General features: G+C 60.6%; 40 protein-coding genes and 5 pseudogenes (1 of these 45 only partly in view). 18 read left to right on the top strand and 27 right to left on the bottom strand.

Annotated elements, in window-relative coordinates; genetic code table 11:
- Positions 1-507 precede the first annotated feature (507 nt).
- From Thiowin_RS11460 to Thiowin_RS11430, 7 genes are all read right to left on the bottom strand, one after another.
- Complete coding sequence (locus tag Thiowin_RS11460; protein ID WP_408034194.1) at positions 508-2,079, bottom strand: AmpG family muropeptide MFS transporter; 1,572 nt, start codon at positions 2,077-2,079, stop codon at positions 508-510.
- Between the two features lie 287 nt (positions 2,080-2,366).
- Complete coding sequence (locus Thiowin_RS11455; RefSeq protein ID WP_328987855.1) at positions 2,367-2,723, bottom strand: DUF2845 domain-containing protein; 357 nt, start codon at positions 2,721-2,723, stop codon at positions 2,367-2,369.
- A complete protein-coding gene (greA, locus tag Thiowin_RS11450) occupies positions 2,716-3,192 on the bottom strand; it encodes a transcription elongation factor GreA (RefSeq protein WP_328987853.1) in 477 nt (158 codons plus the stop codon). Before greA ends, Thiowin_RS11455 begins: the two co-directional genes overlap by 8 nt.
- Before the next feature lie 155 nt (positions 3,193-3,347).
- Positions 3,348-6,554 (bottom strand): carbamoyl-phosphate synthase large subunit, encoded by a 3,207-nt coding sequence (gene carB / locus Thiowin_RS11445; RefSeq protein WP_328987852.1) that lies wholly within the window; start codon positions 6,552-6,554, stop codon positions 3,348-3,350.
- A gap of 74 nt (positions 6,555-6,628) precedes the next feature.
- The gene (gene carA, locus Thiowin_RS11440) at positions 6,629-7,783 is read right to left on the bottom strand and encodes a glutamine-hydrolyzing carbamoyl-phosphate synthase small subunit (RefSeq protein ID WP_328987851.1); all 1,155 of its coding nucleotides are present in this window, start codon (positions 7,781-7,783) and stop codon (positions 6,629-6,631) included.
- A gap of 237 nt (positions 7,784-8,020) precedes the next feature.
- Positions 8,021-8,242, bottom strand: coding sequence for a DUF2835 family protein (locus Thiowin_RS11435; RefSeq protein WP_328987850.1), 222 nt, complete (start codon positions 8,240-8,242; stop codon positions 8,021-8,023).
- A gap of 214 nt (positions 8,243-8,456) precedes the next feature.
- Positions 8,457-9,275: a c-type cytochrome gene (locus tag Thiowin_RS11430; RefSeq protein ID WP_408034193.1), complete on the bottom strand. Its 819-nt coding sequence runs from the start codon at positions 9,273-9,275 to the stop codon at positions 8,457-8,459.
- A 507-nt stretch (positions 9,276-9,782) separates the two neighbouring features.
- On the opposite strand from Thiowin_RS11430, the gene Thiowin_RS11425 reads away from it, so the two are divergent.
- Both Thiowin_RS11425 and Thiowin_RS11420 read left to right on the top strand, forming a co-directional pair.
- Positions 9,783-12,722, top strand: coding sequence for a ribonucleoside-diphosphate reductase subunit alpha (locus tag Thiowin_RS11425; protein WP_328987849.1), 2,940 nt, complete (start codon positions 9,783-9,785; stop codon positions 12,720-12,722).
- A 73-nt stretch (positions 12,723-12,795) separates the two neighbouring features.
- The gene (locus Thiowin_RS11420; protein ID WP_328987848.1) at positions 12,796-14,262 is read left to right on the top strand and encodes a ribonucleotide-diphosphate reductase subunit beta; all 1,467 of its coding nucleotides are present in this window, start codon (positions 12,796-12,798) and stop codon (positions 14,260-14,262) included.
- Between the two features lie 35 nt (positions 14,263-14,297).
- Here Thiowin_RS11420 and Thiowin_RS11415 read toward each other — a convergent pair whose 3' ends face one another.
- From Thiowin_RS11415 to Thiowin_RS11380, 8 genes and pseudogenes are all read right to left on the bottom strand, one after another.
- Positions 14,298-14,708, bottom strand: coding sequence for a CBS domain-containing protein (locus Thiowin_RS11415; RefSeq protein ID WP_328987847.1), 411 nt, complete (start codon positions 14,706-14,708; stop codon positions 14,298-14,300).
- A 111-nt stretch (positions 14,709-14,819) separates the two neighbouring features.
- Positions 14,820-16,073 (bottom strand): permease, encoded by a 1,254-nt coding sequence (locus tag Thiowin_RS11410; protein ID WP_328987846.1) that lies wholly within the window; start codon positions 16,071-16,073, stop codon positions 14,820-14,822.
- Between the two features lie 50 nt (positions 16,074-16,123).
- Complete coding sequence (locus Thiowin_RS11405) at positions 16,124-16,369, bottom strand: YMGG-like glycine zipper-containing protein (RefSeq protein WP_328988064.1); 246 nt, start codon at positions 16,367-16,369, stop codon at positions 16,124-16,126.
- A gap of 98 nt (positions 16,370-16,467) precedes the next feature.
- Positions 16,468-16,704 (bottom strand): glycine zipper domain-containing protein, encoded by a 237-nt coding sequence (locus tag Thiowin_RS11400; RefSeq protein WP_328987845.1) that lies wholly within the window; start codon positions 16,702-16,704, stop codon positions 16,468-16,470.
- A gap of 205 nt (positions 16,705-16,909) precedes the next feature.
- Positions 16,910-17,311 (bottom strand): Rap1a/Tai family immunity protein, encoded by a 402-nt coding sequence (locus Thiowin_RS11395; protein ID WP_328987844.1) that lies wholly within the window; start codon positions 17,309-17,311, stop codon positions 16,910-16,912.
- A gap of 142 nt (positions 17,312-17,453) precedes the next feature.
- Positions 17,454-18,329, bottom strand: coding sequence for an SDR family oxidoreductase (locus tag Thiowin_RS11390; RefSeq protein WP_328987843.1), 876 nt, complete (start codon positions 18,327-18,329; stop codon positions 17,454-17,456).
- 101 nt (positions 18,330-18,430) lie between these two features.
- Positions 18,431-19,393, bottom strand: a pseudogene (locus Thiowin_RS11385) (phosphotransferase enzyme family protein); the annotation flags it as partial.
- Positions 19,394-19,567: 174 nt separating this feature from the next.
- Positions 19,568-20,755: pseudogene (locus Thiowin_RS11380) on the bottom strand (glycosyltransferase); the annotation flags it as partial.
- A gap of 429 nt (positions 20,756-21,184) precedes the next feature.
- Between Thiowin_RS11380 and Thiowin_RS11375 the strand changes: the two are divergent.
- From Thiowin_RS11375 to Thiowin_RS11320, 12 genes and pseudogenes are all read left to right on the top strand, one after another.
- Complete coding sequence (locus Thiowin_RS11375) at positions 21,185-22,228, top strand: substrate-binding domain-containing protein (protein WP_328987842.1); 1,044 nt, start codon at positions 21,185-21,187, stop codon at positions 22,226-22,228.
- Positions 22,229-22,361: 133 nt separating this feature from the next.
- Positions 22,362-23,753 carry a phosphate ABC transporter permease subunit PstC gene (gene pstC, locus Thiowin_RS11370; RefSeq protein ID WP_328987841.1) on the top strand — a complete coding sequence of 464 codons (1,392 nt, stop codon included), beginning with the start codon at positions 22,362-22,364 and terminating at the stop codon, positions 23,751-23,753.
- A pseudogene (locus tag Thiowin_RS11365) lies at positions 23,746-24,216 on the top strand (DUF3333 domain-containing protein); the annotation flags it as partial. The gene pstC and the pseudogene Thiowin_RS11365, both read left to right, overlap by 8 nt.
- Before the next feature lie 573 nt (positions 24,217-24,789).
- Positions 24,790-25,584: pseudogene (gene pstA / locus Thiowin_RS11360) on the top strand (phosphate ABC transporter permease PstA); the annotation flags it as partial.
- A 319-nt stretch (positions 25,585-25,903) separates the two neighbouring features.
- The gene (gene pstB / locus Thiowin_RS11355) at positions 25,904-26,650 is read left to right on the top strand and encodes a phosphate ABC transporter ATP-binding protein PstB (protein WP_328988062.1); all 747 of its coding nucleotides are present in this window, start codon (positions 25,904-25,906) and stop codon (positions 26,648-26,650) included.
- A gap of 291 nt (positions 26,651-26,941) precedes the next feature.
- Entirely contained in the window at positions 26,942-27,925 is a 984-nt protein-coding gene (locus Thiowin_RS11350; RefSeq protein ID WP_328987840.1) for a PstS family phosphate ABC transporter substrate-binding protein, read from the top strand.
- Between the two features lie 153 nt (positions 27,926-28,078).
- Complete coding sequence (locus Thiowin_RS11345; RefSeq protein ID WP_328987839.1) at positions 28,079-30,700, top strand: ABC transporter permease subunit; 2,622 nt, start codon at positions 28,079-28,081, stop codon at positions 30,698-30,700.
- Between the two features lie 10 nt (positions 30,701-30,710).
- Positions 30,711-32,528 carry a phosphate ABC transporter permease PstA gene (pstA, locus tag Thiowin_RS11340; protein ID WP_328987838.1) on the top strand — a complete coding sequence of 606 codons (1,818 nt, stop codon included), beginning with the start codon at positions 30,711-30,713 and terminating at the stop codon, positions 32,526-32,528.
- Positions 32,529-32,625: 97 nt separating this feature from the next.
- Positions 32,626-33,405, top strand: coding sequence for a phosphate ABC transporter ATP-binding protein PstB (gene pstB, locus Thiowin_RS11335; RefSeq protein ID WP_328988061.1), 780 nt, complete (start codon positions 32,626-32,628; stop codon positions 33,403-33,405).
- 83 nt (positions 33,406-33,488) lie between these two features.
- Positions 33,489-34,133 carry a phosphate signaling complex protein PhoU gene (phoU, locus tag Thiowin_RS11330; protein WP_408034192.1) on the top strand — a complete coding sequence of 215 codons (645 nt, stop codon included), beginning with the start codon at positions 33,489-33,491 and terminating at the stop codon, positions 34,131-34,133.
- Positions 34,134-34,470: 337 nt separating this feature from the next.
- On the top strand, positions 34,471-36,303 hold the full coding sequence (locus Thiowin_RS11325; protein WP_328987836.1) for a GGDEF domain-containing protein: 1,833 nt from the start codon (positions 34,471-34,473) through the stop codon (positions 36,301-36,303).
- A 97-nt stretch (positions 36,304-36,400) separates the two neighbouring features.
- Entirely contained in the window at positions 36,401-37,174 is a 774-nt protein-coding gene (locus tag Thiowin_RS11320) for a 16S rRNA (uracil(1498)-N(3))-methyltransferase (RefSeq protein WP_328987835.1), read from the top strand.
- Positions 37,175-37,183: 9 nt separating this feature from the next.
- Here Thiowin_RS11320 and Thiowin_RS11315 read toward each other — a convergent pair whose 3' ends face one another.
- Entirely contained in the window at positions 37,184-37,897 is a 714-nt protein-coding gene (locus tag Thiowin_RS11315) for a SanA/YdcF family protein (RefSeq protein WP_328987834.1), read from the bottom strand.
- A 194-nt stretch (positions 37,898-38,091) separates the two neighbouring features.
- Between Thiowin_RS11315 and Thiowin_RS11310 the strand changes: the two genes are divergently transcribed.
- Both Thiowin_RS11310 and birA read left to right on the top strand, forming a co-directional pair.
- Entirely contained in the window at positions 38,092-39,981 is a 1,890-nt protein-coding gene (locus Thiowin_RS11310) for a M61 family metallopeptidase (protein ID WP_328987833.1), read from the top strand.
- Between the two features lie 16 nt (positions 39,982-39,997).
- Complete coding sequence (gene birA / locus Thiowin_RS11305) at positions 39,998-40,984, top strand: bifunctional biotin--[acetyl-CoA-carboxylase] ligase/biotin operon repressor BirA (protein WP_328987832.1); 987 nt, start codon at positions 39,998-40,000, stop codon at positions 40,982-40,984.
- Between the two features lie 230 nt (positions 40,985-41,214).
- On the opposite strand, the gene Thiowin_RS11300 is transcribed toward birA, so the two are convergent.
- Together Thiowin_RS11300 and Thiowin_RS11295 are read right to left on the bottom strand one after the other, a co-directional pair.
- Positions 41,215-46,275 (bottom strand): ABC transporter substrate-binding protein, encoded by a 5,061-nt coding sequence (locus Thiowin_RS11300; protein WP_328987831.1) that lies wholly within the window; start codon positions 46,273-46,275, stop codon positions 41,215-41,217.
- Positions 46,268-47,824 carry a response regulator gene (locus Thiowin_RS11295; protein ID WP_328987830.1) on the bottom strand — a complete coding sequence of 519 codons (1,557 nt, stop codon included), beginning with the start codon at positions 47,822-47,824 and terminating at the stop codon, positions 46,268-46,270. Before Thiowin_RS11295 ends, Thiowin_RS11300 begins: the two co-directional genes overlap by 8 nt.
- 169 nt (positions 47,825-47,993) lie before the next feature.
- On the opposite strand from Thiowin_RS11295, the gene Thiowin_RS11290 reads away from it, so the two are divergent.
- The gene (locus Thiowin_RS11290; protein ID WP_328987829.1) at positions 47,994-48,143 is read left to right on the top strand and encodes a response regulator; all 150 of its coding nucleotides are present in this window, start codon (positions 47,994-47,996) and stop codon (positions 48,141-48,143) included.
- 40 nt (positions 48,144-48,183) lie between these two features.
- Here Thiowin_RS11290 and Thiowin_RS11285 read toward each other — a convergent pair whose 3' ends face one another.
- The 4 genes and pseudogenes from Thiowin_RS11285 to Thiowin_RS11270 all read right to left on the bottom strand — a co-directional run.
- On the bottom strand, positions 48,184-51,066 hold the full coding sequence (locus tag Thiowin_RS11285) for a response regulator (protein ID WP_328987828.1): 2,883 nt from the start codon (positions 51,064-51,066) through the stop codon (positions 48,184-48,186).
- Complete coding sequence (locus Thiowin_RS11280; protein ID WP_328987827.1) at positions 51,066-51,548, bottom strand: response regulator; 483 nt, start codon at positions 51,546-51,548, stop codon at positions 51,066-51,068. Before Thiowin_RS11280 ends, Thiowin_RS11285 begins: the two co-directional genes overlap by 1 nt.
- A 5-nt stretch (positions 51,549-51,553) precedes the next feature.
- Entirely contained in the window at positions 51,554-53,791 is a 2,238-nt protein-coding gene (locus Thiowin_RS11275) for an ATP-binding protein (protein WP_328987826.1), read from the bottom strand.
- Between the two features lie 141 nt (positions 53,792-53,932).
- A pseudogene (locus tag Thiowin_RS11270) lies at positions 53,933-54,214 on the bottom strand (transposase); the annotation flags it as partial.
- Between the two features lie 335 nt (positions 54,215-54,549).
- On the opposite strand from Thiowin_RS11270, the gene Thiowin_RS11265 reads away from it, so the two are divergent.
- A complete protein-coding gene (locus Thiowin_RS11265; RefSeq protein ID WP_328987825.1) occupies positions 54,550-55,266 on the top strand; it encodes a response regulator transcription factor in 717 nt (238 codons plus the stop codon).
- A 479-nt stretch (positions 55,267-55,745) separates the two neighbouring features.
- Here Thiowin_RS11265 and pufA (Thiowin_RS11260) read toward each other — a convergent pair whose 3' ends face one another.
- From pufA (Thiowin_RS11260) to Thiowin_RS11240, 5 genes are all read right to left on the bottom strand, one after another.
- Positions 55,746-55,916, bottom strand: coding sequence for a light-harvesting antenna LH1, alpha subunit (gene pufA / locus Thiowin_RS11260; RefSeq protein WP_328987824.1), 171 nt, complete (start codon positions 55,914-55,916; stop codon positions 55,746-55,748).
- Positions 55,917-55,972: 56 nt separating this feature from the next.
- A complete protein-coding gene (pufB, locus tag Thiowin_RS11255; RefSeq protein ID WP_328987823.1) occupies positions 55,973-56,098 on the bottom strand; it encodes a light-harvesting antenna LH1, beta subunit in 126 nt (41 codons plus the stop codon).
- Between the two features lie 126 nt (positions 56,099-56,224).
- Positions 56,225-56,464, bottom strand: coding sequence for a light-harvesting antenna LH1, alpha subunit (pufA, locus tag Thiowin_RS11250; RefSeq protein WP_328987822.1), 240 nt, complete (start codon positions 56,462-56,464; stop codon positions 56,225-56,227).
- Between the two features lie 53 nt (positions 56,465-56,517).
- Positions 56,518-56,661: a light-harvesting antenna LH1, beta subunit gene (gene pufB / locus Thiowin_RS11245; protein WP_328987821.1), complete on the bottom strand. Its 144-nt coding sequence runs from the start codon at positions 56,659-56,661 to the stop codon at positions 56,518-56,520.
- Positions 56,662-57,444: 783 nt separating this feature from the next.
- Positions 57,445-57,671: the 3' portion of a tetratricopeptide repeat protein gene (locus Thiowin_RS11240; RefSeq protein WP_328987820.1), read on the bottom strand. Its footprint extends 217 nt past the window's final position; only the last 227 of its 444 coding nucleotides appear in the window; its start codon lies off the right edge, out of view — the gene reads right to left on this strand; the stop codon is at positions 57,445-57,447.

The raw sequence follows: 57,671 nt of genomic DNA, 5'->3' as shown, positions 1-57,671 counted from the left end.
GCTGCTGGTCGTGTGCGCATTCTTGCTATGAGGATCTTATTATAGCGGATCTTTGCAACATTTTGCAGCGGGTTGCGGCTGTAATGATATACGAGACACAAAAATACTATACATGACTACAATTCGTAACTTATTGATTTTAAACGGGAAAACAAAAGTTAAAGACCGAACAAAATCAACGACTTAAAAAAGTCGTAGTCATGTGCTTTCCGCTTGTAAAAAACTTTTAGGGTACTGTTTTTAAAGATTTTATTGTTTTTTATTTGCGCAATATTTATTCGGAAGACGAGACCGAGCACTGAGCAAGGCTGACCAACCGCCCTCGCCTTCTGGTGATCATCTGGTACTCTGATCCGGCCTGGATCATAAGTCGGGCCATCGGATCCTCCAGCCAGCACTGGATTAAGCTAACCCAATGTTTTTTTGAGAGTCACAGGCAAATTACCCGACAGGAGTATTAGATTTTAGCCTGTATTATGATCAAGGCCTCTGCCCCCTTGGTGCTTTTCACTTTTTCACCGGGGGCGTTTCGGCCACTTTCAAGCTGCGCTGTGCAAACCAGACGAGCAGCAGCACCGGCACGCCGATTAGGGTTGTGAAGAGGAAGAAGTTCGGGTAGCCGATTCCATCCACCATTGAGCCGGAGTAGCCGCCAAGCACTTTAGGCAACAAGGTCATGAGGGAGCTGAACAAGGCATATTGAACGGCCGTGAATGAGACATTGGTCAGACTCGACAGGAAGGCCACGAAGGCCGCGCTGGCGAGACCGCCGGCGAGATTGTCCGCCCCGACGGTGACATACAGCATGGGTAACTGGTGGCCGACATGCGCCAGGACGATGAACAGCAAGTTGGTCACCGCCGAGAGCACGGCACCCAGCATTAGAATGCGCATTACCCCAAAACGTGTCGCCATTAAGCCGCCGATAAATCCGCCGGCAATGCTCACCACCACGCCAAAGGTTTTGACCGCCGTGGCGATTTCCGGCTTGGTGAAGCCGATATCCTGATAGAAGACATTGGAGATGACGCCCAGCACAATGTCGGAAATGCGATAGAGCCCGACCAGCGCCAGCAAGAGCAGCGCGGTGCGCAGGCCATAGCGCTGGAAAAAATCCAGCGCTGGCTCGACCCAGGTTGCCCGCGCGATCCGCCGGTCAACAGCGCCTAGGCGCACCAGCAACCAGCCAACCGCCAGGGCCGAGGCCACGGCGAATCCAAAGTGCAGGGTCTCGAGCAGAAAATTGATCAGAGCGTCATTGCCAAGGCCCTGTTTGACCGCTGTAAAACTGTGTCCAGCCAAAAAAAACGCCGCCACAAAGGCCGCCGCGGACACCAAAAACACCAGCACCAGACGGCTGTAGTCAAGGGCACCAAAGCCCTGATGTTGCCGCGCACGGACAGCAGGCTCTGACACCACCAAAGTGGTGACTACACCAATCAGCATGGTGGCTGCCATGACCAGGTAGGTGAGCTGCCAAGCTGCATAGGAATAGCTGTCCGCTGTCGAGCCAAAACGAGCGGCCAGGTAGAGCGCCCCGGCGCCAGCGACCACCATGCCCACGCGGTAACCAGCAATATAGGCCGCTGATAGCACGCCCTGCATGCGAACCTCGGCAATTTCGATGCGATAGGCATCGATCACTATATCCTGGGTGGCAGAGGAAAAACCCAGCATCACGGCCGCCAATGCCATCATCACCAAGGTATCAGACCCCTGGGATGGATCATTCATCGCCATCAGTGTGATGGCGCAGATCACCGCAATCTGGGCTACCAGTAGCCAGCTGCGGCGGCGACCGAGCAGGCGCGTGAGCATGGGCAGCGGAATTTGATCGACCAAAGGCGCCCAGATGAACTTGAAGGAATACCCGAGCGCGGCCCAGCTGAAAAAGGTCACGGCCCCGCGCTCGACGCCCGCCTCCCGCAACCAGAGCGACAGTGAGGAAAAAATCAGCAGAATGGGCATGCCGGCTGAAAAGCCGAGAAGCACCAATGCCATCACGCGCCTATCGCGCAACGCGGCCAAGGTCGCCGCAAGACGCCCGGCTTGCGGCACAACTCCCTGTTCAGGGCTCATAAAATCGTTCCTAGCTTAAAGATTGACTGCTTGTTTGGATGCTCACAGCACAATAAATTTGGCTCAGAGGACCGAATCCGCCTTGACAGGAAGATCGGTATTTTAGAAACTATTGATGTACTGATGATCCGCAGGATCCTTGGTACACTCCTCCATCCTCCTTTGGTGGTATTTCAAGCGCGGCACTTGCCGCGCTTTTTTTATGCGTGCATCTTCATCCTTCACTTATTCGTGCTGGATGAACACATATTGTAATCCATGGAAACGCCAGAAACTGAAGTCGGCTCTCAGTAACCGTAGCCGGCCGATTCGATGCGGGTGATGAGACCCTCGCGCACCGTGATGCGCATCATGAAACGCTGGGGCCCGAAATTGTAGGTCCAGATCTCATAAGGGATGGACTGGTAATCCGTGACATAACCGCCGACCTGACTGTCATAGGTCCGCACGGCTCGGCGATCCTTGAGCCTCTCAACACTGGTTGGCTGCCCGCAGTATTGCACCAGCTTTTGACTTGGATCCTTTTCCGAGACCAGGTGGTTGCCGCAGCGTAGCGCCCAGGCTGCGGAGGTCAGCCCCAGCCACAGGGCAACAAAGACCAGGATTTTGATTCCGGCGCCAATGGCTGACCTGCGTCTATTCATAACGCACCTCCAAAATTTCGAACTCGCGGGCGCCACCTGGTGCATCCACCACCGCCTGATCACCTTCGCTCTTACCGATTAGGGAACGGGCGATCGGTGAACTGATAGAAATCATGCCGCGTTTGATATCGGCCTCATCGTCACCCACGATGATAAAGGTGTGTTCCTCGTCTTTTTCAATTTCCAGCACCACGACCGTGGTGCCAAACATGACCTTGCCAGTGGCCGGCAACTTGGTCACATCAATGATCTCGGCATTGGACAGCTTCCCTTCGAGGTCACCAATGCGCCCTTCGATGAAGCCCTGTTGTTCGCGGGCGGCGTGGTACTCGGCGTTTTCCTTGAGGTCGCCGTGGGCGCGTGCCTCGGCAATCGCCTCGATGACGCGAGGGCGTTCGACCCGCTTGAGCCGGTCCAATTCCTCACGCAACTGCTCCGCACCCCTGACGGTCAGAGGGACTTTGTTCATGCTCTGGTATCCTCGGTCGGTAGTGATCAAACCATGCCGGCGCGACGGTGGCGAACCAGGTCGGCGAGCCAGGTCGGCGAGCACGGTGGAGGGTGTCGTCACCCGGATGAAAAGAAAGCCTAACCCTGTCGTCGCGGGGCGTAAAGACCCTGTAATCAGTAAAGATCTTGCAATCTGTTGACGCGCAGTGCGCCAGACTGCTCAAGGGCCAGGCAGGTCGCCTCGGCCCCCGCCATGGTGGTGGTATAGCTCACCTTGTATTGCAGGGCGGCACGACGGATTTCGGCCGAATCGGTGATGGCTTGGACGCCTTCCGTGGTGTTGACAATGAAGCTGATATCCTGATTTTTAATCATGTCAACAATATGCGGCCGGCCTTCCTTGACCTTATTGACTCCCTCGCAGGGCAGACCTGCAGCGCGCATGGCCGCGGCAGTGCCGTGGGTACCATGGAGTTGAAAACCAAGCGAGATCAAGCTACGCCCAACGCGCTCGAGTCGGCGCTTGTCGGCATCACGAACGCTGAGCAGTGCATTACCGGGCCGCGGCAGCTGGGTGCCAGCACCCTCGACTGCCTTGCCGAATGCCTCGCCAAAGGTCTCGCCTATCCCCATCACCTCGCCAGTGGATTTCATTTCCGGGCCGAGCACTGTGTCGACGCCGGGAAATTTGATGAAGGGAAAGACCGCCTCTTTGACGAAGAAATGCTTGGGTTTAACCTCGGCACTCAAGCCCTGCTCGGTCAAGCTGCGCCCGACCATGCAGCGCGCGCCGACCTTGGCCAGGGGCAGGCCGATGGACTTTGACACAAAGGGCACGGTGCGCGAAGCACGCGGATTCACTTCCAGAATGTAGATATCATCGCCCTTGATTGCGAACTGGGCGTTCATCAGGCCACGTACGCCGAGCGCCAGACCCAGGCGGGTCATCTGCTCGCGCAGCCGATCCTGGATACTGGCGGACAGCGTGTAAGGCGGCAAGGAGCAGGCAGAGTCGCCCGAATGGACGCCGGCCTGCTCGATATGCTCCATGATGCCGCCGATCAGCACCCGCTCGCCGTCGCACAGAGCATCGACATCGACCTCAATGGCGTCTTCAAGGAAGCGGTCGAGCAGCACCGGGGATTCGTTTGACACACTGACCGCCGAGCGAATGTAGCGCGCCAGTTCTTGGTCGTCATAGACCAGTTCCATGGCACGGCCACCGAGCACATAAGAGGGTCGCACCACCAGCGGATAGCCGATGGAGGAGGCTAGCTTGAGTGCCTCTTCCTCACTGCGCGCGGTACAGTTCGGCGGCTGTTTTAGCTCAAGCTGATGGATGAGCCGCTGAAAACGCTCGCGATCCTCAGCCAGATCGATGGAATCCGGCGAAGTGCCGATAATGGGTACGCCGGCGGCTTCGAGATCGCGCGCGAGCTTGAGCGGGGTCTGGCCGCCGTATTGGACGATGACACCAGCAGGCTGTTCCTTATCGACAATTTCAAGCACATCCTCAAGCGTCAGCGGCTCGAAATAGAGTCGATCCGAGGTGTCATAATCGGTCGAAACAGTCTCCGGGTTGCAGTTGACCATGATGGTCTCAAAACCATCATCGCGCAGCGCGAAAGCAGCGTGCACGCAGCAGTAGTCAAACTCAATTCCCTGGCCGATACGGTTTGGTCCACCACCAAGCACCATGATTTTCCTGGCAGTAGTTGGCAGCGCTTCGCATTCTTCCTCGTAGGTTGAATACAGGTAGGCGGTGCTGGCAGCGAATTCCGCCGCGCAGGTATCGACTCGCTTGAACACAGGTCGCAGGCCAAAATCCCAGCGCCGCGCGCGCAACTGCTGTTCACTCACGCCCGTCAGCGCCGCCAGGCGCCGATCAGAGAAGCCCTTGCGCTTGAGCAAGCGCAGTCGGGCTTTATCGAGCGCATTAAACCCCTGAACCTTGACCTCGTGGGCGATGGCGACCAGTTCCTCAATCTGGGCAATGAACCAAGGATCGATACCGGAGAGTTCCTGAATTTCCTCGGCTGTCATGCCGGCGCGCAGGCCGTCGGTCAAATAGAAAATCCGCTCCGCGCCCGGCTGGGCAATCTCGGTGCGCAGGCGTTTAATCGAGGCCGGATCGGCCAGATCCAGCATGGGATTGAGGCCATCCTTGTCGGTCTCCAGCCCACGCAGCGCTTTTTGCAGCGACTCCTGAAAGGTCCGACCGATAGCCATCACCTCGCCGACGGATTTCATCTGGGTGGTCAGATGCGCATCGGCAAGGGGAAATTTCTCGAACGCGAAACGCGGCACCTTGGTGACCACGTAATCAATCGTCGGCTCGAAGGACGCCGGGGTGGCGCCGCCGGTGATTTCGTTGCGCAGTTCGTCCAAGGTATAACCCACCGCCAGCTTGGCCGCGACCTTGGCGATGGGGAAGCCAGTGGCCTTGGAGGCCAGCGCCGAGGAGCGCGACACCCGCGGGTTCATTTCGATGATGATCATGCGCCCGTCGGCCGGGTTGATAGCGAACTGCACATTGGAGCCGCCGGTATCAACCCCGATTTCGCGCAACACCGCCAATGAGGCATCGCGCATGATCTGGTATTCCTTGTCGGTCAGCGTCTGTGCCGGCGCGACCGTGATGGAATCGCCCGTGTGTACTCCCATGGGATCGAAGTTCTCGATCGAGCAGACGATGATGCAGTTGTCCGCGTGATCGCGCACCACTTCCATCTCGTATTCTTTCCAGCCGAGGGCGGATTCCTCGATCAGCAGTTCGCGCGTGGGAGACAGATCCAGACCACGGCGGCAGATGTCCTCGAACTCCTCGGCATTGTAGGCAATGCCGCCGCCGCTGCCGCCCATGGTGAAGGACGGGCGGATGATGGCGGGAAAGCCAATCTGCCCCTGCACCTGAAAGGCCTCTTCCAGGCTGTGAGCCATGGCCGAATGCGGCATATCGAGCCCGATGCGGCGCATGGCCTGACGGAACAGATCGCGGTCCTCGGCTTTATCAATCGCTTCCCGCGTCGCGCCGATCATCTCGATACCAAAGCGTTCGAGCACGCCGTGACGGGCCAAATCCAGCGCGGTGTTGAGCGCCGTCTGCCCGCCCATGGTCGGCAGCAGGGCATCGGGGCGCTCGGTCTCGATGATGCGCTCGAGCACCCGCCAGTTGATCGGCTCGATATAGGTCGCATCGGCCATTTCCGGGTCGGTCATGATGGTGGCCGGATTGCTGTTGACAAGGATGACGCGATAGCCCTCCTCGCGCAGCGCCTTGCACGCCTGGGCTCCGGAGTAGTCGAACTCGCAGGCTTGTCCGATCACAATGGGCCCGGCGCCAATGATCAGAATGCTGTGAATGTCGGTACGCTTTGGCATGAACTGGCCCTTGCTGGCACGGCGATGGCGGGGTTGAGGATGAAGTATGGGTAATGACGATCAGAAAGGCTGCTTCAGGCGGCGCGGCGATGCGCGCGCATCAGGTCGATGAAGTGCGCGAACAGCGGCGCGATATCATGCGGACCAGGGCTCGCCTCCGGATGCCCCTGAAAACCGAAGGCCGGATGATCGCGATGGTGGATGCCCTGCAAGGAGCCGTCGAACAGCGAGCGATGCGTTGGCATGACAGTCTCCGGCAGACTTTGTTCATCGACCGCGAAACCGTGGTTCTGGCTGCTGATCATCACCCGGCGGCTTGCCAGGTCCTGCACAGGATGGTTGGCACCATGGTGGCCAAATTTCATTTTCACCGTGCGGGCACCGCAGGCCAACCCGAGCAATTGATGACCAAGACAGATACCGAAGAGCGGCATGTCGCTATCGAGCAGTTCGCGGATCGCCGTGATGGCGTAATCACAGGGCTCCGGGTCGCCGGGACCATTGCTCAGGAAGACACCATCGGGGTTCATGGCAAGAACATCCGCGGCGGGCGTTCGCGCGGGCACCACGGTGATCTGGCAACCCAGGCTTACCAGAATGCGAAGGATGTTGCGCTTGACGCCGAAATCGTAGGCCACCACGCGCAAGGGATCCCCCGACTGGAGGGCAGCTGCGTCGATTTCGCGCCGACTGGCATCAAGCTGCCAGACGCCTTCCGTCCAGTTGTAAGCTTCGGGCGTGCTGATCTCCCGTGCCAAATCCATGCCCTTCAGCCCGGGAAAGTCCCGCGCTTTGCGCAGCGCGCTGGGCTCATCCAATCCGTCGCCTGCCTGCAAGCAGCCACTCAAGGCGCCCTTTTCGCGCAGCAGCCGCGTCAGGCGGCGGGTGTCAACCTCGCTGATGGCGACCGTGCCCTGCGCGCGCAGATACTCTCCCAGATCCTGCTGGCGGCGCCAGTTGCTGGCCACCATGGGCGCATCACGCACAATGAGTCCAGCCGCTTGCACCCGAGGCGACTCCTGATCCTCATCATTCACCCCGGTGTTACCGATGTGCGGATAGGTGAGAGTGACAAGCTGACGTAGATAGGACGGATCGGTCAGGATCTCCTGATAGCCGGTCATGGCAGTGTTAAACACCACCTCACCGGCGGCTTCCCCAGGCGCGCCGATGGCGCTCCCGCGGAAGACGGAACCGTCTTCCAGGACCAAAATGGCGGTTGACTGCACAGGAAATCTCCGAAAGCAGAATGGTGCGAGACAGGATCGCGCGAAGGCGGACAAAACCTGCTTGGACGAACAGGGTACGCGAGCCAGCCCCGATGGTCGCGACAGCCTCCCGATCCAAACCCGATCCAGGGCGGAATCTTACCCGTTCGGCGAGAAGGCTGTCTAATTCGCCTTTACATTCGCTGGCACAACGGATGACGACCAGGATTTAGAAGTCTTTGATTCATGGTCTGTCACCTACGTGAGGCGCTGGATGTCGACCATGCGATGTTCATCGGTAACGATCACACGGAAACGCCCTTTGATACCCCGATGATCGACAAAGCGGCGAAAAAACTCCGCCGGCAATTCGATACGCTGGCCATTGTTAGCCAACACACTGATACGGCGTGTGCGGCCTTCGTAGAAGGCGAGCAGATCCTCGCGTGGGATCCATAGGCTGAACTCAAAGGTCTTCAATTGGGCAACAAGTTCTCTGGTGCCAATCTAACAGCCAATGCCTAAGCCAGCCTTCAAGCCATTGCCAGCGTTACCGCATCACTGACTGACAGTGTCAGCAACGCTGAAAGTTCTGGCTCGGCTGCCGACCAGGCATTTCCGCGCTCACCTTGCATTGTCCCGACCACCCGGACAAAGGCAACCATTGTTTCCAGGGTCACGAGGCTGGGCATTGTCAATTGCCAACACCATGAGGTCTGTCAGAACTCAGCGGGAAAGCTGGTGGCTGTGGCGGTTGCGGCGGCTCTGGCGGTCGCACAGGGAAAGGCGGCAGCGGCGGGACACCGCGCATGGCCTCGCGGACATAGCCGGGAAAGTCCGGATTCGCCCAACCCTCGCGCGCGAGCTTGTCTTCCGGCGGGCGCAGGCGCGCGACATAATCCAACACAGCGCTTTCCTCACGAGCGCTAAAGCCTTTGATCTGCTTTACCATTTCCTCATCGGCATTTTTGCGCTGGCCACTGCGAATCGCTTCAAACTGGCGCACTAGGTACAAAAAATGCTGACCAGCGACGGCTGGAATATGCGCATCGGCATCGCCCTGCCCTCGCTCACCATGACACTCGGCGCAACGATCACCGAAAAGCTGCTTGCCGAGCTCCAGATCCACACCGGGTCCAACGCCATTGTGCGGTGTCATCGGCAGTTGCGACACATAGGCAGCGACATCGGCCATCTGCTGCGGGCCGCCAAGAATGCGCGGCACTGAAAAGGGATACATCAGCGGGTTGTCGCGATTGCCGGCACGAAAATCCGCGAGCTGCTTGATGATGACGGACGGCAACTGCCCGGCAATCTGTGGATAGACACCATCGACCGTACCCCAGCCCTCGGGGCGGTGACAAACCGCGCAGGTCAAGTAGACCTTGCGTCCGTTTTCCGGATCGGCCTGCTTTGACAATGCTTCTTCATATTCCGCCAGCGCCGCCTCCAACTCCAACTCTCCAGCCACGACCGGCACCCATGCCGAAGTCAGCACGACCAGCAGTGCCAAGCTCGACCAGGTAGATGCCCGGTGCGCTAACGAACCGCCTATGACAGCGCACGCCAACGCAGGCCTCAGTTGGCCGTCTCCTATCCATCTTCTGTTGTTCATTGACGCTCTCCTCCTTTTTTGTTGGTTCTGGAAAAAAGTATCGCACCCTAGGTGCCGTCTTGTCTCGCCCAAGCCCGGTGGGGTTATCCGTTAGCCAGGCCAAAGCCCCTGATCAAGGGCCGTTGGAGCGCTACGCACCTGTTTGGCCCACAGGTTATCCACAAGGCTTACCGAAGCCATCACTGTAGTTATCCACAATATATTGTGGTTGACATGCCACCCAGACACTAGATATTGTTTGTCGCCCAAACTTGCGCCGCCTGCTCGCGATGCTGCCCACATACCCCAGTGGATATGTCATCTATTGCCTGGGTACCTTGGGGCACAGCTATCACCCCGCGAAAAAACCGCCAGTGGGCAAATGCCCATGCGTCCCAGACATTGACCCATCGGAGGATTTCCACCATGACCACAGCGACACCCACCGCCCCGGTTGAACAGCTTCCGCCGCAGCCTTCGCTGGCCGGTGTCGCGCCCCCCTTCGCGACCCCGGCAGGGCTGGGACCAAAGCCAGGGCAGGTACAGGTGATTCGCCGCAACGGCAAGGTCACCCATTTCGATCCAAACAAAATCAAGGTGGCCATGACCAAGGCCTTTCTGGCAGTCGAAGGTGGCCAGGCCGCCGCCTCCAGCCGCGTTCATGATCGTGTCGAGCAACTAACCGAACAGGTCACGGCCGCCCTCACCCGTCGACTGCCCGGCGGTGGAAACGTGCACATAGAAGACATCCAGGACCAGGTTGAGCTGGCACTGATGCGCGCCGGAGAGCATAAGGTCGCCCGCGATTATGTGCTTTATCGCGATTCTCGGGCGCGCGAGCGTGCCGCCCGGGTACGAGAGTCCGAAGCCGTGCAGGCCACCCAGGGTCTCCAAGTCACCCTCAGTGATGGACGCTCGGTACCGCTCGATCAAGCGGCGCTGGCAGCGCTGGTCACCGAGGTCTGTGCCGGACTTGATGCGGTTGAACCACAACTGGTGCTGGATGATGCCTGCCGCAATCTGTTCGATGGTGTCTCGGAGAGAGATGTCGATCAAGCGCTCATCATGGCCGCGCGCGCTCTCATTGAGCGGGAACCAGGATACAGTCAAGTGGCCGCCCGGCTGCTACTCGCAAGCCTGCGCAAGGAGGCACTGGGTTTTCTCGGCTTGCCAAGCATGACAATGTCAGCATCCGATTGGGCGAATACCTACGGAAGCTATTTCCGCGCCTACATCAAGCGGGGCGCCGAGCTGGAGTTGCTCGACGCGGAGCTCACCCGCTACGACCTCGACCGTCTCGGCGCCGCATTCAAGCCAGAACGCGACCTTCAATTCAACTATCTTGGTTTGCAAACACTCTACGACCGTTATTTTATCCACAAAGACGGCACGCGCTTTGAGCTGCCCCAGGCCTTTTTCATGCGCGTCGCCATGGGCTTGGCCATCAATGAAATCGACCGCGAAGCGCGCGCGATTGAGTTCTACGACTTGCTCTCCAGCTTCGACTTGATGAGTTCGACGCCAACCCTGTTTAACTCCGGCACTGTGCGCCCGCAATTGAGTTCCTGCTATCTGACCACGGTGCCCGATGATCTCGACGGCATCTATGGCGCCATCAAGGACAATGCACTGCTGAGCAAATTCGCCGGTGGTCTTGGAAACGACTGGACCCGGGTTCGCGGTATGGGTGCCCACATTAAAGGCACCAATGGCAAGAGTCAGGGCGTGGTGCCCTTCTTGAAAGTGGCGAATGACACGGCCGTGGCCGTGAACCAGGGGGGCAAGCGCAAGGGGGCCGTCTGTGCCTATCTCGAGACCTGGCATATTGATGTCGAGGAGTTCCTGGAACTGCGCAAGAACACCGGCGATGACCGCCGCCGTTGCCATGACATGAACACCGCCAACTGGGTGCCGGACCTGTTCATGAAGCGCGTCGCTGAAGAAGGCGACTGGACGCTGTTCTCCCCCGATGAAACACCGGATCTGCATGACCTGACCGGGCTGGCCTTCGAGCAAGCCTATCTGGCCTATGAGGCGCGCGCCGCCGCTGGTGAATTAAAGGTCGGCAAGACCATCAAGGCGGTTGATCTGTGGCGCAAAATGCTGGCCATGTTGTTTGAGACCGGGCACCCCTGGATTGCCTTCAAAGATCCCTGCAACCTGCGCTATACCAATCAGCATGCAGGCGTGGTGCATAGCTCCAATCTTTGCACTGAAATCACCCTGCATACCAATGACCAGGAAATTGCCGTGTGCAATCTGGGCAGCGTCAATCTCGCAGCCCATGTGAGCGAGCGCGGACTCGATACCGAGAAGCTCAAAAAGACCCTGCGCACCGCCATGCGCATGCTCGACAATGTGATTGATTACAACTTCTACAATGTTCCCCAAGCACGCAGTTCCAATTTGCGTCATCGCCCGGTGGGACTGGGCATCATGGGCTTTCAGGATGCGCTCTTTAAGCTGCGCATTCCCTACGCTAGCCAAGAAGCGGTGCGCTTTGCCGATCAGAGCATGGAGATCCTGTCTTATCACGCCATCGAGGCCAGCGCGGATCTAGCCGCCGAGCGTGGCCCTTATACCAGCTTTGCCGGTTCACTCTGGAGCCAGGGCATTCTGCCCATTGACTCACTGGAGTTACTCGAACAGGGCCGCGGCGGTTATCTGCAAGTTGACCGCGACTGTACCTTGGATTGGACTGGCCTGCGCGAGAAGGTCCGCACCCAGGGCATGCGCAATTCCAACTGCCTGGCCATTGCCCCGACCGCGACCATTAGCAATATCGTCGGCGTGAGTCAGTCCATTGAGCCGACTTATCAAAACCTGTTCGTCAAATCCAATCTTTCCGGTGAGTTCACCGTGGTCAATCCCTACCTGGTGGCCGATCTCAAAGCCCTGGGCCTGTGGGACAGCGTCATGGTCAATGATCTCAAATACTACGACGGCTCGGTGCAGCCCATTGATCGCATTCCCGATGAGCTAAAGGCCCTCTATGCCACCGCCTTTGAGATCGACCCGCGCTGGCTGGTCGAAGCCGCCGCGCGGCGGCAAAAATGGCTCGACCAGGCCCAGAGCCTGAATCTCTATATGAGCGAGCCCAATGGCAAAAAGCTCGACAACCTCTATAAGCTGGCTTGGGCACGGGGGTTGAAGACCACCTATTACCTGCGTTCCATGGGCGCAACCCATGTTGAAAAATCGACCATGAGCGACAGCCACCGCGCCAATCAGTTAAGCGCCGTTGGCGGCAGCTATCGCGCCGCCCATGGTGGCAAGCCGAATGGCAAGGGCAATGGCGCCTCATTTCATGCAGGCGCCCCGAACGCCTGCTCCATCGACGATCCCGGGTGCGAGAGCTGCCAGTAATCCTAAGACCAGAGGCCACCCACAGGATTTCCGCCACCTCCCGACGACCATCCACAGCCCAGGAGAACCAACCATGCTGAACTGGGAAGACCCCCTTGTCGACCTAAAACCCCGTCACCCACTGTATCTGGATGCTGCCCGCGATCCGGATGCGGACAACCCGGCGGAGATCGAAGCGGAATCCAGCGCCTGGCGCGACAGAGAAAGCCCAGGTCATGATGCACAAGACACAACTGTCACAGCTGCATCGCCAGCCACACCCCGCCCCGGTCTGGGACTGGTTGATAACAGCGCCCTGATGGCTACCGCTGGCTCGGCCCCGGTGGTGAATCCCAACCCCTTACCTTTGCAAACGACATTGCTGCCCGATGAGGATGACAGGGTCTGGCAGACTCCGGATGCCAGCCCGGCTCGCGGAAAGACAGCCGCGACAACGCCCATATCAGAGCCGACATCAAAACTGGCATCAAAGAACCAACCGGCCGGCGGCGCGACCGGCCTGGAAAACCTGGAAATGGGCGCCGGGCGCATCCGCGTCGATGACAAGCGCATCATTAACTGCCATGCCGATCTCAATCAGTTGGTCCCCTTCAAATACGACTGGGCCTGGCAGAAATACCTGGATGCCTGCGCCAACCACTGGATGCCGCAGGAAATCAACATGAATGCGGATATTGCCCTGTGGAAAGACCCCAATGGCCTGACCGAGGACGAGCGCACCATCATCAAGCGCAACCTGGGGTTTTTCTCGACCGCCGATTCCCTGGTGGCCAATAATCTGGTGCTGGCTGTTTATCGGCATATCACCAATCCCGAATGCCGCCAATATCTGCTGCGCCAAGCCTTCGAGGAAGCGCTGCACACCCATGCCTATCAATACGTGGTGGAAAGCTTGGGGCTGGATGAAGGCGAAATCTTCAACATGTACCGCGAAGTGCCCTCGGTCGCGCGCAAAGCCGAATGGGCGCTGCCTTTCACTCAATATCTGGCCGATCCGCACTTCAAAACCGGTACCCCAGCCAATGACCGCCGCCTGCTGCGCGAGATGGTGGCCTTTTATGTGATCTTTGAAGGGATTTTCTTCTACGTTGGCTTTGTGCAGGTGCTCAGCATGGGCCGGCGCAACAAGATGACCGGCACCGCCGAACAGTTCCAATACATTTTGCGTGATGAGTCCATGCACATGAACTTCGGCATCGATGTCATCAATCAGATCAAGCTCGAAAACCCGCATCTATGGAGCGGCGCCTTCAAACAGGAATTGCGCGACATGATCACAGAGGCGGTCGAGCTCGAAGCCCAATACGCCCAAGACACCATGCCGCGCGGCGTGCTGGGCCTGAACGCCCCCATGTTCAAGGAGTATCTGCACTTCATCGCCAACCGGCGCTGCGCGCAGATCGGCCTGGCCGAGCCTTATCCCGGAGCGACCAACCCCTTCCCCTGGATGTCAGAAGTGCTGGATCTGAAAAAAGAAAAGAATTTCTTCGAGACCCGGGTCACCGAGTACCAGACAGGTGGCGCCCTGTCCTGGGATTGAAGCGCTTCACTTCAGATGAGGAGCGCCCTTTGCGATCAGGCCAGCAAAGAACGCATGGTATGCAGAAGATCGCGCCAAGTCAGGATGCCGACAAGATTCTCGTCGCCATCGACCACCGGCAGGCAGGCAACATGATGGTCCTCAAACAGGCGCAACGCATCGCGCACGTCCTGTTCCTGCTCAATGACAACGGGACGGCGCGACATGATCTGGTGCGCACGACGGCTAAGCGCCGCGCGATCCTGATTGCTCTCCGCTGGCGTGCCAACGCCAGGGCTGATGGCCTTGAACAGATCCCGATCCGAGAGCACGCCATACAACCTGCCTTCTTCAAGCACGGCAAGATGATGAAAATGGGTGTTGTCGAAGATCTCCTTCACCACCGCCAGGCTGTCGTCCATCTCGACAGTGACCACGGGGCTGCTCATCAGATTTTTGATCTTCAAGCTTGATGAGCTCCTATCCAAACAGCCAACAGAATTGCTTGCGGGAGATGACATCATGTGTCGCGCCTGCCACCTTGACTTGTTAATGCCCGTTTCAGGGATGAAAGTAACCTATTCGGTGCTGCAAATCTTGAGCTGAAATCCAGCCTGTTCGACCGCTTGGCGCAAGCTCGCGAACTCAACGCCGGACGCTCGCAGCCACACCCGCCCTGAACTGAGTTCCGGCGTGGCTTCCTCGACCTGATCAATGGCCTCCAGTGCCTTCTTCACGCTGGCAACGCAATGTCCGCAAGTCATGCCAGTGACTTCCAGCATCAGCACATCATCGCCGCCTCGGGCAATCTGATTCGCCGCCTGTTGTGCCAGTTGCCGCTGCTGCCGGCGACGATACTCGAGCAAGGCCAGCAAAGCCAGCAGCAGCGCGGTTGACAGATAGCTGAGCCAGCCAGCGTGCTCAGCATGCGCATCGACCGCACCCAGTTTGACATTGAGGATCTGATCGAATAACAACCCGAAGCCGAGACTGGCTAGGATCACAGTGCCCAAGTAGATGGTAATCACCCGAATGCCCAAGGTGCGATAAACCGCTCCGATGGTGGCGATATTGGTCGCTGGCCCGGCCATCAGAAAGACCAGGGCCGAACCGGCTGGCAAGCCAGCAGCGATCAGGGAAGCCGCGATGGGCACCGAGGCCGTGGTGCATACATACAAGGGGAGCGAGATAGTAAGCATCACCAGCATGCCAAGCAGGCCGCTCGACCAACTCTGACTAGCGAAGAAGTCCTCGGGCGTCAAGGTGGTGACCAGCGCGGCCGCGATGATGCCAAAGACCAACCAGCGATCAATGGCGCCAAGCAGATCGAAGACCGCATAGCGCAAGGCGCCGAGCAGACCGCGCTTTTTATCCCCGCCTTCGGACCCTGGAGCCAGCCCAGAGTGACCTGATCCCGCCAATAACGGCGCGGGCGCGAAGCGATTCGTTAGCAGTCCACCGACAATTCCGGTGACGAAAGCAGCAATCAACTTAAAGATCGCGAAAGGCCAGCCAAGAAAGGCGGCACTAACCAGAATGGAATCCACCCCGGTTTGCGGCGTGCTAATGAGAAACGAGGTGGTTGCTCCAGGGGACGCGCCCTCCTTGCGCAGTCCCAGGGCGGTCGGAATCACGCCGCAGGAGCACAAAGGTAGGGGCACGCCGATAAGGGAGGCACGGGTGACACTGCCCCAATCATTGCCGCTCAAGCCACGATGGACGAAGCCATCGGGCAAGTAGGCATGCATCAGACCCGCGATGAGCAACCCCAGTAACAGCGAGGGCGAAAGCTCAAGCAGAATCTGCCAGAGTGAGGCAAGAAAACTGACCATTCAGCGTCACGTCACTTGCTGTTGTCCATCAAGGATGAAGCTGTGCGCGTTCAGCCATTGGGCACACGGTAAGGTTGAGCTCGGTACCGCTGCGGCGGTGCCCTCCGGCTCTTTTGATCAGCGTCATACATGGCCCCACCCAGGGCTCCAATTCCCGCTCCAATCGCAGCCCCCCTGCCCGCATTGGCACTTTGCGATCCAACCGCGGCACCGGCTGCCGCGCCCAGCGCTGCTCCGCCCAACACCCGCTCACCCGTGCGGCTTTGGGGCGTCGTCGTCGAGCATCCTGCCAGCATCAGAGTTACAGCGGCCCCGAGTGCCAACAACATTCCAGTTTTTCGAATCTTCATGATCACCTCTAATAATTGATCGGCTTCAACATGATCATGATCGGCTAGTCGATATAGCCTTTCTCATGCTGATCATACAAATAACCACCCAATGCTCCGACGCCGGTTCCAATGAGCGCGCCAGCACCGGCATTTGCCGATAGCGAGCCCACCAAGGCACCGCCGGCCGCTCCCATCAGCGCGCCGCTCCCAGACCGAGAACCTGTGGTAGTCCCACAAGCGCTCAGGAACAAGGTAATGGCCAGGGCACCGGCGGTTGCGATGCATGAAGAATGTTTCATGGTCTTATTCCTCGCATGAATCGCGTCTCGGAGGAGCCGCGATGAGTTTTCGTTCATAACGGGTTGCAGGCATGGAAGTCGCGCGCCTTCACGGTCATCCAAGGCTCTTTGACCCACTTGCGGCGCTGAAGTGCAAAGGATCCTCAAGCGTCTGGTTTTGTTGAAGGGGATCTTCAATAGCCGGAGGTGCAAGCAAAAATTGCACTCAACGACAAGGATAGGCCTCGGCCAGGGAACGCATTAGACCGACAACGGGCTGCTCGGTTTTCAGCTTTTGTTGGCGCAGGTTTTTCTTGCCCCAGCTGATAAATGTTTGGCGAGCATCCTCAACGGTGGTGGTCGTGTCATAACAAACCAGACGCTTGACGTCTTCGCGTCCGACAATCTGGTCGTGGTACTGAACCGTGGCTTCGATAAATGCGCGGCACGCTAATGCGGCAGGGACATGTTCGGGCAAGTCTGACGGGGTCGAGCAGACTTGGTACAGGTTCTCGGTGGTGTCAAAGTGGAAGTCTTCAGGATCTGCCGCAAGTGCAGCGCCAGACAAGAGCGTGACAGCAGCGGTAGCAGCCGCGGCAAGAGACTGGGGGTAAGAGAATCTGTGCATGCTTGATTCCTGAATGAAGAGGTTGAGATTCGTCCTTGAGTCTAGCAATCCTGCTGCTTGGGCGGTAGCCCAGCAATCCGCCGCGACCTTAAAGCGTGCCAGCCTTCGCATTGTTGGCTCCCGCACTGTTCCCACGCGGCCCTTAGGTACGCAGCCCCGCCAACCCAGCGGTCAAATCGGGATAACGCAACGCAATGCCAAGCTCCTCACGCAGGCGGGCATTATCCAACCGCCGCGACTCGCGCATGTAGGAGAGCATGCCTGGGGATAGATGTTCCGGCGCCTCCCGCAGATCGATCTGCGGCGGTGGCGGCAAGCCGGCGGCCTCTGCCACCTGTAGAAAGTAATCCGTCATGGTACTTGGATGCCCATCGCACACATTGTAAATGGCACCGGCCGGCGCCCGCCGCGCGGCGGCCAGACAGACCTCGACCAGATCCTCGGCATGGATGCGGTTCGACCAGGGCGCCTGCTCGGCTTTTACCACGGGAGCGCCCTGGCGGATGCGCTCCAGCGGCAGACGATCGGCGGCATAGATACCAGCCACGCGCAAAATAATCAGATCCGCGCCACTGCGCTCCGCCCAGTCTTGCAGTTGGCGCTCGGCATGGACGCGACGCTCGGAGCGCTGCGCCGCCGGGCGCAGTGGCCAGTTCTCATCAACCCAGGCGCCCTCGCAGTCCCCATACACCCCTGTGGTACTAATATAAATCAGCCTCTCGGGGTGACCATGACGCCTAAAGTGCTCAATCAGGCGAGCAGTGCGACTGTCCCGCGCGCCTTGCGACGGCGGGGGCGCGAAATGAAACACCAAAGCCGCGTCACTCGGAATAGAGTCGAGCGGATCACGATCCAGATCAAGCCGCAGTGGCTCACCACCCGCCGCGGCAATGGCGGCCAGAGTCGCATCCTGGCGGGCAATGCCAATGGCCGGATCTGGATGCGCGCACTGCTCTCCAAGCGGTCGTAGCAGCAACTGTCCGATATAGCCACAGCCAATGATAATCTGTCTTTTCAAGCTCTAACTCCCGGTTCCTTTAAGCTGAAATATCCGGACCGGTGCGGCAATATCAAGACAAGCACCCAAGGCAAAACACTCGGCACGCGCCGCATCCAAAATCAGCCCAGGCCGCGGCCAAGGCGGCGCAAATCGCGCTCCTGGCGCTCGATGTCGGCAACCAACGCCAACTGCGCCTGGGCCTTGCGCAGATTCTGGCCGCGATAGCGCACGCGAAAGTAGCGATCCCCGCGCAGGTGATCAATCAGGAACCTGATACCCAACTCCAGCGGGATCAAACGCAGCGCGTCGAACAACAGTTCAACCTCGGCCGCTCCGAGCAGGCCAGGCGCCGCTTGCGTGTAGCCGCCTAGCAGGGCCTCGGCGAGTTGGGCATCGAAGCGCACCTGCTCCGGCGCGCCCCCCTCCCCCACGCGATTACAGCAGGAACGCAGACAATCGCCGATATCGTGCAAAATCAAACCGGGTTGCACTGTGTCAAGGTCGATCAAACACAACGCCTCACGTCCCTGGCGATCAAAGAGCACATTATCGCGCTTGGGATCGCCATGAATCAGGGTTTTGCGGATGAAACCAGCCGCGAAGGCATCCCGCAGGCACCCCAGGGCATGATCGCGCGCGCGCACTTGCTCGACCAGCACCGAGACCTCGGCCTCCTCGCTCGCCGAGCGCTGCTGATCCGCCTCGCGCAAGGCCGCATCCAAGGCTGCTCGAAACGCCAGGGTGTCATGCGAGCCAGGCAAGGTGACATGAAAATCCGCCATGGCCAGGCGCGCGCCAAAGCCATGAAACTGCCCCAGTAGGCGGCCAATGGCGGCCGCCTGGGTGCGCTCGGTCACGGCAGGCAGGGTGATGGCATCTTCCACCCGCTCGAGCAAACGCCAGTAGCCGCCATGCTGATCTCGTGTATAAAGCGCCTCGGACGCGGCCCGGAAAAGTTTTGGCAAACGCGGTGCGCTAGGACCGGCTCCAGCGGCGGCGGACTGTAGACGCGAGATGTTGTCCATGATCAATGGCGGATTTGCGAAAACCGCCGAATTGATTCGCTGCAACACGAATTGCCCGCAGCGCGCAGAGACGGCAAAGGTGGTATTGATCAAACCGGCACCAAGCGGCCGCACCTCAAGCGGCTGCTCACAGACCGGAAAGTGTCGCGCCATGTCGAGCGCCAACGCCAGATCAGCGGCTGGCAGTGGGAGCCGATCCGCCATTCCAACCCCCTCCTTATAACCGCCCAACGCAGTCGATGGGGACGTAGCCGACCTGCCGGTGCCGTGCTGGTCGATGACCCGCCGATAGAAGGTCAGCATGCGCTCCGCCAGCGCGGGCGCGGACCAACCCTGTGCGTAGGCCACCGCTTTATTGCCCAGTCGCGCGCGTAAGGATTGATCCGTTAGCACGCGCAGCACCTTCTTGGCAAAGAGATCCTCATCCTCCTCGGCGATCAGACAACCTTCGCCATCCTTCAGCACCTCGGCACTGCCCATGACAGCGGTGGAAACCACTGGCGTACCCAGCGCCATGGCCTCGAGCAACACCAGACCCTGGGTCTCGGTGCGGGAGGCGAAAATAAAGGCATCTCCAGCGCTGTAGCAGTCCTCGAGCGAGCCATCGCGCAGCAGGTAGCCAAGAAAACGCACTTGCTCGGCCAGACCTAGCTTGCGCGCCAGACCTTCCAGCATCGCGCGCGCCGGTCCCTCTCCGGCGATGACCAGCAGCACTCGCGGACAGTCTTGCTTGACCTTCACCATCATGCGTAGCAGAAAGTCGACATTTTTCTCGAATGCCAGGCGCCCGACATGCACCAAGAGCGGTCGATCCGGCGCGATACCAAATCGCTGGCGAAATCCGACCCCGTCGCCCTGACTGAACTGGCCTGTGTCAATCCCGGTCGGCACTACTTCGGCGGGCGTGTCGATGCCATAGCCACGCAGCACCTTAAGCATGGCGTGCGAGGGCACGGCCAGGGCATCGACATCCTCGCACTGGCTGGTGGAGAAACGCCGCGCGGCATAGCGCATCCAGGCGCCGGGCACCAGAGGGACGTATTTATCCAGGTATTGCTCAAAAAAAGTGTGATAGCTTTCAATGACAGGCACACCCAAGCGCCGCGCCAACGCCAGACCCGCATAGTGCGCGATGAAGGGCGTGTGGACATGCAGCAGATCAAAGCCCGCGTCGGACAGGGTCGCATGGTGGTCCGGCAACCTTCCCCAGCGCAGGATGCGATCCTCCGGGTCGAACGGCAGATAGCGCGAGGGAATGCGAATGACCGCGAAAGGCTCCGGGCTCTGCGTGCCGTAATCCGGGGCAATCAGGGTCACTTGGTGACCAGCGGCGGCGAACTCCCGCGCAAAGGTCTGAATGGATGTCGAAACCCCGTTGACCCTGGGGAAATAGACATCCGACATCATCAAGACACGCATGGCCTTGCTCAGACTCCATCCAAACCAGATTGAAAAACAGCGCTGACTGATCGAAGCCCAAGCCCGTCATAACGCCTGCCCAAGTTACTCGATGCCCATCCGCCATCCCAACTGGCACTGAATCCAGATTTCGCAACTGAAATGCTCAGCGGCCAAACCGGCCAGTGTAGCTGACATGAGGGGATTCTGCACAAAAGATTGATGACAACGCAATGAATGCTCGCGTGCCCGAGCGACTCCACCAATTTCTTGGACCTTCCTTGTCCTTGTCGCTATTTTCACGGAGCGACAGACTGGCGCCTATGACGGAACTGACGCCCCGTTGATCCTTCACTCGGGGCGTCACTAAATCGTAATAAAACGGTCATACCATGGCAACGCTAACAACCGAAAATTCGCGCTTCATTCACCTGACGATGGAGTCTATCCATGAAAAGAACCGCAGTCACCCTCGCCGTCCTTGGCGCGCTTTCCCTGTCCGCCCAAGCCATGGCGCGCGACACCATTAACATTGTCGGCTCCTCGACTGTGTTCCCATTCGCGACCACCGTTGCCGAGAACTTCGGTAACGCCACTGAGTTTAACACGCCAAAAATCGAGTCCACCGGCTCTGGCGGCGGCATGAAGCTGTTCTGCGCCGGCGTTGGTGTCGACCAGCCGGATATCACCAATGCATCGCGTCGGATGAAGGTCTCCGAGTTCGAGAAGTGCCAGGAGAACGGAGTCACCGAGATCACCGAGGTGGTGATTGGCTACGACGGCATCGCCATCGCCAACTCCAAGAAGGCCGATCAGTTCGAGCTGTCGCTGCGCGACGTCTGGCTGGCGCTGGCCAAGGACGTGCCGGACCCGGATGGCGGCGAAAAGCTGGTTCCCAACCCTTACAAAACCTGGAAAGAGGTGAATCCCGATCTGCCCGATGTCGCCATCGAGGTCCTCGGCCCACCGCCGACCTCCGGCACGCGTGACGCCTTCGCCGAGATCGCGATGGAAGGCGGCTGCAAGAGCTTTGACTGGATTGCCGCGATCAAGGGCGAAGACAAGTCGAAGTACAAGGCCATTTGCCGCACCGTGCGTGAAGACGGCGCCTATGTCGAGGCCGGCGAAAATGACAACCTGATCGTACAGAAGCTCGACTCGAACGCCGATGCGCTCGGCGTGTTTGGCTTCAGCTTCCTGGATCAAAACTCCGACAAGCTGCAAGGCACCATCATTGACGGCGTCGAGCCGACTTTCGATAACATCGCCAGCGGTGCCTATCCGGTTTCGCGCTCGCTCTACTTCTATGTCAAGAACGCCCATGTCGGCACCATTCCTGGCATTCTAGAGTACGTGACCGCCTTCACCAGCGAGAACGCCTGGGGTCCGGACGGCTACCTGCCAGGCAAGGGTCTGATCCCGCTGCCCGATGACATGCGCGCAAAGATCGCGAAGTCATCACAGGCCATGGAGCCGATGTCGAGCCCCAAGTAAAGAGCTTGGCTTGACCCCGCGATGCCGCCGCCGCTCGGGCGGTATCGCGGTCCACGCACGCCAGCGACCCGCGGGGGTTGTTGGCGTCTTTCTTGATGGCTGTTTTCCCTTTTGCTAAAGATCGCTCGCCGCCATGAATCCCTCGCTGCTGTTGTTCGTTGTGCTGATAGCCATGGCGCTGGCCTATCATCTCGGGCGTAAACGCGCCATTGGTGTCGTTGGCGGCACCGCTTATATCAATCGCCTGCACTCCTTGCCGGCTTACTATGGTTACTATGCAGCGCTCTGGGTCGGTCTTCCAGCGCTGCTGCTGCTGTTATTCTGGGTCGGCTTGCAAGGGCAGATACTGACCGCGCTCACGCTCGCCGAGCTGCCGGCGGACATGACCGCCGGCCTCTCCGAGGGGCAGCTGAGCTTGCTGACCAGCGATATCCGCAACTACGCGAGCGGCAACCTGATGGGACGCGAGCCAAGCCCCGAGGTTGTGGCGGCGGCGGCTCACTATCTGCGCCTGCAACAAATTGCCAACCTGTCGCTGTGGGCACTCATCGGCGCCCTGGTGCTCGCCGGCATGGCCTGGGCCTGGCAGCACACCAAGCCAGGTTTTCGCGCCCGCAATCGGGTCGAGTCGATCGTGATGCTGGTGCTGATTCTGTTCTCCTCCATCGCCATCCTCACCACCCTCGGCATTGTGCTGTCGGTGTTGTTCGAGTCGATTCGCTTTTTCCAGAAAGTGCCCTGGACGGAGTTCTTGTTCGGAACCAAATGGAGTCCGCAAATCGCGCTGCGTGCTGAGCAGGTGGGAGCATCCGGGGCCTTTGGCGCCATCCCGCTGTTCACCGGCACCCTGCTGATTTCTTTCATTGCCATGCTGCTAGCGGTGCCGGTCGGGCTGCTGTCAGCGGTTTACCTGGCCGAATATGCGCCGCGCAAGGTGCGCGCCTGGGCCAAGCCGGTGCTTGAGATTTTGGCCGGCATCCCGACCGTGGTCTATGGCTTTTTCGCCGCCCTGACGGTGGCCCCCTTCATGCGCGACCTGGGTGTGACCCTGGGGCTGGATATCGCCTCCGAGAGCGCGCTGGCGGCGGGTTTGGTGATGGGGATCATGATCATCCCCTTCGTCTCCTCGCTCTCAGAGGATGTCATTAACGCCGTGCCCCAGTCGCTGCGCGATGGCTCCTATGCGCTGGGTGCGACTCAGTCCGAGACCATCCGCCGGGTAATTTTTCCAGCCGCGCTGCCGGGTATCGTCGGCGGCGTGCTGCTAGCCGTCTCGCGCGCCATCGGCGAGACCATGATCGTGGTCATGGCCGCCGGTCTGGCCGCCAACCTCACCGCCAATCCGCTGGATAGCGTCACCACGGTGACGGTGCAGATCGTCACCCTGCTCACCGGTGACCAGGAGTTCGACAGCGCCAAGACCTTGGCCGCCTTCGCGCTCGGGCTCACCCTCTTTGTCGTGACCCTGATCCTCAATATCATCGCGCTGCACATCGTGCGCAAGTATCGAGAACAGTATGAGTAACACCAGCACTGCTGCCGCCAACACCAGCGGCTCGCGCCGCAGCCCGCGCGAAATTGTAGAGACCAGCCTGAAACGGCGTTACCGTTCCGAGCGCTTGTTCCGTCTGCTCGGCGCCAGCGCCGTGGTGCTCGGGCTCAGTTTTGTGCTGATCCTTTTCCTCAATATCGTCAGCAATGGCTACACCGCTTTCTTGCAGTCCTACCTTGAGTTGCCGGTGGCTTTCGATGCCGAGATGATCGATCCAACGGGCCGGTTGCGCGAGGGCGAGCTAGACGACTCCGAGGTCGCACAACAACTGCGCGGGGTCAATTTCCTGAAACTCGCCCAGGATGCCTTGCGCGCGGAGTTTCCGTCGGTGACCGGGCGTACTGAGCGCCGTGAACTCGGCGAGCTGCTGAGTCCAGGCGCTCCCTTGCAACTGCGCCAGATGGTGACCAAGGATCCCGGCGTGATTGGTCACCAGCGCCCGGTGCGTCTGCTGGTCGATGATGATATCGACATGTTCATGAAGGGACGCTCCACTCCCATTTCACGCATCGATGGCCAGGGGACAGCGACCCTGGAGGGCGAGTTGGACAAGCCCGGCAACGCGGTCGTGGTTCGGGTCTCGGATGATGGCCTGCTGCCATTGCTGGAACGGGCGCGCGGCCGGCTCAGCGATAGCGCCGAGCGTCTGGCGCGCCAGCAGGTTCTGTTGCAGCGCTCTCGCGATGATCAGACCGCCTTGCTCAAGCAGGGTGACCTGACCCCTGACCAGGAGGGCGAGGCGGAGCGTGAGATCGCGCGCAATGAACGTGATGTTGAGCGCCTTGAGAACCAAATTCAGGCGCTGCGGGCGGAGATTGAGGGTGCCGATGAGCTGGTGCTCGGCGTCGAGGCGCCAAGCTTTCTGCTGCGCATTAACGACGGGTTGATTAAACTGGTGGCCATTGAGGCCGGCGGCGCGCGCGGCGTCGTGCTGGTGCCGCCGGTCTCCTCGGCGCCAGCCGAGGCCGGCAGTTGGCAGACGCTGGAACTGACCACGCCACAGGATGCGCGGCGGCTCAGTGATCAGCAAATCGCCTGGGTCTTGCAGCTCGAGCAAGCCGGGCTGATCACCAAGCGCTTCAACTGGCCCTTCTTCACCAACGGCACCTCGCGCGAGCCGGAACTGGCCGGTATTGCCGGCGCCGTGATGGGCTCTTTCTACACCCTGGCCTTGACCTTGTTGTTCTCTTTCCCGATCGCGGTGGGCGCGGCCCTGTATTTGGAGGAATTCGCGCCCAAGAATCGCATCACCGATTTGATCGAGGTCAATATCAATAACCTCGCGGCCGTGCCATCCATTGTCTTCGGCCTGCTCGGCTTGGCGGTCTTCATTAACTTTTTCGGCGTGCCGCGCTCGACCCCGCTGGTGGCGGCCATGGTGCTGACACTCATGACCCTGCCGACCATCATTATCGCCAGCCGCGCGGCGCTAAAATCCGTACCGCCCTCGATTCGCGAGGCCGCGCTCGGCGTGGGTGCCTCGCCGCTGCAGACGCGGCTCCATCATGTGCTGCCGCTGGCCTTGCCCGGCATGATGACCGGCACCATCATCGGCATGGCCCAGGCGCTCGGCGAGAGCGCGCCCTTGCTGATGATTGGCATGATCGCCTTCATCGTCGATGTGCCCCAGGGCTTCACCGATGCCGCCACGGTGCTGCCAGTGCAAATCTTCCTGTGGGCCGATAGTCCCGAGCGTGGTTTCGTCGAACGCACCTCGGCGGCCATCATGGTGTTGCTCGCCTTCCTTATCCTGATGAATCTCGCCGCCGTCTTGTTGCGCCGCCGTTTTGAGCGGCGTTGGTAATCGTCAGTGCGACGGGTGCCATCACTGGGGTAAAAACGACTGGAGTAAAACCAGTGCGATTCAACCGTCGCAAGAGCCCAAGCGCACAGAGCCTGTCATGAACAATTCAAACGAGGTCGCCACGGCCGCCAAGACGCCGGTGGCAGATACGCCTCCTGTCCAATCTTCAGAGTCGCCCATGAATATGACCGCCGATGCGATAGCCGTTAAACCTGTTGATGTCAAAGCTGCAGAGCTGGATAACAGTCAGGCCGCCAACACGGCCAAGACCACCAACACCGACGCCACTGTTGGGGAGATTAGATCACCCAACCCCAGCATGGTCTGCCGAGACATCAATGTCTGGTACAGCGACAATCATGCGATTAAAAATGTCAGCCTGGATATCGGGCGCAACGAGGTGATCTCGATGATCGGTCCCTCGGGCTGCGGCAAGTCGACCTTTCTGCGCTGCCTCAATCGCATGAATGACACCATCCCGACAGCGCGGGTGGAAGGCTCGATCAAGCTCGACGGCGAGGAAATTCAGGATCGTGGAATCGACGTGGTGCCGCTGCGCGCGCGGGTCGGCATGGTGTTCCAAAAGCCCAATCCCTTCCCGAAGTCGATTTATGAAAACATCGCCTACGGCCCCCGCATTCATGGGTTGACCAATAATCGCGCCGAACTCGATGAACTGGTCGAGACCAGCCTGCAGCGCGCCGGCCTGTGGAAGGAAGTGAAAGACCGGCTTGAGGCTCCCGGCACCAGTCTCTCGGGTGGTCAGCAGCAGCGTCTGTGTATCGCTCGTGCCATCTCGGTCTCGCCTGAAGTGATTCTGATGGACGAGCCCTGCTCGGCCTTGGATCCGATTGCGACCGCGGCCATTGAGCAATTAATCGATGAGCTGCGCCAGCAGTACACCATCGCCATAGTGACGCACTCGATGCAACAAGCCGCTCGTGTATCGCAACGCACCGCCTACTTCCATCTCGGTGATCTGATTGAGGTCGGCTCGACCGATGATGTCTTCAATCGACCGCGGCATAAGCTCACTGAAGATTACATCACCGGACGATTCGGCTAGGGCGGACTCGCCTTTCCCCAATATCTTGTTCCAGTACCTTGCTCCAGTCCCTGGCCTTGATTCGATCAGATCTGATCAGATCAGCCACTCGAAGGCAGGCGCCAACCAGACTGCGGGCTCGTGCCATGTGCTACCGTCCAGCGGCTTTCTATTCGGCCAGGGGCTGATTGTCATTAAAGCGCCATTCGTGGCTTTTAAACTGGCGAGGTTCGCCCTCGCTAGAAGTCTGTGAACCCGGCAACAGTGATGGCGGGCATGAAGTTTTATCTTCCAGATGAGCGAGGTTTTATCATGAACAAGGCCCTATTCTCGGCAGCGTCGGCTTCCGCGCTGTTTGCCATACTGGTTTCCGCCACTGTGCCCGCGGTCGAGCTCGACCCGGAACTGAACAGCTACGAGCCGGTGAGCGGTATCTCCGGTAATCTCAAGTCCATTGGCTCGGACACTCTGAACAATCTAATGACACTCTGGGCCGAGGGTTTCCAGAGTGAATACCCCAATGTGAAAATCGAGATCGAAGGCAAGGGATCGTCCACAGCACCGCCGGCTCTGATTGCCGGAACCGCGCAGTTTGGGCCCATGTCACGCCCGATGAAGTCCAAGGAGGAAGAAGAGTTCGAGGCCAAGTTTGGCTACAAGCCGCTGGCCATTCGCAGCGCCGTTGATGCGCTGGCTGTCTATGTTCACAAGGACAACCCGATCGAGTGCCTGTCCATGCGGCAGGTCGACGCCATCTTCTCCAAGACCCGCAACGGTGGCTTGGATGGCGATATCGTCACTTGGGGCGACCTTGGCCTGAGCGGCGACTGGGCCGCGCGACCAATCTCGCTGTACGGGCGCAACTCGGCCTCCGGCACCTATGGGTATTTCAAAGAAGTCGCCTTGTTCGACGGTGACTACAAAGACCAGGTGAAAGAACAGCCAGGGTCATCCACCGTTGTGCAGGGCGTGGCCTCCGACATCGCCGGCATTGGTTACTCCGGTGTTGGTTACAAGACCGCCGACGTGCGCACCGTGCCGCTGCGCACCAGCGATGATGGCGAGTGCTTCGATGCCAATGCGGAGAATGCCTACTCCGGCGATTATCCCATCGCGCGTTTCCTCTACATCTATGTCAACAAGAACCCAAACCAAGACCTCGATCCGCTGCGCGCCGAGTTTATCCGCTTTGTCTATTCCAAAGAGGGTCAATCCGCGGTGATCAAGGACGGCTACTTCCCGATCACCTCGGCGATTGCCGAGGAAGATCTTGAGAATTTTAATTTACAGAACTAAACCTTTGCGCTTCCGATGGATGAGGGCGCCGGCTGCGTCCTCGCTTGCCTGTCAGGCCCGGGGCGGGGCTGCTAGATTTAGCGCCGCCCTCAATCCTCTGGTTTCCCCCCTGCCCTGGATGAATGCAGCCTCACGAATCAGCATCTACATCTCATGAGTGAGGCGAATCTTTTGCAGAGGGCGCGGGCAACCGCCTTGCTTGAACGCCGCCGAGACCGATCCACCCGCCCGTCAGTGCTGCTGGCTGACCGTTTCGCCCGCTGGTTGATTACCATCGGTGGTCTGCTGGTAATTTTGGCGGTCGTTGGCATCATGGTGTTTTTGATAAGCGTTGCCCTGCCGCTGGCCAAAAGCGGCGAGACGCTCTCGCACAGCCAGTATCAGGTCAAGCCGCCCAAGGTGACGCGCTGGCTGAATGCCGATGAGTATCGCACCCTGGGCGTGCGCATCAGTGCCGAGGGCGCCTATAGCAGTTTCCACCTGGACACCGGGCAGCTGATCGCCTCCAGCAAGCTGGATTTTGGTGAGCAGGTGGCGATCTCCGTGGGTGGCGTGGTCGAGCGCGACCAGGTGGCCTTCGGCTTCGCCGACGGCTCGGTGCTTTTTGCCGTGGTGGATTTTCAGGTCGATGTTTTGCCCGACACCGCACTGCCGAGCGCGGCTAAAGCCTTGAACGGCACCGATTGGGTGCTGGATGAGCGGCTGTATTCCAAGCTGCCGGGGGAGCAAATTCGCCGCCTGACCCTCAAGACCGAGATCGGCGAACGGGTGCAGGCCAGCGAGGCACCCATCATCGCCCTGGATTACCGCGTTGGCGGCACGGCGGAGCGGCCCACACGCTCTTTTGTCAGCGTCGATGCCGAGGGTATCGCGCGTCTGAGCCGCAGTGAATCCAAGATCAATATCCTGACCAAAAAGGTCACCACGCGCACCCGCACCTCCACCCTGCCCTCGCTTCCAGCAGGAACCCATGTGACAGCGGTGGCCATGACCACCCATGCCGATGCCGTCTATGTGGCATCAAGCGAGGGGGAGATCTATCGCTACGATACCCGTCACTTCAACGCGCCGACCCTGGCCGAGACTCTGCGGGTCTTCCCGGGCGAGACCATCACCAGCATGGGCTTTCTCATCGGGGAGCAGGCGCTGGTGGTGGGTGGCTCCAATGGCGCCGTCGATGTCTTTTTCCTCCTGCCGGCACCCGCCGATGCCGGCACCACCGATGGCAACCATCTGGTGCGGGCGCGCCGCCATGCCCCACATGGCGCGGCGGTGACCAATATCTCGGTCAGCCAGCGCAGCAAGGCACTGGTCACCACGGCGGCCAATGGTGAGGTCTGGCTGCGCCACTCGACCTCCGATCAGGTGCTGGAGCGCTACCAGTCCCAGGCCGCTGTCGGCGATGCCGTCGCGGTGCAGCTGATGCCGCGCGTGGATGGCGTGCTGTTGCTTAACGACAGCGGCGGGGCGGATTTCTGGCGCTTTCATCATCCGCACCCGGAGGTCACCCTGGGGACCGTGTTTGGCAAGGTCTGGTACGAAGGCTATGTGGAGCCAAGCTTCACCTGGCAATCGTCTTCGGGCACCGATGTGTTCGAGCCCAAATTTTCGCTGATTCCGCTGATGTTCGGCACCCTCAAGGCGACCGTCTACTCGATGCTCTTTGCCGTGCCCATTGCGCTGCTGGGCGCCATCTATACCTCGGAGTTCGTTCACCGCAGTGTGCGTTCCACCGTCAAACCCATGATGGAGATGATGGAGGCGCTGCCGACCGTGGTGCTCGGTTTTATCGGCGCGCTGATTTTGGCCCCGCTGGTCGAGACCTGGATCGCGGCCGTGGTCTTGTCCTTCATCGTACTGCCGCTGGGGCTGGTACTAGCGGCCTATCTGTGGCAACTGCTGCCGGTGGGGTGGACGCTGCGACTCGATGGACTGGCCAAGTTTGGTTTCATGGTTGCCACCATCGTCCTGTTGCTGTGGTTTGCCTATCTGCTGGGGCCGGGCTTTCAGGCGCTGTTTTTCGCCGGGGATTTCAAGGCCTGGTTGAACCGGGACCTGGGCAGTGCAACGCCTTTTGTGTTCTTACTGCTGATGCCGCTCTCTTATCTGGCGATCACCTGGGTCTTTCAGCGCGGGGTTGGACCGCGCTATCGGGATCTGTCGCGCAACCTGCCCCGTCAGCGAGCCGCCGTGCTGGCCCTGGGGCGCTGGCTGGCGTTGTTCGCGGGCGCGCTGCTGCTCGCTTACCTTGGCGCGCGCCTGCTGACGCTTCTCGGCTTTGACCCGCGCGGCAGCCTGGTGGATACCTATGTGCAGCGCAACGCGCTGGTGGTGGGCTTTGTCATGGGTTTCGCGGTCATTCCCAATATCTTCACCCTCGCCGAGGACGCCCTGAGCGCGGTGCCCGATCATCTGCGCGCCGCCAGTCTCGCCACCGGCGCCACGCCCTGGCAGACCGCCAAATGGGTGATCCTGCCCACCGCGCTCTCGGGTGTCTTCGCCGCCGTCATGATCGGGATGGGCCGTGCCGTGGGCGAGACCATGATTGTGGTCATGGCCGCTGGCAACACGCCTATTCTTGATTGGAACATCTTTAATGGTCTGCGCACCCTCTCCGCCAACATCGCGGTGGAATTGCCCGAGGCGGTGCAAGACAGCAGCCTGTATCGCATGCTGTTCCTGGCCGCGCTCACGCTCTTTGTCATGACCTTCGCCATCAATACCCTTGCCGAGGTGATCCGCCAGCGCTTCCGCAAGCGTGCTTTCCAGCTCTGAGGACTGTCGCATGGCCATGATGGGCAAAGACAGCGACGTGGGACGAGGGACCAGGGGCGAGTGCATGTTGTCGGGCGCGGGATTGGAACCTGGACCGGAACAGGCCAGGCCAGCATCTCGCGCCATCGCGAGAACCGGGCGCGTGGTGCGCCAAGACACCGCCGATCTCACCGCCATTGGCGAGCCTTTTCTCTGGGGACTGGGCGGCGCCCTGGCCATGGGCATCCTGCTGATCGCAAGCTTTCTGTTCCTGATTTTCTACAACGGCGCTGTCACCTTCTGGCCGCAGCCGATTGCGGTGGTCAGCCTGACCGATGGCAGCCAGCTGGCCGGCGAGCCGACCCGCGACGCTGTCTATAGCCCGCAAGCCGGGGTGCTCAAGGGGCTGCCGGAGGCGGTTCGGACCGGGATCGAAGAAAACGGCGGCCTGGCCCATCGCGTGCTCTATCGCATCGGTAACTACGACCTCTATCACGAGGATTTTCGCTGGGTGTCGGATTTTGAGATCGACAGCATCAGCTACCCCAAATCCATGTACCTGTTCGAGCGCCAGGAGTGGGGGCGCTTTGTCGGTGAGATCGCGGCATTGAACCTGGACGGAGAGGTCATTGCGGGCGAGACGCTCAGCTTCGACCAGGCGGAGAAGGCCCAGCGCCTGGCCCGCGAGCGCTTCGCCGAGATTCGCCACATCGAGCGCCACGCCATTGGCAAGATCAATCACCAGATGGAGAGCGAACGCCTGCGGCTGCGGCGCGTCGAGTTAAGCGCTGGCCGCGACAGTGCCGACTATGCGCGCGTCGCCGCTGAGGTCGAGGTCAAGCTCGCCGAACTCCAGCTGGCCTACCAGGCGCTCGCTGACCGGGCACGAGAGATCCGTGAGCGCGACCTGCGTGATACCCTGACCCTGCGAGAAATTGGGGGGCGCGAGAAGACCCTGGCGCTGTCGCAGATTGTGCGTTTCTACCCGGCCAATGCTCTCGACCTGGGCGACAAACTTGACATTTACCTCTCGCGCTGGGGTGAGTTCCTGACCGCCGAACCGCGCGAGGCGAACACCGAGGGCGGTATCCTGCCGGCCATCTTCGGCACCGTCGCCATGACCTTGCTGATGGTGGTCTTCACCGCGCCGCTCGGGGTGATCACCGCGCTTTATCTGCGCGAATATGCCAAGCAGGGACGGCTGGTTTCCATGGTGCGAATTTCGGTCAATAACCTGGCCGGGGTGCCGTCCATCGTCTACGGCGTGTTCGGGTTGGGATTCTTCGCCTACACCATGGGAGTGAGCATCGACCAACTGTTCTTTCCCGAACGCCTGCCCAATCCCACTTTTGGCACCGGCGGTATCCTCTGGGCCTCGCTGACCCTGGCCTTGCTCACGGTGCCGGTGGTGATCGTCGCCAGCGAGGAGGCGCTGGCCGCCGTGCCACGCTCCATGCGCGAGGGCTCACTCGCTTGCGGCGCATCCAACTGGCAGACCATTTGGTATGTAGTGCTCCCGCGCGCCCTGCCCGGCGTCATTACTGGGCTCATTCTGGCAATGGCGCGCGGCGCTGGAGAAGTGGCACCCCTGATGCTGGTGGGCGTGGTCAAGCTGGCGCCGGAGCTGCCCATCGATGGCGTCTTTCCCTACATCCATCTGGAGCGCAGCTTCATGCACCTGGGCTTTCATATTTTTGATGTCGGCTTTCAATCGCGCAACTCCGAAGCTGGCAAGCCAATGGTGTTCGTGACCACCATGCTGCTGCTGTTTCTGATTGTGGCGATGAATGCCGGCGCCATTTATTTACGCAGCCGATTAAGACGAAAGTTCGCCGACGGCGGCCTCTGATGGCTGCGCCCGGGTATCACTTGTTATGAATTTGAGTCCCTCCGAACTAACTAACGCCGGCGAGCCATTGGAGCCCATTCGGGATCAGCAGCCGACCATGTATCATGTCGCGCCATCGGCCGAGGGTGACATTATCACTGTGGAGGATTTCAACCTCTGGTATGGCCGGGATCAAGCGCTGTTCAATGTGTCGATGAAGATTCCCAAGGGGGATGTGATGGCGCTCATCGGCCCCTCTGGCTGTGGCAAGTCGACCCTGCTGCGTTGCTTTAACCGGATGAACGACCTCATCGACATCATGCGCCTGGATGGCCGCCTGATGGTGGATGGGCATAATATCTATAGGGCGGGAGTGGATGTGATTGCCCTGCGCAAGCGCATGGGGATGGTGTTTCAGAAGCCGAATCCCTTTGCGATGTCCATTTTCGATAATGTCATTTATCCGCTGCGTGTCGATGGCATAACCAAGCGTTCAACGCTGGAGGACGCTTGCGAACGCGCCTTACAAAGTGCCGCGCTGTGGAAAGAAGTCAAGGATCGCCTCAAGGACAGCGCGCTCGGCTTGTCCGGTGGGCAACAGCAGCGTCTGTGTATCGCCCGCGCCATCGCCGCCGACCCCGAGGTGTTGCTGATGGATGAGCCTTGCTCGGCGCTCGATCCCATCGCCACCGCGAAGATTGAGGATCTCATCGACGAACTCAAAGGAACCTACACCATTATTATCGTGACCCACAGCATGCAACAGGCCGCGCGCGTCTCCTGCAATACGGCCTTTATGTACCTCGGTCGATTGATCGAGTATGGGAGTACCAGGCGCATTTTCGAGGATCCGATGAGCGAGCAAACCGGGGATTATGTGACCGGTCGCTTCGGCTAAGCTGCCTTTACCAACAATCAACCACTGATGGGAGTTTTCTAACAATGACCAAAAATCACACCGTGCACTCATTCGATGAGGTAATGACACAGGTGACAACGGATGTCCTGCGGATGGGCCAGCTTGCACGCTCGCAACTTGCTGCCGCGGTTACGCTTCTCGATCAGGATGCGCAAACAGACGCCGAGACCATTGTGGCGAACGATGTGCAGGTGGATGATTTTGATGAACGCATTGAATATGAGGTACAGCGCATTATCGCGCTGCGCCAACCCATGGCCGGTGATTTGCGCGCGCTTTTGAGCTACAACCGCATGGCCACTGACTTAGAGCGCATCGCGGATCATGCGAAGAACATCGCCAAGCGCGCCGGGCGCATCCGCGAGCAGGGTCATCGCGTCGATTTCAGCGGATCGGTTGCCTTGGGCCGCGAGGTGATCGCGCAACTTGATGCCGTACTCCAGGCGATCGAGATCAACGATGTTGCCGCGGCGCGTCGCATCTGGGCGCGTGACATTGATATTGATCGACTGTTTGAGGATATCTTCCATCAGCAACTGCAAAACATCTGCCAAACCCCAGACATGGCATCAAGCTGCACCAACGCGCTGTTCATCGATAAATCCCTGGAGCGCGTTGGGGATCATGTCACCAACATCGCCGAGGATCTGGTGTACATGGTCGAGGGAGACCGCATGAGCAAGCGCCAAACCGGCGATTCCGCCTGACCTCCCAGAAGGTCGCCAGATTCAGCGGCCCTGGTCCTCGTTCCCGACTGGCTCCCGACTGGCTATGGCACACTGGCATCGGAGCCAGTCGACTCGGGCTTCGTTCAACCGAGACTGGCCAAAGAACTCCCTTGATGCGACTGGATTCCCTCGGCCGTTTTTGCTGGCGCTGCCTGCAATCAGGTCGTCACTGAACTGTCACCCTTGCTTGATCCATCCGCGCTATAGTTGTTAGCTTTCTCGGGCGATCTTCATGACCAAAGCCCAAAATTTCAACCAGCTCGCAGGGCGGAAATCGTTTTCGTGCCAACAGTTGACGAGAACAAGGCGCGTTGCTATGCAGATTGCACTGTCGTCGGAGATTCAACTGCCTTTCACACCGGATTTCCGCTCATCGGATGCCCCCCTTGGCTTGAACGGCTTGTCCATCTCCACGCTGTGCAAGCGGCTGGACTATGCCTTCCAGCCCATTGTCAACATCCACACAGGTGTGGTTTTTGGTTTTGAGGCTCTGCTGCGCGGCTTGGATCAGGTCGGTTTTGGCACTGTGGATGCGCTCTTCGCCGCCGCCGATGGCGAGGGCAGTCTGTTGGAGTTGGAGAGCGCGCTACGTGACAAGGCCATTGCCAAATTTGCGCGCATTCCCAATATCCGCCACGCGCGTTTGTTATTTAACCTCGACTCGCGCAGCCTGATCAATGAGCCGCGCTGGGCCGAATTGGCTGATGCAACCCTCAAGCGCCACGGTCTCGCCCCCGGCACCCTCTGTTTTGAATTGACCGAACTTCATGACCTGACCGCCCATCCCGATAGCCAGCGCGCGATCTCACGCTTGCGCCAGCAGCGTTTCTTGCTCGCCATCGACGACTTTGGCGCCGGCTATTCGGGTCTGAAATTGCTCTATGAATTCCCACCCGATCTGCTCAAAATTGATCGCTTTTTTATTTCCTCGATTTCGCGCGATCATAAAAGGCGGTTGTTTGTCGGAAATGCCGTTCACCTTGCCCATACACTGGGCATTCAGGTGGTGGCCGAGGGGGTGGAAACAGCCGATGAACTCAGTGCCTGCCGGGACATTGGCTGCGATCTGGCGCAAGGGTTTTTTATTGCCCGCCCCAGCACCGACATCCCCAATTTGAGAACGACCTATTCGATTGTGCCCAAAACCGTTGGCCCATCGCGGCGCCAGAGCGATGGCGACAAGACGCTAATTCGCAGCCGCATTGTGCAGATCCCGGCCTTGCATGAAGACGACGACATGCGCGAAGTGTTTGAACTCTTCAAACGCTATAGCGACTATGGCTTTTTTCCAGTACTCGACCGAACCGGCAAGCCCCTTGGTCTGATTTGTGAGCGAGATCTGAAGCGCTATATTTATTCACCCTATGGGCGCGAATTGCTATCCAACAGCGCCTACCGCAGGCAGCTGCTGGATTTTCTCTCGCCCTGCCCCAGCATCGACATCAACAACCCGGTTGAAAGGCTGCTTGAGGCTTACTCTGCCGCCGACAGTCCGCTGGGCATGATCATGACCGAGGACTTCACCTATACCGGCTTCATCTCCCAGGCGGCGCTGCTGCAAATTATCGAAAGCAAGAACCTCGCGGCAGCGCGCGATCAGAATCCACTCACCCGCCTACCGGGCAACAATTGCATCATTGATTATGTCCAGCAGGTCCTTGAGGACAATTGTCAGGATTATTGCCTGGTGTACTTTGACTTCGACAACTTCAAGCCGTTTAATGACACCTACGGCTTTCGCGTCGGCGACCGCGCTATTGCCTTGTTTGCCGACTTGCTGCGCAAAATGCTGCCAACACAGAGTTGTTTTATCGGCCATGTGGGTGGCGACGACTTTTTTGCCGGTTTCCGCGAACCGGACCATGCCGTGGTGCAACGGCATGTGAGCATGCTGCTCGCGCAATTCAGGCACGAGGCGCTCAGCCTGTACGATAGCGCTACTCGTGAGCGCGGCTACATTGAGGCCGTGACCCGCGAGGGCCAGCTCGCCCGTCTACCGTTGCTCGGCTGTAGCGCGGCGCTGCTGTGGATTCAAAGCACTACACACAGCGCCACCCTTGACGATGTTTCAGGACTGATCGCCAAGCTAAAAAAAGCCGCTAAACTCGCCGCGGACGGAATGGCCGAGGCAACGATATCGGCCGACTGACCGAACAGACCGCAACCGAGCGCGTTTGCAAACATCCCAAGGTCAAGCAGGCCGAACACTGGCTCACCGGTCGCTTTGGTTAGAGGAGTGTTGTTCGATGCCTGAAGAATCGCGTCGCCTTCCTCGCGTTATTATCGACGAACCCGACCTGTTGCTCACTGGCGTGAGCGAAGTCAGGCTCCCGCGGACCGCCGCTCGCCATTTGCTCAAGGTACTGCGACTGCGTGCGGGCGACCGCTTCTGGCTGTGTGACGGCTTGGGTCGCGACTATCCAGCCGAGATGCTGCGCGCCCAAGACGCCACCCTGATCGCGCGCCTCGGCCCACCAGGTGAGCTTGAACCGCCGCCGGCACTGAACATTCATCTGGGGCTCGGGGTCTCCAAGGGCGAACGCATGGACTTCGCCATCCAAAAGGCGATAGAACTTGGCGTCTCGAGCATCACCCCGCTCTGGACCCAGCGCAGCGTCGTCAGACTGGACAGCGAGCGCCTGTCGCGACGCATTGCCCACTGGCGGGGCGTGATAATGGCCGCCTGCGAGCAGAGCGGACGGCGCTGCTTGCCAATGCTTCATCCAGCCAGCGCGCTCAAGCCATGGCTGGCCCAAGGTCAGCCTCATGGCCTGCTGTTACACCATGGCGCCGCCCGCGGAATGGATCAGCTGTCACCACCCAAGGGTGGCGCCATGACGCTGCTGATCGGCCCCGAGGGTGGCCTGACGTCTGCCGAGCGCGGCCAGGCAACAGCGCACGACTTTACCGCCGTGCGACTCGGCCCCCGCATCCTGCGGACCGAGACCGCGCCTCTGGCCGCTATTGCCGCCGCCCAAATTCTTTGGGGTGATTTTCGTGGCGCGTCTTGCGCGTGCTAAAGGCATCCCTCAATGCGGCGGTGCATTTTGACTGTCCGCCCCCTGCTCCGCCGATGCTGCTGATTCCGCGTCCGGACCCACACCTTCCGCGTCTCTCAGCCTGACCATCTCGGGCTTGCCAAGAAACTTGGGCTCGCGGTCGCTGAACAGATCCCAAATGGCGATGGCACGCGCCAGCACCTCGCGCAGTCGCACTTTCAGCCCACCGATACCACCCGGGTCCGGGGCGGCGAAGCCAAGGGCATTGATGCCGCGCTGACGGGCGATAAACACCCCCCGCTCGGCATGATAGCTTTGGCTGATGATCAGAAAGTGATCAAGACCAAAGACTTTTTGCGCTCGCACCACGGAATCCAAGGTGCGGAAACCGGCATAATCCAGAGTGATGTGCGCATCCGACACGCCCAGCTCGATCAGATCCTTGCGCATCACTTGAGGCTCGTTGTAATAACGCGAACCATTGTCGCCGCTCACCAGAATGCCCCGCACCCGGCCCTGATGGTACAGCGCGGCCGCGGCTTCGAGTCGCGCGCGGTAGAATTCGTTCGGACGACCACGATGGGTACGGCGCGCCGTACCAAGGACCAGCGCCACCGGCACTGGTTCGACCTCCGCCAGATCGCGCGTAATCCAGGGATCCGCGCGCCAGGATACCCACAGGTCGCCGAGCAGCAAGACTGTCATCAGCATCACCCACGCCACCACCAATCCGATGGCGCTCAACCCGAGCCAACGCCAAATGCCATGGCGAGTAACCCTGGGTGGGCTAGCAGACGTCGCTGTTGCAGAAGTTTGCCGCACCCTTCACACTCCGCTCAGATCCCGGCCATGGGCCGGTTCCCGCAACACAGCCAAAAGAACATTCGCGCCCCTGCCCGCCACCATGCTGACGGCCAGTTCGGTGCATCCCTATCCTCATGACTGCATCTAGCACGCTTCATTACCGCATTGGGAGTCAAAAACCCCGCGCCCATCTCTTTGACCTCGGCCTTAGCATTCCAGCACCCGCGCTTGAGCCCGCGCCCGGCGCGCAAGCCCGGGGCGATGCCATACACGAGGCCCCGCGTAATCTGCGGCTCAGTCTGCCAGCCTGGATTCCCGGCAGCTATATGATCCGCGATTTCGCGCGACATCTCATCAAAGTGCAGGCCCAGGATGCAACCGGACCGCTCAGGGTTGAGAAAAGCGACAAACAGACTTGGCACCTCCACGGGGCACTCGGCACGGTCCATATCCGCTATCAAGTTCATGCTGGCGAACTCAGCGTGCGCGCGGCTCATTTGGATCATACCCATGGCTATTTCAATGGCGCCAGCCTGTTTCTGCAAGTGGCGGATTACGAGCATTGGCCCTGCGCGCTTGAGATCGAACGTCCCGCGGACCCCTGCTCCGCCGACTGGCGCCTGGCGACAAGCCTGCCTAGCGCCGGCGCGCCAGCCTGGGGCTTTGGTCGCTATCGAGCGGCCGACTACGCCGAACTCATCGACCATCCGGTGGAAATGGGGCCCTTCGCGCTGGTTGAATTCAGTGTGCGCGGCATCCCGCATGCAATGGCCATCAGCGGCCAGCAGCGCGCTGATCTCGACCGCTTGGGCCAGGATCTGCCAAGAATCTGCGAACAGCATGCAGCGCTCTTCGGGGAACTACCGCTTGAGCGCTATTTGTTTCTGACCCAGGTCGTCGGCAGCGGTTATGGCGGACTCGAGCATCGCGCCTCGGCCAGCTTGATCTGCAATCGCGATGATCTCCCCCAAGTCCAGGTCAGCGATCAGTCCGAAGGCTATCGCCGCTTCCTCGGCCTGTGCAGCCATGAGTATTTCCACCTGTGGAACGTCAAACGCATTCGCCCGCGGGTATTTGCCGAGCAAGGGCTTGAGCGCGAAGTTCACACCCGCCTGCTATGGGCCTTCGAGGGCATCACCAGCTATTACGATGACCTGACCCTGGCGCGCGCGGGCCTGATCAGCCCCAAGGACTATCTTGGCCTACTCGCCAATAGCATCAGCCGCGTTTTACGCGATCCAGGACGCCTGCGCCAGACGGTCACCGAATCCAGCTTCGATGCCTGGACAAAATTCTATCAACAGGACGCCAACGCCCCCAATGCCATCGTCAGCTACTATACCAAAGGCGCCCTCATTGCCCTGGCGCTGGATCTGACGATCCGCCATCGCAGCAACGGCCGCCACAGCCTGGATGATTTGATGCGCGCACTCTGGCAACGCCATGGTCGCACCGGCATCGGCGTGCCGGAACGCGCGCCCGAGGCCCTGGCCGCCGACATCACCGGTCTCGACCTGCAAGCCTTTTTCGACCAGGCACTCGATGACACTGCGGACCTTGACCTGGAGCCATTGCTGGCCACCGTCGGCATCGCCATGCGCCTGCGCCCAGCCCGGGATGCCAAGGATCTCGGCTGCCTTTGCAAGCAGTTCAAACCCGTGGAGCGCAAGGCCTCGATCGGCGCGCGTTTTCAGCTGCAGGGAACGGAGTTCAAGCTCACCGCCGTGATCAATGATCGCCCCGCCGAACGAGCCGGACTGGCCCCCGGCGACATTCTGGTCGCCATAGACGGTCTGCGCGTTGATCCCGACACGGTCGAAACCCTGCTCGCCCTCTGCCCCATCGGCCAACCCGTGGTCGTGCATGCCTTTCGTCGCGATGAACTCCATCGCTTTGAGCTCATCCCGGAGGCGGCTCCACACGACATCTGCGAACTCATGCTGCTAGAAGATGCCCCACCCGCCGCCCAGCAGGCCCGCACTGCTTGGCTGCATCGCGACATCAGAGACAGCTCCAACCACTAACACCAGCGCCACCTCAATGGACACCGAAACCCGTCTGATTCGCTTGCTCGCTGACGGCGAGCGCCACTCAGGCGCCGCCCTGGCGACCGTGCTCGGCATCAGCAGGGCCGGCGTGTGGAAAGCCATTCAGCGCGCCAGCCAGCGCTTTGAAATCGAGATTCTGGCCAGCAAAGGACAAGGCTACCAACTCCCCGCTCCGCTCGAACTACTGGACGCCACCGCCATTGCGGCCAAGCTTCCGCCGGAAGCCGGGGGCCGCATCGGGCCCATTCACTGTTTCGAGGACATCGACTCCACCAATAGCTGGCTGTTTACGCTCGGCCGCGGGCAGACCGCCAATGGAACCTGCGTGCTCGCCGAGCGCCAAAGCGCTGGTCGCGGGCGGCACGGGCGCGCCTGGTACTCGCCCTTCGGTGCCAACCTTTACTTGTCCATGCTGTGGCAATTCGACACCGGACCGGCCGCGCTCGGCCCCCTCAGCCTGGCCGCTGGTGCCGCCCTGTGCCAGGCTCTGGAGTCACTTGGAATAACCGACCTGCAACTCAAGTGGCCGAACGACATCCACTGGCATGGTCGCAAGCTCGGCGGACTGCTGATTGAAATCGCCGGCGAAACCCAGGGCCCCAGCCGCGCGGTCATCGGCCTTGGACTGAATCTGCGCATGCCCGCCACCGCGGCTGCCACCATCGATCAGCCCTGGGTTGATCTGAGCGAAATCTGCCAGGGCAGTCCTCCTGAACGCAACACCATCGCCGCCCGCTGTATCGACCAACTCAGCGCCATGCTCATCCGCTTTCTGGCGCTGGGACCCGAACCATTCCTCAATGCCTGGCGCCGCTTCGACGCCTATCGCGACCAAGCAGTCAGCCTGCACTGGGGCGAACACAGCGTTGAGGGCATCTACCGTGGTATTGATGATCAGGGCGCCCTGCTTCTGCAAAGCGGCCAAGCAACCCGCCGCTTCACCGCAGGCGAGGTCAGTCTGCGCGCGGCACGGCCATAACAGCTCTTATTATCAGTTCAACAATCAACTTCAGGGCAGGATCAGTTCAGATGGGCCGAAGCCCTGGCGTCCTAGCACTGCTGTCTGCCAAGATACTCGCGTCTAGCCACACAAAGACGCGATGTTTGGTGGCCTCGACCGTGGCGATCGAGCGCACCCAGGTCGCCCAAGCGCTCGGCGCATATGGCAGCGCCGATGAAATCCACCTCCGATTACCGCGGTGGCAAAACTCAAAGACTGGCCGCCTGCAGGCGCTCGCGCGCTTGCTCGAGCAAGCGCGTGGCGTCGGGAAAGGCGTATTGGTCCATCTGGCGGCTTAGGGTCTTAAGCTCCACGGCGGATAGTACCTTGGCCAATTGGTCTTGATGCGCGCGGCAGTAGTCCTCGGCTTCGGCGTCCAGCAATTGGGTGAGAGCGATCAGTGCCTCGATGGTCGCCAAAGCTTCCTCGCGGGCGACGGGGTCTGGTGGCGGGGCGGGCGCCAGGGTCGCTGGGGCTTCGCCAGCCGTGCTTGTCCCGCTGGAGGTCGAGTCCGCCGCCTCCACCGATGCCGACTTCGACGCCGACTCCAACGCCGACTCCGACGCTGGCGACATCAGCCAGCGCTGCAGTTCGGCGAGCAGGCCGCGTGGGTCGATGGGTTTGCTCAGATGTCCCTGCATGCCGGCAGCGCGGGTGGCGGCGATCTCCTCGGGGCGCGAGGAGGCGCTGAGCGCGATGATGGGGATGCTGGCGCCGTCGGCGCGCGCGCGAATGCGCCGGGTGGTCTCCAGGCCATCGAGTTCGGGCATTTGTATGTCCATCAAGATCAGATCCCAGAACGCCAGGCCCTCGGCCTCGATCACCTCCAGCGCGGCCAGGCCATGCTCCGCCTCGCTGACCATGGCGCCAGCGCGCTCAAGCAGGCCGCGGGCCACCAGGCGGTTGGTCGGGTGGTCCTCGACTAGCAAAATGCGCCGCCCGGCCAGACGGCCATCGGCCATGGGCGATGGCTCGGGGGCGGCCCGCCAGCCGACCGGAGCCAACTCCAGACTGACGTTCAGGGTGAACACGCTACCCTGGTCGGGGGTGCTGCGCACGCTGATGTCACCGCCCATCAAGCGGGCGAGCCGCTGGGAAATCGACAACCCCAGCCCGGTGCCGCCATAGCGGCGGGTGATGGAGGTGTCGGCCTGGTGGAAGGGGCGGAACAGCCGTTCGATCTGCGCCTCGCTCAGACCAATGCCGGTGTCGCTGACCACGAACTTGAGTCGCGCCATGGACGCCACCCCACTCTTTGTGTCCACATCCGGAGCGTCGCCCGTGACATGCACATCCACCTGCCCGTGCTCGGTGAACTTGATCGCGTTATTGGTCAGGTTGATCAGCACCTGCCTCAGGCGTACCGGGTCGCCGACCAGGGCTTGGGGCAACTGTGCGTCACAGTCGATGCGCAACGCCAGGCCTTTGTCCCGCGCCTGCCGGCTAACGACGGAGCTTAGGTCCGCAAGGACAGTGGAAAGCATGAAAGGTTGGTGTTCCAGCTCAATCCGCCCAGCCTCGACGCGGGAGAAGTCCAGGATGTCATTCAGCAACACCAGCAGCGCGCGCGCGGCACGTTCGGCCTGCTGCAGATAGTTGCGTTGGGTGGGGGTCAGCTCGGTCTCCAGGCACAGATGCATCATGCCGAGCACCGCGTTCATGGGGGTGCGGATCTCGTGGCTCATGTTGGCGAGAAAGTCGCTCTTGGCGCGATTGGCCGCCTCGGCCACCTGGCGCGCCTGGATGAGAGCGCGCTCGGCTTCTTTTTGCGCGGTGATGTCGCTGATCACACCCTGCCACAGGCACCAGTCGTCGTCTTGGGGCTCGGCCACCGATTCAAGACGGCACCATCGGATGTCGCCGCGCACCTGAATCCGCCCTTCCCAGAAGAAATCTTCGCGCACCGTTGCGCGATTGATCTGAACGAGGCTGTCGCGATCCTCGGGATGGACGCGCTCGAAGAGTTGCTCGATGCTCGCGCGCTCGGTGCCCGCATCCGAGAGGAAGGGGCTCAGCTCGCTGGCGCTCAGTCCCAGAATCTCGGTGCCGCGCGGACTAAGGTACTCCAGGGTTTCAGGCTCGCCGGTGCGCTGGCGCAGGGTGTAGATGCCGACCGGGATCAGTCGCACCATGTCCTCGTAACGTTCTGTGCTCAGTTGCAGGCCGCGTTCGATGGCCTTGCGCTCGGTGATGTCCTCGGCGATGCCCTCCACCAGTGAATGCGCGCCCTTGTGCGCGACCTGTGGGCGTGAGGTCACAAGAACCGTGGCTGGGTTGCCATCAGCGCGGTGGAAGTCAAGTTCCTGGGTCAGATGCTCGCCGGTAGCCTGCATGCGCTTGGCATTCTGGATCAGCTGGTGCCGGCTCTCTGGTGTCCAGTTGATCAGCTGCAGAAGATTCTGCCCGATGGCGCCCTCGGGCGGAATACCGAATACCGCCTCGGCACCCTGACTGACGTATTCCAGGGTGCCGTCGTCTCGGCGGCTGTAAATCACGAATTGCGGGCCTATATCCTCCACCAGGCGTTGAAAACGCGCTTGGCTCTCGCGCAACAGCCTGTGGGCTCGCGCCAGGCGACGGTTCCAGTAGAGAATCACGGCGATGAGGAGCGCAGCGACGCCCAGCACCTGCCACAGCAGCCGGTAGTCGATGTGGGGTGGCGAGGGCGTCTGCATCCAGCGGTTTTGGATGGCATCGCGCTCGCTTTGCGGCATGGCGGCCAACGCCAGGTCGAGGATGCCGGCGAGGGGCGCGAGGTCGCGGCGCACCGCCATGGCAAGGCTGATGCGATAGGGCGTGGTGCCGGCCATGCGCAGGCGCGGCGACCCGTCGCGGCCGATGACATGGCTAAAGGTCAGCAGGCTGTCGACCAAGGCATCAGCGCGACCCTGTTCCAGCACTTGTAAGCCGGCGGCCGCATCGGCCAGGCTGACCAGCGCCAGATCTGGATGATCGCGGCGCAGCCAGTTCTCGGTCGCGGTGCCACCGATCACCGCGACGCGCCGACCGCGGAGACCCTCAAGGCCACCATAGAAAGGCGCCTGCAGGGGCGCGAAAATGGCGATCGGCAAGCTTTGATAGCTTTGGGTAAAGGCGAGAAATTCCCGTCGCTCGGCGGTGGGCACCGCGCTCGGGAGCAGATCGATGTCGCCCGCGCGCAGCCGCCCGAGCGCATCGGTCCAGTTGGCAGTGGGCACGAACTCCAGTTGCAAATTGAGCCGTCGCGCGACACTGGCGAGGTAATCCGTGCTCAGGCCGCGCGGCCGGCCGGTTTCGTCCAGGTATTCGACCGGCGCGCGGTCATTCCACTGGGTGTAACGAATGCGCGGATGAGCCGCAAGCCAGTCGCGCTGGACGGGACTCAGGGGCAAGGGGCTCGGGGCGCTGGTCGCTTCGAGTTCATCGAGCCAGCGGTGGTGAATGCGCGCGCGCTCGGCGACGGGAATGGCATTCAAAGCCTTGTCAAAAATGCGCGTCGCGAGCGGCCAGTCATCACGGATCGAGGCTACAATCGGAAAACGACTGTCCTCAAGCACTCCGGAGGCACGAAAACCGACATGGGTATGCTCGCGTCGCCACCACTCCAGGTCGGTGGGCGCGACCAAGACATCCACGTGCGCGGCGAGCAGGGCATCGGCCATGGCGGGGTAGTCGTGAAGCGGCACCAGTTGGGCATCGGGAATGTCGACCAGTTGCTGCTCGAGCCGTTTGATCGCGCCTAAATAGCCGATACGCTGGCCGGCAAGGTCGGCGTCGGCGGCTGACGCCGGGTCATCGGCACGTCTGAAGACATAGAAATAGCCATGATAGTAGGGCGCGGTATAGCGAAAATGCTGATCCCATACGAGGTTGGGAGCGGACACCGCCAGACCGTCTATCTCGCCTGCCAGGGCTTTGTCGATCACTGCTTGCCAGTCGTTGTCAATGTGGAGCTTCAAGCGCCCGCCGAGTCGGGCGTTCAGGCGCTCGAAGTAATCGACGATCAGCCCGGAGTTGCGGCCGTCCTGATCGACAAGAATGGCCGGGGGAAATTGCGTGGAAAGACCGAGCACGATCTCCGGATGGGCATCGAGCCAGGCTTGCTCATCGGCTGTCCACTTCGGTTGTGCCGGGCGGTCTGTCGTCGCCAGCGCGCCCTGTTCGTCCAGTTCCGGGCCCAGTTCCGGGCCCAGTTCCGGGCCCAGTTCCGGGCCCAGTTCCGGGCCCAGTTCCGGGCTGGCTTCTGGGCTGGAGGCGCTGCCGGACTCGGTCTGTGGCGCTGTCTTGGGTGCGGGAATAGCACTGTTGAAGACAAAGCCTTCCAAATGGCGCGCATCGCCCGGGATGCCCGCTTCCAACATGGCGGCGGCGGCCAGTTCGATGCGCGCGGCGGCAAGCGCGCCAGGCGCGAACAAGCCTTGCTGCATCAGCTCCCGGGTGCGCGCGGCCTCGTAGGCCAGGGCCGCGCGGCTGCGAGCCGGCGCGTATTCATTGTGGATGCTCTCGATCAGCGCCTCGGGATGCGCCAGGGCATGACGCCAGCCGGCGTTGCTGGCGGCGACAAAGTCGCGCACCAACTCGGGTTGGTCGCGCGCCATCGACTGTGAGGTGAACAGATAGCTGTCGCCCAGCCCGGGCACATAGCCGCCGAGTTCAATCATTTGATAGGGTACCCCCTTGGTTTCCAGATCAAAGGGATCATTGGTGACAAAGGCGGTCATGGCGTCGATGTCACCGCGAATCAGCGGGCTGGCATCGAAGGTCTGAGGCACGATGGTGAGATTTTCGCCCGGCGCCAGGCCGGCTTCGCGTAGCGCGGCTTGCAGCAGCGGCGATTGCAGATCGCTCGCGGCCGCCATCAGCCGCCCGCCGCGCAAATCGTTCAGCCGGTGCAGCCCGGCGCGCGTGAGTAGCACCAGTGGCGGTTTCTTGAAGTAATTGGCCAGCAGCACCAACGGCTCGCCCTGCAAACGCCAGGCGATGACCTCACCGTTGGTCAGGCCAAAGGTGGCATCGCCTTCGATCACCGTCGTACGCATGTTCAGGCCTGGCTGGTATTCGCGCAGTTCCACCTCCAGCCCATGCTCGTGGTAGAAGCCCTGGTCGATGGCGGCGTAGAAGCCAGCGAACTCGAACTGATGCTTCCACGGCAGTTGCAGCGAGACCCGTTTCAGCCGTTCGGCAGATGGGGCGGTCGGCACGGCAGCGGTCGCGACTACTGGCTCGAGCAGCAGCGCGATCAGCCACCCGATGCGCACGGCGAAGCCGAGGCTGCTGAGCCGATCAGCCATTCGCTGGCAGATACAGCGACAGGCAGGTGCGGTCATCCAAGTCCGAGGTTTCCATGGCGAGTTCCATACCCATGGTATCGGCGAGCAGCTTGGCGGAATAGGTACCGAGCCCGGTGCCGCCTTGTTTGCCCAGGGTGCGGTATTTCTCGAAGAAATGGGTGCGTAATGCCTCGGGTACGGCACCGCGATTGCTCAGGCGCAGCTCCACCGGGTTACCCGAGCACAGATTTACCTCAATGCACTCGCCGCGCGGTGAGGCCTCAATGGCATTGACGAACAGATTCGACAACAGGGAAAACAGCAGCCGGGCGTCGGCCAGCACCCAGAGCACGGCCTCGGGCACGTCGTCTTGGTCATCGAGTCGCAGACGGACTTGCAACTGCTGGCCGATCAGGCGGCTTTCATTGAACTGCTTGAGCTGGCGCAGAATGGGCAGCAGATCGACTGGATAGGCCTGATAGGCGTACTGTCCGGTCTCCATTTTGAACAGATCGAGCGACAGGTCGATCATGTCGCGCATTTTGCAGCCGGATTCCAGAATCAGCTCAATGGATTCGCGCTGATCGGCGTCGAGCGAATCATCGAGCAGCAAGAGTTCCGGGAAGGCGATCACCGCATTGAGCGGAGATTTCAAATCATGGCGCATGATGCGCTCGACATCCTCCTTGACCCGCTCAAGCTCCTTGCGATCACCAATATCCTCCTTGACGCCCACATAATGGGTAATATTGCCGTGATCGTCATGAATCGGCGAGATGGCGACCGCCTCCCAGAACAGCCCACCGGCTTTGTTTTTGTTCAAGACCTCGCCGCGCCAGATCTCGCCCGCGCTAATGGTCTCCCACAGGTGGCGATAGAAATCTTCGTCCATCTGCCCGGATTTGAGCACGCGCGGATTCTGGCCAATGGCCTCCTCGGGCGCATAGCCGGTGATTTGGGAGAAATAGGGGTTCACATAGACGATACTGCCCTCGGCATCGGTGATGACGATGGACACAGGTGCATGAGTGACGGCTTGACTGACGATGCGCAGTTGAGTTTCGGCGCGCGCGCGCTCGGCGATCTCGCGTTCGAGGCGCCGCGCGAGCTGGTCGATTTCATCGCGCTCGCGGCTGACTTTCGCTACGATGCGGTGGCTGATATCACGCTCCATGGTGGCGCGGCGAATTTTTTCCGCCAGCGCCAAATGCGCGGCGATGCGCGCGCGCAACACCGGCGGATTGATCGGCTTGGTGACATAATCCACCGCGCCGAGCTGCAACCCCTGCGCCTCGCTCTCGGTATCGACCCGTGCAGTGAGGAAAATAATTGGAATCGCCGCCAGATCAAGGCGGGCTTTGATGCGCCGGCAGGTCTCATAGCCATCAAGACCGGGCATCATGATATCGAGCAGGATCAGATCGGGCTTTTTCGCCGCATTCAATGCCGCGAGCGCCGTCTCGCCGCTACCTGCGACCAGCAGGCGATACTCGGGTTTGAGCAGGCTGACCAGCAACCGCTGGTTGTCAACCTGATCGTCGACAATCAGAATGGATGGCTGCTCTTTCATTCACAAGACTCAATCATTGGCAAGGGACAGGTTGCCGGGCTTGGATGGATACGAATTGACCGCGTATGTTAGCAAAACTGGACCAAGCAGGCCTTCTCGGATGGCTCCTCCCCTATCGATCCTGCCCCGGATCTCATTCACCCTTGCGCAACAAATCCGCTCGGAAGCCATGACAGAGGTACGCGACAAACCCACGATTCTCGCCGTCGATGACGCTCCGAAGAATCTGAAACTCCTGGCCGAAACGCTCAAGGGCGACTACCGCGTGAAAGCTGTCGTCAACTGCGCCATGGCCTTGGTGGTCAGGCGGATAGGCTGAGGTGCTTGGATCGCCCCTGCTTATTCCGCCCGATGGACTATTACGACTGAAGGGGCTGGTTTGACCGCGCCGGCGCGACCTCGGACTCCAACGCAGCAACAGCCTGCCGCAGATTGGCCAGCGTCTCGCCCCAGCGGACCTCGAGCTGAGCTTTTAGAGTGGCGACATCCGTGCTGGCTTGCATCCGCAGCGCTTCCTCGAGTCTGTGCGCAACCTCCGCCAGCGGCAACGCCCCCAGGGCCAGGGCCGTGCCGCGCACCGGGTGTAGTGCCTTGATGGCGGTGGACTCTGAGTCTTGATCCAGATGTCTCATCAGGCGGCGAAAAATCTCCGTCTCAGTGTCCAGGAAACGTTTGGCCATGGCGCAATAGATGGGCCGGGAGCCTTCGAGCCGATCCAGGGCGCCGGCCAGATCCAGGCCCGGCAAGCTGGGAAGCGCGACGGATGGCGCACCCCCCGCCGGACGGTGCGCGGTGTTTAGATCGCCAGCGCCATGGCCACAGAGTGCCAGGATGCGCGCGGCCGCGGCCGGCCAGTCGATCGGCTTGGCCAAGAACCCGCTCATGCCGGCATCCTCGGCGGCCAGGCGGTCGCCGGCGCGCACATTGGCGGTCATGGCCAGGATGGGGGTGGTTCGCGTAGGGTCCATGGCGCGCAGGCGGCGGCTGACGTCCAGACCACTGAGCAGCGGCATCTGCAGGTCCATCAGCACTAGGTCGTACCTGGGGTCAGCCTCCAGCGCAAGGCGCGCGGCCGTCTCGCCGTTGTCGGCAACATCCACGCGCGCGCCCAGGCTGGTCAGCATTTCCTGGGCGACGAAGCGGTTGACCTCGCTGTCCTCGGCCACCAGCAACCGCAGCCCGCCGAGGCTCGGCGGCGCGCTGCCGGCGCCCTGGCTCCGGGGACTGGTAACGGGCGCGGCGGCGCGACCCGGCGCTGGGTCTTGCCGCAGCGGCAGGACAAAACGAAAGCAACTACCTGTGCCGGGGGTGCTCTCGACCTGGATCTCGCCGCCAAGCAAGGTGACCAGTCCCTTGCAAATCGCCAGCCCCAGCCCGGTGCCGCCAAAGCGCCGGGTCATGCTGGGATCGAGCTGCTGGAAGCTGTCGAAAATGACCTCGAGATGCTCGGGACCGATGCCGAGCCCCTGGTCGGTGACGCTAAAGCGCAGCGGCACGCTCGCATCCGCGTCCCTGACGCCAGCCACTCGCTCGGCGGCGCTATCAACCTCGACGCGAATCGCGCCGCGTGGCGTGAATTTCACGGCATTGCCGACCAGATTGGTCAAGATCTGGTGCAGCCGCGCGCGGTCGCCAATCCAGGCATCGGTCAGCCTTGGGTCGATGCGTCCCTCCAGGGTCAAGCCCTTGGCGCGCGCGCTCGGGGCAAATAAGGACACCACTTCCGCGACCAGGCCGCTGAGACTGAAGGGCATCTCTTCGAGTTCGAGCTTGCCCGCCTCGATGCGCGAAAAATCCAGCAGGTCGCCGACCAGGGCGAGCAAGGAGCGGGCGGACTGCCGCGCCCTGTCGACATAACCGTGCTGACGGTCGTTCAGTGGGGTTTGCTCCAGCAGCTGCAGTAGCCCAATCACGGCATCGAAGGGGGTACGCAGCTCATGACTCATGTTGGCCAGGAACCGGCTCTTGGCGCGCGAGGCCTCCTCGGCCTGCTCCTTGGCCTGGATCAGGCTCAGTTCCGCTTCCTTGGTGCGGGTGATGTCGAGATGGATTCCGGCCATCAGCAGCGGCGTGCCGGCGGCGTCGCGGGCGACAATCTTGCCGCGTGCCAGCACCCACACCCAGCGCCCCTCTTTGTGGTGCATGCGCGCTTCGAACTCGAAATAATCCTGCTCCCCGGCGAAGTAGCGCTGCAACAGAGCATCGGAGCGCGCCAAGTCATCCGGGTGGGCGAAGCGGCGCCAGGTGGTAATATCGGTGGGCGCGATCTCGGCGTGGCGGTAGCCAATGATCTCGGCCCAGCGTTCATTGTAACGCGCCTCTCCGGTTTGGATGTTCCACTCCCAGGTGCCGGCACGGGTTCCCTCGAGAATGCGCGCCAGGCGCTCACGCTCGTCGCTCAGCAGCCGGGTACGCTCCTCGACCAGGTGCTCCAGTTGCGTGCGGTGGCGCTCAAGTTCCTGTTTCGCCTGCTTGAGCGCGGTGATGTCCTCGGTGAAGACCACAATGCCGCCGATCTGGCCCTGGGCTTCATGCCAGGGACGCACCTCCCAACGCAGCCATTGGACCTGCCCATCGGCGCCCACGAAACAATCCTCGTCGGCACGCAGGATCTCGCCGGCCAGGCCGCGACGGTAAATCGCCTTCCAGGACTCTGGCGTGTCCGGAAACAGTTGGAAGTGCGAACGGCTCTGGATATCCAGCTCGCTCAGCCCATGGTTGTGCAACCAGCGGCGACTGACCGCCAGATAGCGCATCTGGCGGTCAAACATCGCCAGACAGGCTGGTGCGTGTTCGATAAAGAGCCCCAGCCGCTGCTCGCTCGCCTGCAGGGCCAGTTGCTGGGCGCGCAGTTGCCGTCGCAGGGCCAGCTTCTCCAGGCTGCCGGCGATGGTGCGGCGCAACTCGTAGCGATTGAAGCGGCCCTTGATCAGATAGTCATGGGCACCCTGTTTCATGCAGGCCACCGCCAGGCTGGCCTCGTCGGAACCGGTGAGCACGATCAGCCCATAGTCGTCCTCCTGGCCGGGGCCGCGCGCGGCCAGCAGTTCCAGTCCATCCATATCGGGCAAAAAGTAATCAAGCAGCACGCAGGTGGGGCGCGCTTTTTCGATCAGCGCCAAACCCTGTTCGCCGAGTTCGGCCTCGATGACGTGAAACTCCTCGCGCAGGGCATGGCGCAGAAATTCCCGATCCTCGGGATTGTCATCAATGATCAGCAGGGTATCGGGGTCGGCGCGCATCAGGCGGTCTGTTCCGGGCAAGGTGCGACAGGCAGGAAGGCTGGCGGGAGCCTGACGGTGCGCAGCCAGTAATCCACCACCACCCGCATCTGCGCGGCAAAGCGTTCCCGATCCAGCGGCTTGACCAGATACCCGGACACGCCAAGCTGGTAAAACTCACCGACATCGCGCGGATTGCTGGAGGTGGTCAGGACGATCACCGGCACCGGCAGGGCCTGTCCATGGGCAGCGCGCAAGGCGAGCAGCAGTTCCTGCCCGGTGCCGTCGGGCAGGTTGAGATCAAGCAGCACCAGATCGAGCAATGGCGTCTCCCCGAGCGCACCGGCGTGCTCTGGGCAGAGACAGGCGAGCGCCTCGGTGAGACTCCGCGCGCGCCGGATCGCTCGCGCGCAGCCGGCCTGTCGCAGGGCCCAGAGGGCGAGGGCATAATCCTCGTCTGAGTCCTCGACGATCAGCAGGGCGCCGTTCTCTGAGCGGTCCATGGCGCTTAGCGCGGTGGCGCGAGGGTGAAGAAGAAGGTCGAGCCGCGGCCCGGCACGGATTCAAGCCAAATTTGCCCGCCGTGGCGCTCAATGGCTTTCTTGGTGATGGTCAGGCCGGCACCTGTCCCGCCACCATAGGCATCGCGTGGGTGCAGCCGCCGGAAAATCTGAAAGATGCGCGCATACTGGCGCACGGCGATGCCGATGCCGTTGTCCCGCACGAAAAACACTGGCGGATCCGCGCTGGCGTCGCAGCCGATGTCCACGCGCTTTTCCTCCCGGTCGTTGTACTTCAGGGCGTTGGAGATCAGGTTGGTGAAAATCTCCCCGACCCGCACCCGGTCGCATTCAACCACCGGCAGCCGCCCGAGCATGCGTGCCGTGGCGCGCTCCTTGCGCAGGGGTTCGAACAGCTCGAGGGTTTGCACCACCAGTTCATTGAGATCCACCGCCTCCAGGCGCAGATCGATGCGCCCCACCCGCGAGTATTGCAGCAGGGTCTCGATGAGTTCATCCATGCGTCGGGTCAGGCGCAACACGGTAGCCAGGCGTCCCTGTCCAGAGGACGACAGGAGCGGGCCATCTTCTTCCTGCAAGAACTCAATCGATGTGTGAATCCCCCGCAACGGCTCCTTGAGATCATGGGAGGCGGCGTAGGCGAAGGTGTCGAGCTCCAGATTGCTCTCGGCCAATTCACGGTTGATGCGTCGCAATTGTTCAGTATGGCGCAGGATGAGATCGACAATGCCGTGGCGCAGCTCGATGGCGTGCTCGATCTCGCACTCCAGCCAGGGGCGTGACTGGCCGGCGACGGTCTCCTTCCAGAGTTCAAACGAGGTGCGCGGCATCAGGCGCGCTTCCCCGCTGCTGTCGTCGATCTCCATGGGCTTGTTGGGATCGCCCGCCCAATGGACGACCTGGCGCCACTCAGGGCGGAACCACAGCAACCCATCCGGGGATCCGGGCGCCCAGCGCACCGCCAGCAGGCCGCTGGCCAGGGGTTGAAAGGACGCCGCTGGTGGGTAAGCCTCCGCCAGCTCATGGCTGGCGAACCACAGCCCGTCGCGCCGCGCCAGCCACTCGGCCAATGCCAGGATGTCGGCCTCCGCGGGCGTCTGGCCCAGTCGGTGGAGCTCACCCTTGTCAAGCAGCGCCACACCCTCGGCATCCAGCGCGCTCAGCGCATTGGGCTCGGCCGCGCGCAGCGCCGGGTGCGGGGCATTGGCCTGGAACATGGCATCGAGCAATTGCTCGCGTGCCTCGCCGAGCTTGAGGCGATAGGCATAGTGATCCTCGGCATCCTTGCGCCCCATCAGCAGCGAGACCATGTGCGCCAGGCATTCCACCGCCGCGCGGGTCTCGAACGGCAGATACCGAGGCGCACTGTGGTGCATACAGGAGATCAGCCCCCAGAGTTGGCCGTCTTTCAACAGGGTGGTGACCAGGGTGGCCTTGACCCCCATGTTTTTGAGATAGCCCGTGTACATGCGCGAGACGCTGCGCAGGAAGGAGCGGCTGAGATCAACGGGCGCGCCGGTCTCGGGATGGCACTCGGGAATGAGCGGAACCGAGTGGTAACCGGCATCCGGCAGATGGCGCAGCCAGGACAGGCGACACACCCGTCGCGCCGGCTCGGGGATGTCAACCGCCGGATAATGCAGCCCGAGATAGGGTTCCAGGCCCGCGGCGAGGGATTCCGCGATCACCTCGCCACTGCCGTCGGCGGCGAAGCGATAGGCCATGACCCGCTCGAAACCGGTGATGGCGCGCACCTCGACCACGGCATGGTCGAAAAAGGCTTGCAGGGTCTCGGCGCTTTGTAAACGATGAAGGGCGGCATGCACACTCTGATAGACATCCGGGGCGCTGATCCGCGCCGCCTCATCGAGCCGGTCGAACTCCAGCAGCAAGTGGCCGTCCGCCGTGCGATGGCCAAACAGATGACAAGCCGGGGTGCCAGCGAGGGGCTGCACCGTCATCAGGTGCACCAGACCGGCGGACAGGCTATGCGCCGCGAGCCGCTCGCGCAGCTCGGCACTCGCGCTCTTGCCGAGCACCCGCGCGACGCCCTGGCCAAGCAGTGCATCGGGTGGGAGTCCGAGGAAGGCTTCGCTGTTGGCACTGGCCTGCTGAATCCGAAGCTCGGTTTCGCCAAGCACCAGGAGCGCGCCATGGGGTTGAATGGCGCCGCTGAATTGGATTTGCTCGCGATCACAATTGCTGGAGTCGGTGGTAGCTGGCATCTCGGAATCCTGAGGCGGGAGCGAACCACCTAAAGGATAGACAGCCTTGAGCACTCACGCCATGGTTTTGGTCTCCGCGGCTGTTTGGCGTTCACCAGCAGCTAGGACCAAGCGATCACCATTGCATGATCAAAGGCTCATTCCGGACTTCTTTTTCAGCCAGTCAAGCTCCGTCTGCAAGCGCCCGATTTCATTGCAGAGCTGCTCCTGGTCGCTGCGCTCCGCCGCCTTCTTCGGCCCGCGCTTGCATTCAAACAAGCGACACGCCTGCTCCAGGATGGCGTTTTTCCAACGGCCCACTTGCATGGGATGAATATCATATTCTCGCGCGATTTCGGTGATCGACTTCGCGCCACGCACCGCTTCCAAACCGACTTTTGCCTTGAACTCGGCGGTGAAGGTCTTGCGCTGTCTCTCGCTCACATCATCTCCCCAACCCTGAATCCGCTCGCTGGCTGCGCTCACCAGCCGACAAACCGAATCTGTTGTTCTGGCGCGACACCCAAGGATGCCGTTAATCGCCTGGTACTCTCTCGCGACAAGGTCTAAGCTTGTATTGGACTTAAACCGCTTGCGAGGGAAAGGGATGCAATCTAGGCCAGTCGTTCCTGATTGGCTGTTATAACTTTGTAATTTTTTGTCTTGGATGCGCATGCCTGTCTCTCGCGTTGCGCGAAAGGCTCAATGAACAAGACATAAAGTGCACACCCCTCAGACCTCACCAAGCTCTCCAGAACACGCCGGTGGATGCAAGTTCGGTGAATTCAATCAGAATCGGTCTGTTGGAAGACGACGCCGTCGTGGCCCAAATGCTCGAAATGGCATTCGCGGGCAGCGGCTGGCTCTGTGATAGTTTCGAGACCCTGACGGACATCAAGCAGGCGCTCACGGCGCTGAGCTACGACCTACTGGTTCTGGACTGGATGGTTCCGGACGGCACGGTGGAGACCCTGATTCCCTGGGTGCGGGAATCCTTGGGCTGGGAGATTCCCATTCTGATCGAGAGCCTGCTCGGCGACGAGCCGCGGATCGTGCGCGCGCTCGGTCTGGGCGCCAACGATTATGTGGTTAAACCGCTGCGCCTGGCGGAGGTCAATGCGCGCATCCGGGCGCTGCTGCGCAATCAGAGATCGACACACAGGCCAATCATGGCCCACGGCCCCTATCGCATCGACACCGCGCAGCGCGAGCTGACCATGGACGGTGAGCCGGTCAAACTGACCCGGGTGGAACTGGATCTTGTGATCTATTTCTTCCGCCATGCTGGGGAGTTGCTGTCTCGCGAACGCCTGCTCGCGGACGTCTGGGGCATCTCGGCGCCCCTAGAGACCCGCACAGTGGATTACCACGTGAGCCGCCTGCGCAAGAAACTGCGCATGGGTACATCGGGCGTGGTGATGATCACCTGCATGCCTGGCTATGGCTACCGACTCGAGACCGAGGCCGCCGGAGGCGAGACCCACCCGCCGGGTTGATCGAAAACCTCTCACTTGCTTCTTCCCCGCGTCGGCGAATTTGCCCGCAATAAAGCCGGCCGTTTTGCCCTGTGCGCCATCGCCAGTCGCGCACGGACCAGGATAACCCGTGCGCATATGCAATAAACAAAAAGCCCCACAGCCACCCCAAAGGGACAGCGGTGGGGCGTAATATAGCCCCGATCAAAAGGCTATGAAAGCATCTGCGTCAAGATACAGCAGAAACTTTCATAGCCTTACCTTTGTTGAGCAGATAGGTTTCTGAGCAGATAGGTGGGCATGTCGGCTGGCTTGGATTTCACCTCAGCGATTTAACTTAAGCTCAATCTTTATCTCAGCCCACTGCGAAAAGGAATTTAATCGGCATCCAATCGGAATCCTTGACTGCCGTCGGCAGTGTATTCAGAGCTTCGCGACTCGTCGCTGGGTCAGGTAAACACCCAGCAACGAGACGCTTCCGTCCTAACCGATCATCAAGATTAGTTGATGAAAGGCAGAGCGGTAGGAGCAATGGTCAGAACGGCGGCGTGAACGGCCAGCGCTGTGACCAGCACGGTGATCAGGATTGGGATCAGCCAATTCGCCGGATTAACGACCAGCCATACTTTCCAATCGTCTTGCGGATTTTGGGGTTTTGGGATATCGGCCATGATGATTTCCTTCGTTTAAGGTTGATAAAAACGGCTTGGCAAGGATGCCTTAAAGCCTAGAACCAAGGCTTGGCGCCGATCACGAGGATGTGAGCGAGAGCAGCGAGACCTACAAAAGCGGTGTAGGTGATTTTGAACTGCTCATGGAATTCTTTCGCTTGTTCTGGGGTAAGACCTGACATTCTCTGAGTCTCCAATGAGGTTTTGGTTAAATGGGCTGTCCGAAAAGCTCGAACAGCGAAATTGCACCAAGTTCAGGTTGGGCGCTCAGTCCGGGCGCTCAAGCTAGGCGCAAAAATCGATAACGACTATTCCGCTGCAGGAGCCGCTGCAGGAGCCGCGGCGACCGGGGCAGCAACTTCGGCTGGAGCGGCACCGTCAATAAATGGCAAAGCGGTTGGGGCAATGGTCAAAACAGCCGCGTGAACCGCCAGAGCCGTCAGCAGAACCGTGATGAGAATCGGCAGCAACCAAGTGCCTGGGTTGACAACCAACCAGATCCGATAATCTTGCTCGGCTGGTTTGTAACTCATGATGTCTGGAAACATAATTTGTCTCTCCTAATGCAGCGCCAATTGGACGCCTGATGAAACTGGCAGCTCTAGAACCAAGGCTGGGCGCCAATAACCAGAATATGAGCAACAGCCGCCAGACCGACAAAAGCGGTATAGGTGATCTTGAACTGCTCATGGAATTCTTTTGCCTGATCGGGCGTCAAGCCAGATACGCTTTTTGCTTCAGCCATCAATAGGCCCTCCCTAAGGGGTGCATAATAAGCCGCTTGTTAACGGCGGGATTCATCGCGGCGCAAACTCCGCGATAAGCGCTTGACCCAGAGATACCGGAGGCAATAGCCGGTCAGCGATAACCTGTCGGTGAGACTGGGTGGTTTTAATCCATTAAGTCTGCTCGATCCATGGGTGTCAGTTTAGGCTGACAGAAAAATATGTCAACCCTTCTGTACAGTTTTTTTGACCTTGATTGACCCATTCAACCAAAACCGTCAAAGCGATTTTAGCAACTGTAATGGCAACCCTAGTTAATCAACAAAAGCTCATAGAAAAGATTAGTTAACTTAAAATAGGGCAACACAATTTAAGCTTGGCTTCGCACCGCTACTGCGCAATAAAAACAATAGGCTATGATTGATGATAGATACCAAAACAGGGAAAGGATTTAGGGTCGCTTAGACTCCAACTAAAACCACTGACCCGGTCTAGCCGCAATTGCGCCGCGGATTTTTGCTCGCCAAAGCGGCTGCGAAGGCAGGCGAGCACCAAGCCCAGAGGGTCCCAGTGGGAGCCCAGTGGGAGCCCAGTGGGAGCCCAGTGGAGCACCAAGAAGTTCGGAGAAGATGCGCACGCGGAGGCCGGCGCTGGAAGCGGGGCGGGAGAGGAAGATCAGCCGGCTGAATCGCTCATCAGTGATACCGAAGGCGACACCAGGATAGCCGCGATGGGCCAAGGCAAGGAGTGAAGGTCAAAGAGCGTCCGCGGATGCGCCGGCGGACGCCCGGTCGCGCTTCGGGCTATTTCTCGTCAAAGCCCGCCAAGTGATACCACTTGCGGGCTTCCTCCGGGTTCTTCTCGACGCCGCGCCCCTCCTCATACATCATCGCGAGCGTGGTCTGGGAGCCGGCCAAGCCTTGCTCGGCGGCCTTGGTGAACCACTCCACCGCGCGTCCGGGGTTTTTGTCGGTGCATTCGCCTTCCATGTACATGAAGCCCAGGCCGTGCTGAGCCACGCCGAGGCCGG

The organism is Thiorhodovibrio winogradskyi, assembly GCF_036208045.1.
GTDB lineage: Bacteria > Pseudomonadota > Gammaproteobacteria > Chromatiales > Chromatiaceae > Thiorhodovibrio > Thiorhodovibrio winogradskyi.
This window is presented reverse-complemented; position numbering and strand designations above follow the sequence as displayed.

Coding starts and splice junctions, on each gene's coding strand:
- Thiowin_RS11395 (WP_328987844.1), bottom strand. CDS start 17,311: ATGCACAGATTCTCTTACCCCCAGTCTCTTGCCGCGGCTGCTACCGCT.
- phoU (WP_408034192.1), top strand. CDS start 33,489: ATGACACAGGTGACAACGGATGTCCTGCGGATGGGCCAGCTTGCACGC.
- Thiowin_RS11425 (WP_328987849.1), top strand. CDS start 9,783: ATGACCACAGCGACACCCACCGCCCCGGTTGAACAGCTTCCGCCGCAG.
- pstC (WP_328987841.1), top strand. CDS start 22,362: ATGAATCCCTCGCTGCTGTTGTTCGTTGTGCTGATAGCCATGGCGCTG.
- Thiowin_RS11410 (WP_328987846.1), bottom strand. CDS start 16,073: ATGGTCAGTTTTCTTGCCTCACTCTGGCAGATTCTGCTTGAGCTTTCG.
- Thiowin_RS11350 (WP_328987840.1), top strand. CDS start 26,942: ATGAACAAGGCCCTATTCTCGGCAGCGTCGGCTTCCGCGCTGTTTGCC.
- pufB (WP_328987823.1), bottom strand. CDS start 56,098: ATGTCAGGTCTTACCCCAGAACAAGCGAAAGAATTCCATGAGCAGTTC.
- greA (WP_328987853.1), bottom strand. CDS start 3,192: ATGAACAAAGTCCCTCTGACCGTCAGGGGTGCGGAGCAGTTGCGTGAG.
- Thiowin_RS11405 (WP_328988064.1), bottom strand. CDS start 16,369: ATGCTGGCAGGATGCTCGACGACGACGCCCCAAAGCCGCACGGGTGAG.
- Thiowin_RS11345 (WP_328987839.1), top strand. CDS start 28,079: ATGAGTGAGGCGAATCTTTTGCAGAGGGCGCGGGCAACCGCCTTGCTT.
- Thiowin_RS11310 (WP_328987833.1), top strand. CDS start 38,092: ATGACTGCATCTAGCACGCTTCATTACCGCATTGGGAGTCAAAAACCC.
- Thiowin_RS11295 (WP_328987830.1), bottom strand. CDS start 47,824: ATGAAAGAGCAGCCATCCATTCTGATTGTCGACGATCAGGTTGACAAC.
- Thiowin_RS11420 (WP_328987848.1), top strand. CDS start 12,796: ATGCTGAACTGGGAAGACCCCCTTGTCGACCTAAAACCCCGTCACCCA.
- Thiowin_RS11455 (WP_328987855.1), bottom strand. CDS start 2,723: ATGAATAGACGCAGGTCAGCCATTGGCGCCGGAATCAAAATCCTGGTC.
- Thiowin_RS11460 (WP_408034194.1), bottom strand. CDS start 2,079: ATGAGCCCTGAACAGGGAGTTGTGCCGCAAGCCGGGCGTCTTGCGGCG.
- pufA (WP_328987824.1), bottom strand. CDS start 55,916: ATGGCCGATATCCCAAAACCCCAAAATCCGCAAGACGATTGGAAAGTA.
- Thiowin_RS11280 (WP_328987827.1), bottom strand. CDS start 51,548: ATGGACCGCTCAGAGAACGGCGCCCTGCTGATCGTCGAGGACTCAGAC.
- pstA (WP_328987838.1), top strand. CDS start 30,711: ATGGCCATGATGGGCAAAGACAGCGACGTGGGACGAGGGACCAGGGGC.
- Thiowin_RS11400 (WP_328987845.1), bottom strand. CDS start 16,704: ATGAAACATTCTTCATGCATCGCAACCGCCGGTGCCCTGGCCATTACC.
- pufB (WP_328987821.1), bottom strand. CDS start 56,661: ATGGCTGAAGCAAAAAGCGTATCTGGCTTGACGCCCGATCAGGCAAAA.
- pstB (WP_328988061.1), top strand. CDS start 32,626: ATGTATCATGTCGCGCCATCGGCCGAGGGTGACATTATCACTGTGGAG.
- Thiowin_RS11290 (WP_328987829.1), top strand. CDS start 47,994: ATGACAGAGGTACGCGACAAACCCACGATTCTCGCCGTCGATGACGCT.
- birA (WP_328987832.1), top strand. CDS start 39,998: ATGGACACCGAAACCCGTCTGATTCGCTTGCTCGCTGACGGCGAGCGC.
- Thiowin_RS11375 (WP_328987842.1), top strand. CDS start 21,185: ATGAAAAGAACCGCAGTCACCCTCGCCGTCCTTGGCGCGCTTTCCCTG.
- Thiowin_RS11275 (WP_328987826.1), bottom strand. CDS start 53,791: ATGCCAGCTACCACCGACTCCAGCAATTGTGATCGCGAGCAAATCCAA.
- Thiowin_RS11300 (WP_328987831.1), bottom strand. CDS start 46,275: ATGGCTGATCGGCTCAGCAGCCTCGGCTTCGCCGTGCGCATCGGGTGG.
- Thiowin_RS11320 (WP_328987835.1), top strand. CDS start 36,401: ATGCCTGAAGAATCGCGTCGCCTTCCTCGCGTTATTATCGACGAACCC.
- Thiowin_RS11325 (WP_328987836.1), top strand. CDS start 34,471: ATGCAGATTGCACTGTCGTCGGAGATTCAACTGCCTTTCACACCGGAT.
- pstB (WP_328988062.1), top strand. CDS start 25,904: ATGGTCTGCCGAGACATCAATGTCTGGTACAGCGACAATCATGCGATT.
- pufA (WP_328987822.1), bottom strand. CDS start 56,464: ATGTTTCCAGACATCATGAGTTACAAACCAGCCGAGCAAGATTATCGG.
- Thiowin_RS11285 (WP_328987828.1), bottom strand. CDS start 51,066: ATGCGCGCCGACCCCGATACCCTGCTGATCATTGATGACAATCCCGAG.
- carB (WP_328987852.1), bottom strand. CDS start 6,554: ATGCCAAAGCGTACCGACATTCACAGCATTCTGATCATTGGCGCCGGG.